Annotated in this window: 54 protein-coding genes (1 of these 54 running past the window's edge); 39 read left to right on the top strand and 15 right to left on the bottom strand. The window is 61.7% G+C overall.

Translation table 11 applies throughout. The features are described 5' to 3' along the window. Window positions 1-350: 350 nt before the first annotated feature. A complete protein-coding gene (locus tag HMPREF2826_RS01185) occupies window positions 351-1,211 on the bottom strand; it encodes a class I SAM-dependent methyltransferase (RefSeq protein ID WP_070638448.1) in 861 nt (286 codons plus the stop codon). A gap of 152 nt (window positions 1,212-1,363) precedes the next feature. Between HMPREF2826_RS01185 and HMPREF2826_RS01190 the strand changes: the two genes are divergently transcribed. The 4 genes from HMPREF2826_RS01190 to HMPREF2826_RS01205 all read left to right on the top strand — a co-directional run bounded on the left by HMPREF2826_RS01190 (window position 1,364) and on the right by HMPREF2826_RS01205 (window position 6,410). Then, the gene (locus HMPREF2826_RS01190; RefSeq protein ID WP_070638450.1) at window positions 1,364-3,211 is read left to right on the top strand and encodes an elongator complex protein 3; all 1,848 of its coding nucleotides are present in this window, start codon (window positions 1,364-1,366) and stop codon (window positions 3,209-3,211) included. Window positions 3,212-3,373: 162 nt separating this feature from the next. Continuing rightward, window positions 3,374-4,435 carry a Gfo/Idh/MocA family protein gene (locus tag HMPREF2826_RS01195; protein ID WP_070638453.1) on the top strand — a complete coding sequence of 354 codons (1,062 nt, stop codon included), beginning with the start codon at window positions 3,374-3,376 and terminating at the stop codon, window positions 4,433-4,435. 81 nt (window positions 4,436-4,516) lie between these two features. Beyond that, window positions 4,517-5,698, top strand: coding sequence for an iron-containing alcohol dehydrogenase (locus tag HMPREF2826_RS01200; protein WP_070638456.1), 1,182 nt, complete (start codon window positions 4,517-4,519; stop codon window positions 5,696-5,698). Window positions 5,699-5,825: 127 nt separating this feature from the next. Further along, window positions 5,826-6,410 (top strand): xanthine phosphoribosyltransferase, encoded by a 585-nt coding sequence (locus HMPREF2826_RS01205; RefSeq protein ID WP_058271018.1) that lies wholly within the window; start codon window positions 5,826-5,828, stop codon window positions 6,408-6,410. Between the two features lie 142 nt (window positions 6,411-6,552). Here HMPREF2826_RS01205 and HMPREF2826_RS01210 read toward each other — a convergent pair whose 3' ends face one another. After that, the gene (locus HMPREF2826_RS01210) at window positions 6,553-8,235 is read right to left on the bottom strand and encodes an OPT/YSL family transporter (RefSeq protein WP_070638459.1); all 1,683 of its coding nucleotides are present in this window, start codon (window positions 8,233-8,235) and stop codon (window positions 6,553-6,555) included. Between the two features lie 156 nt (window positions 8,236-8,391). Between HMPREF2826_RS01210 and HMPREF2826_RS09620 the strand changes: the two genes are divergently transcribed. After that, window positions 8,392-8,565 carry a hypothetical protein gene (locus tag HMPREF2826_RS09620; RefSeq protein ID WP_246824634.1) on the top strand — a complete coding sequence of 58 codons (174 nt, stop codon included), beginning with the start codon at window positions 8,392-8,394 and terminating at the stop codon, window positions 8,563-8,565. Window positions 8,566-8,595: 30 nt separating this feature from the next. Beyond that, the gene (locus tag HMPREF2826_RS01215; RefSeq protein WP_246824636.1) at window positions 8,596-9,222 is read left to right on the top strand and encodes a type III pantothenate kinase; all 627 of its coding nucleotides are present in this window, start codon (window positions 8,596-8,598) and stop codon (window positions 9,220-9,222) included. 153 nt (window positions 9,223-9,375) lie between these two features. Here HMPREF2826_RS01215 and HMPREF2826_RS01220 read toward each other — a convergent pair whose 3' ends face one another. The 3 genes from HMPREF2826_RS01220 to nrdD all read right to left on the bottom strand — a co-directional run bounded on the left by HMPREF2826_RS01220 (window position 9,376) and on the right by nrdD (window position 12,584). Further along, window positions 9,376-9,627, bottom strand: coding sequence for a hypothetical protein (locus tag HMPREF2826_RS01220; RefSeq protein WP_070638462.1), 252 nt, complete (start codon window positions 9,625-9,627; stop codon window positions 9,376-9,378). Window positions 9,628-9,702: 75 nt separating this feature from the next. Further along, entirely contained in the window at window positions 9,703-10,272 is a 570-nt protein-coding gene (gene nrdG, locus HMPREF2826_RS01225; protein WP_070638464.1) for an anaerobic ribonucleoside-triphosphate reductase activating protein, read from the bottom strand. An 89-nt stretch (window positions 10,273-10,361) separates the two neighbouring features. After that, window positions 10,362-12,584: an anaerobic ribonucleoside-triphosphate reductase gene (gene nrdD / locus HMPREF2826_RS01230; protein ID WP_070638467.1), complete on the bottom strand. Its 2,223-nt coding sequence runs from the start codon at window positions 12,582-12,584 to the stop codon at window positions 10,362-10,364. A gap of 327 nt (window positions 12,585-12,911) precedes the next feature. On the opposite strand from nrdD, the gene HMPREF2826_RS01235 reads away from it, so the two are divergent. Next, window positions 12,912-13,703: a Cof-type HAD-IIB family hydrolase gene (locus HMPREF2826_RS01235; RefSeq protein WP_070638469.1), complete on the top strand. Its 792-nt coding sequence runs from the start codon at window positions 12,912-12,914 to the stop codon at window positions 13,701-13,703. 578 nt (window positions 13,704-14,281) lie between these two features. Here the strand turns inward: HMPREF2826_RS01235 and HMPREF2826_RS01240 are convergent. From HMPREF2826_RS01240 to fumC, 3 genes are all read right to left on the bottom strand, one after another. After that, window positions 14,282-15,178, bottom strand: a complete 897-nt coding sequence (locus HMPREF2826_RS01240; protein ID WP_168163958.1) for a glycoside hydrolase family 25 protein — start codon at window positions 15,176-15,178, stop codon at window positions 14,282-14,284. 411 nt (window positions 15,179-15,589) lie between these two features. Beyond that, window positions 15,590-16,738, bottom strand: coding sequence for an NAD(P)-dependent malic enzyme (locus HMPREF2826_RS01245; RefSeq protein ID WP_070638473.1), 1,149 nt, complete (start codon window positions 16,736-16,738; stop codon window positions 15,590-15,592). Window position 16,739: 1 nt separating this feature from the next. Then, complete coding sequence (fumC, locus tag HMPREF2826_RS01250; RefSeq protein WP_070638476.1) at window positions 16,740-18,146, bottom strand: class II fumarate hydratase; 1,407 nt, start codon at window positions 18,144-18,146, stop codon at window positions 16,740-16,742. A gap of 151 nt (window positions 18,147-18,297) precedes the next feature. Between fumC and HMPREF2826_RS01255 the strand changes: the two genes are divergently transcribed. The 14 genes from HMPREF2826_RS01255 to HMPREF2826_RS01320 all read left to right on the top strand — a co-directional run bounded on the left by HMPREF2826_RS01255 (window position 18,298) and on the right by HMPREF2826_RS01320 (window position 31,460). Further along, window positions 18,298-19,020: a B3/B4 domain-containing protein gene (locus HMPREF2826_RS01255; RefSeq protein ID WP_070638479.1), complete on the top strand. Its 723-nt coding sequence runs from the start codon at window positions 18,298-18,300 to the stop codon at window positions 19,018-19,020. A 292-nt stretch (window positions 19,021-19,312) separates the two neighbouring features. Next, the gene (locus tag HMPREF2826_RS01260; RefSeq protein WP_070638482.1) at window positions 19,313-19,888 is read left to right on the top strand and encodes a glycerol-3-phosphate responsive antiterminator; all 576 of its coding nucleotides are present in this window, start codon (window positions 19,313-19,315) and stop codon (window positions 19,886-19,888) included. 25 nt (window positions 19,889-19,913) lie between these two features. Beyond that, window positions 19,914-21,422, top strand: a complete 1,509-nt coding sequence (gene glpK / locus HMPREF2826_RS01265) for a glycerol kinase GlpK (RefSeq protein WP_070638485.1) — start codon at window positions 19,914-19,916, stop codon at window positions 21,420-21,422. Window positions 21,423-21,464: 42 nt separating this feature from the next. Beyond that, window positions 21,465-22,919 carry an NAD(P)/FAD-dependent oxidoreductase gene (locus HMPREF2826_RS01270; RefSeq protein WP_070638488.1) on the top strand — a complete coding sequence of 485 codons (1,455 nt, stop codon included), beginning with the start codon at window positions 21,465-21,467 and terminating at the stop codon, window positions 22,917-22,919. After that, window positions 22,916-24,220 carry an NAD(P)/FAD-dependent oxidoreductase gene (locus HMPREF2826_RS01275; RefSeq protein ID WP_210388945.1) on the top strand — a complete coding sequence of 435 codons (1,305 nt, stop codon included), beginning with the start codon at window positions 22,916-22,918 and terminating at the stop codon, window positions 24,218-24,220. The genes HMPREF2826_RS01270 and HMPREF2826_RS01275 overlap by 4 nt, the downstream gene beginning before the upstream one ends. Before the next feature lie 10 nt (window positions 24,221-24,230). Further along, window positions 24,231-24,599: a DUF1667 domain-containing protein gene (locus tag HMPREF2826_RS01280; RefSeq protein WP_070638491.1), complete on the top strand. Its 369-nt coding sequence runs from the start codon at window positions 24,231-24,233 to the stop codon at window positions 24,597-24,599. A gap of 526 nt (window positions 24,600-25,125) precedes the next feature. After that, window positions 25,126-25,611, top strand: coding sequence for a PTS sugar transporter subunit IIB (locus HMPREF2826_RS01285; protein WP_058271032.1), 486 nt, complete (start codon window positions 25,126-25,128; stop codon window positions 25,609-25,611). Window position 25,612: 1 nt separating this feature from the next. Next, entirely contained in the window at window positions 25,613-26,431 is an 819-nt protein-coding gene (locus tag HMPREF2826_RS01290) for a PTS sugar transporter subunit IIC (protein WP_070638493.1), read from the top strand. A 2-nt stretch (window positions 26,432-26,433) separates the two neighbouring features. Next, window positions 26,434-27,300, top strand: a complete 867-nt coding sequence (locus HMPREF2826_RS01295) for a PTS system mannose/fructose/sorbose family transporter subunit IID (RefSeq protein ID WP_070638495.1) — start codon at window positions 26,434-26,436, stop codon at window positions 27,298-27,300. A gap of 9 nt (window positions 27,301-27,309) precedes the next feature. Then, window positions 27,310-28,272, top strand: a complete 963-nt coding sequence (locus tag HMPREF2826_RS01300; protein WP_070638498.1) for a class I mannose-6-phosphate isomerase — start codon at window positions 27,310-27,312, stop codon at window positions 28,270-28,272. Further along, window positions 28,265-29,497, top strand: coding sequence for a mannitol dehydrogenase family protein (locus tag HMPREF2826_RS01305; RefSeq protein WP_070638500.1), 1,233 nt, complete (start codon window positions 28,265-28,267; stop codon window positions 29,495-29,497). The genes HMPREF2826_RS01300 and HMPREF2826_RS01305 overlap by 8 nt, the downstream gene beginning before the upstream one ends. After that, on the top strand, window positions 29,494-29,913 hold the full coding sequence (locus HMPREF2826_RS01310; RefSeq protein WP_070638502.1) for a PTS sugar transporter subunit IIA: 420 nt from the start codon (window positions 29,494-29,496) through the stop codon (window positions 29,911-29,913). The genes HMPREF2826_RS01305 and HMPREF2826_RS01310 overlap by 4 nt, the downstream gene beginning before the upstream one ends. 68 nt (window positions 29,914-29,981) lie before the next feature. Further along, on the top strand, window positions 29,982-30,821 hold the full coding sequence (locus tag HMPREF2826_RS01315) for a MurR/RpiR family transcriptional regulator (protein ID WP_083307166.1): 840 nt from the start codon (window positions 29,982-29,984) through the stop codon (window positions 30,819-30,821). Window positions 30,822-31,079: 258 nt separating this feature from the next. Continuing rightward, on the top strand, window positions 31,080-31,460 hold the full coding sequence (locus tag HMPREF2826_RS01320; RefSeq protein ID WP_070638506.1) for a transposase: 381 nt from the start codon (window positions 31,080-31,082) through the stop codon (window positions 31,458-31,460). Window positions 31,461-31,620: 160 nt separating this feature from the next. Here HMPREF2826_RS01320 and HMPREF2826_RS01325 read toward each other — a convergent pair whose 3' ends face one another. Next, window positions 31,621-32,457 (bottom strand): HAD-IIA family hydrolase, encoded by an 837-nt coding sequence (locus HMPREF2826_RS01325; RefSeq protein ID WP_210388946.1) that lies wholly within the window; start codon window positions 32,455-32,457, stop codon window positions 31,621-31,623. Between the two features lie 75 nt (window positions 32,458-32,532). After that, window positions 32,533-33,786 carry a sn-glycerol-1-phosphate dehydrogenase gene (locus HMPREF2826_RS01330; protein ID WP_070638508.1) on the bottom strand — a complete coding sequence of 418 codons (1,254 nt, stop codon included), beginning with the start codon at window positions 33,784-33,786 and terminating at the stop codon, window positions 32,533-32,535. 673 nt (window positions 33,787-34,459) lie between these two features. Here HMPREF2826_RS01330 and HMPREF2826_RS01335 point away from each other — a divergent pair. From HMPREF2826_RS01335 to HMPREF2826_RS01400, 15 genes are all read left to right on the top strand, one after another. Next, complete coding sequence (locus HMPREF2826_RS01335; RefSeq protein WP_070638511.1) at window positions 34,460-34,903, top strand: PTS sugar transporter subunit IIA; 444 nt, start codon at window positions 34,460-34,462, stop codon at window positions 34,901-34,903. 31 nt (window positions 34,904-34,934) lie between these two features. Beyond that, on the top strand, window positions 34,935-35,435 hold the full coding sequence (locus HMPREF2826_RS01340) for a PTS sugar transporter subunit IIB (RefSeq protein WP_070638514.1): 501 nt from the start codon (window positions 34,935-34,937) through the stop codon (window positions 35,433-35,435). 2 nt (window positions 35,436-35,437) lie between these two features. Continuing rightward, complete coding sequence (locus tag HMPREF2826_RS01345) at window positions 35,438-36,226, top strand: PTS mannose/fructose/sorbose/N-acetylgalactosamine transporter subunit IIC (protein WP_058271043.1); 789 nt, start codon at window positions 35,438-35,440, stop codon at window positions 36,224-36,226. Next, window positions 36,226-37,083 (top strand): PTS system mannose/fructose/sorbose family transporter subunit IID, encoded by an 858-nt coding sequence (locus HMPREF2826_RS01350; protein WP_235815075.1) that lies wholly within the window; start codon window positions 36,226-36,228, stop codon window positions 37,081-37,083. The genes HMPREF2826_RS01345 and HMPREF2826_RS01350 overlap by 1 nt, the downstream gene beginning before the upstream one ends. Before the next feature lie 74 nt (window positions 37,084-37,157). Then, complete coding sequence (locus tag HMPREF2826_RS01355) at window positions 37,158-38,210, top strand: zinc-dependent alcohol dehydrogenase (protein ID WP_070638517.1); 1,053 nt, start codon at window positions 37,158-37,160, stop codon at window positions 38,208-38,210. Next, complete coding sequence (locus HMPREF2826_RS01360; RefSeq protein ID WP_070638520.1) at window positions 38,207-39,706, top strand: xylulokinase; 1,500 nt, start codon at window positions 38,207-38,209, stop codon at window positions 39,704-39,706. Before HMPREF2826_RS01355 ends, HMPREF2826_RS01360 begins: the two co-directional genes overlap by 4 nt. Then, a complete protein-coding gene (locus tag HMPREF2826_RS01365) occupies window positions 39,703-40,296 on the top strand; it encodes a DUF4428 domain-containing protein (protein WP_070638523.1) in 594 nt (197 codons plus the stop codon). Before HMPREF2826_RS01360 ends, HMPREF2826_RS01365 begins: the two co-directional genes overlap by 4 nt. Before the next feature lie 89 nt (window positions 40,297-40,385). After that, complete coding sequence (locus tag HMPREF2826_RS01370; protein WP_058271285.1) at window positions 40,386-41,225, top strand: class II aldolase; 840 nt, start codon at window positions 40,386-40,388, stop codon at window positions 41,223-41,225. Between the two features lie 207 nt (window positions 41,226-41,432). Beyond that, window positions 41,433-42,002 carry a hypothetical protein gene (locus tag HMPREF2826_RS01375; RefSeq protein ID WP_148138295.1) on the top strand — a complete coding sequence of 190 codons (570 nt, stop codon included), beginning with the start codon at window positions 41,433-41,435 and terminating at the stop codon, window positions 42,000-42,002. A 264-nt stretch (window positions 42,003-42,266) separates the two neighbouring features. Continuing rightward, entirely contained in the window at window positions 42,267-43,313 is a 1,047-nt protein-coding gene (locus HMPREF2826_RS01380; RefSeq protein WP_070638530.1) for a zinc-dependent alcohol dehydrogenase, read from the top strand. A 67-nt stretch (window positions 43,314-43,380) separates the two neighbouring features. Next, complete coding sequence (locus HMPREF2826_RS01385) at window positions 43,381-44,190, top strand: GntR family transcriptional regulator (RefSeq protein WP_083307168.1); 810 nt, start codon at window positions 43,381-43,383, stop codon at window positions 44,188-44,190. Window positions 44,191-44,263: 73 nt separating this feature from the next. Further along, window positions 44,264-44,953, top strand: a complete 690-nt coding sequence (locus HMPREF2826_RS08965) for a ribulose-phosphate 3-epimerase (protein ID WP_082630045.1) — start codon at window positions 44,264-44,266, stop codon at window positions 44,951-44,953. A 32-nt stretch (window positions 44,954-44,985) separates the two neighbouring features. Beyond that, a complete protein-coding gene (locus tag HMPREF2826_RS01390) occupies window positions 44,986-45,873 on the top strand; it encodes a class II fructose-bisphosphate aldolase (protein ID WP_070638533.1) in 888 nt (295 codons plus the stop codon). A gap of 186 nt (window positions 45,874-46,059) precedes the next feature. Beyond that, the gene (asnS, locus tag HMPREF2826_RS01395) at window positions 46,060-47,469 is read left to right on the top strand and encodes an asparagine--tRNA ligase (RefSeq protein ID WP_070638536.1); all 1,410 of its coding nucleotides are present in this window, start codon (window positions 46,060-46,062) and stop codon (window positions 47,467-47,469) included. A 631-nt stretch (window positions 47,470-48,100) separates the two neighbouring features. Next, entirely contained in the window at window positions 48,101-50,032 is a 1,932-nt protein-coding gene (locus HMPREF2826_RS01400) for a C69 family dipeptidase (RefSeq protein WP_070638539.1), read from the top strand. Between the two features lie 437 nt (window positions 50,033-50,469). Here HMPREF2826_RS01400 and HMPREF2826_RS09535 read toward each other — a convergent pair whose 3' ends face one another. The 5 genes from HMPREF2826_RS09535 to HMPREF2826_RS01425 all read right to left on the bottom strand — a co-directional run bounded on the left by HMPREF2826_RS09535 (window position 50,470) and on the right by HMPREF2826_RS01425 (window position 52,573). Further along, window positions 50,470-50,676: a hypothetical protein gene (locus HMPREF2826_RS09535; protein WP_070638542.1), complete on the bottom strand. Its 207-nt coding sequence runs from the start codon at window positions 50,674-50,676 to the stop codon at window positions 50,470-50,472. A 39-nt stretch (window positions 50,677-50,715) separates the two neighbouring features. Next, window positions 50,716-51,021: a barstar family protein gene (locus HMPREF2826_RS01410; protein WP_070638545.1), complete on the bottom strand. Its 306-nt coding sequence runs from the start codon at window positions 51,019-51,021 to the stop codon at window positions 50,716-50,718. A gap of 15 nt (window positions 51,022-51,036) precedes the next feature. Beyond that, a complete protein-coding gene (locus HMPREF2826_RS01415; protein WP_083307169.1) occupies window positions 51,037-51,573 on the bottom strand; it encodes a ribonuclease domain-containing protein in 537 nt (178 codons plus the stop codon). A 34-nt stretch (window positions 51,574-51,607) separates the two neighbouring features. Beyond that, the gene (locus HMPREF2826_RS01420) at window positions 51,608-52,048 is read right to left on the bottom strand and encodes an aminoacyl-tRNA hydrolase (protein WP_070638548.1); all 441 of its coding nucleotides are present in this window, start codon (window positions 52,046-52,048) and stop codon (window positions 51,608-51,610) included. A gap of 96 nt (window positions 52,049-52,144) precedes the next feature. Beyond that, window positions 52,145-52,573 (bottom strand): FKBP-type peptidyl-prolyl cis-trans isomerase, encoded by a 429-nt coding sequence (locus HMPREF2826_RS01425; protein ID WP_070638551.1) that lies wholly within the window; start codon window positions 52,571-52,573, stop codon window positions 52,145-52,147. 160 nt (window positions 52,574-52,733) lie between these two features. Between HMPREF2826_RS01425 and HMPREF2826_RS01430 the strand changes: the two genes are divergently transcribed. From HMPREF2826_RS01430 to murI, 3 genes are all read left to right on the top strand, one after another. Further along, entirely contained in the window at window positions 52,734-54,542 is a 1,809-nt protein-coding gene (locus HMPREF2826_RS01430; RefSeq protein WP_070638554.1) for an ABC transporter ATP-binding protein/permease, read from the top strand. Continuing rightward, window positions 54,526-56,196 carry an amino acid ABC transporter ATP-binding/permease protein gene (locus HMPREF2826_RS01435; RefSeq protein WP_246824639.1) on the top strand — a complete coding sequence of 557 codons (1,671 nt, stop codon included), beginning with the start codon at window positions 54,526-54,528 and terminating at the stop codon, window positions 56,194-56,196. Before HMPREF2826_RS01430 ends, HMPREF2826_RS01435 begins: the two co-directional genes overlap by 17 nt. A 128-nt stretch (window positions 56,197-56,324) precedes the next feature. Further along, window positions 56,325-56,585, top strand: the beginning of a protein-coding gene (gene murI, locus HMPREF2826_RS01440) for a glutamate racemase (protein ID WP_070638557.1). 534 nt of this gene lie beyond the right edge of the window; 261 of the gene's 795 nt are visible here — the first part of the coding sequence; the start codon lies at window positions 56,325-56,327; the stop codon falls past the right edge of the window.

The raw sequence follows: 56,585 nt of genomic DNA on the forward strand, positions 1-56,585 counted from the left end.
ACATGCCTATAAGTTTGAGGCCGCCGGGCAGACATGCCTATATGTTTGAGGAATCGGTGCTGCGTTTGCCCAGGTACTTTTTTCCTCGAACCCTCAAACCTATAGGTATCAAAAGGACTGGCTCTCAAACGTATTGGTACGCAAGCTCCCCGCCCTCAAACTTATAGGTACTGCGGGTAAATCCTCAAACGTATTGGTACTCAGGGAAATTCACCTGGGAGAGACTCTCAAGTTTATAGGTACAAGGAGACATTCCCGTGCGGAGCTCTCAAACGTATTGGTACTTGGGGATAGCCCGCGTAATCGTCGCGAGCACTCAGCAATGGTGCAATCGGCGGGGAATGGCGACCTCAGCACGAGGAGCGCATTGCCGATCCACCATCTGTGCGCCTCAATATGAGGTACTCGTTGAGCGCGCCGCCTCGGCCGTCCGCGCGAAAGCGCCCCACGAGCTCAGCCGCACCGCTCACCGCCTCCGCCAGATCATCGACCTCCGCCGTCGAGAAGCTGTGGCAGTAGCGCCAGGTGTCCCGTCGCCCCTCCCAGCCCAACAGGCGATCGCCCGTCTCGAGCGCCGTAGGCGACAGCCTCAACGCCGATAGGCCCTGGCGCGTCGTCGTCTCCGCGGCGCTCGCGAGTCTCGGGTCGTCCAAGAATCTCCAGAGGGACACGCAGGTCACGCCGCCTGGGACCGTCTGCTCGACAAGGGCTCTCATCAGGCGCTGTCGAGCGGCGGCGGTGGGCACGTGGTGCAGGAGTCCAAAGCAGGCGACGGCATCGGCCGCGGGAAGGTCGCCCAGGGGAGAGGGGGACCTCTTACCCGCGCTCGCGAACAGCCAGCCGATGAGCTCACGGTCGATTCCCCTCGCCGAGGCGAGCCCCTCCCGGGCAACCGTGCCGTCCTCGACCATCCCCGCGCAGCCGTCGATGCCGAGGTAATCGATGTGCTGGGCGCAGTCAAAAGGCAGCTTGCGCCCCAGGTAGCGGGCAAGTCGCATGTTGCCGCAGGCGACGTCGAGCACGGTAACCCGTTTGTCCTTGCCAACGCTCCGTGGCCTGCCGCAGGTCTCGCCAAGCGCCCGGACAGCCACCCGCAGCGCTCGCTCCCACCCTTGCCAACCGCCCTGCCTGGTCCGGGAAAACGACGTGGCGTTGACCCGGTAGAAGTCACGGTTGAGCTCGACCAGCAGCCGTGCGGTCGATGAGCCCATCGTCACCTCGCCTCTTGGTTCCGTCCCTTCCATGGGGACATTCTAGGTCTTGCGCGGCCCTCACCTGCTCGGCTCCCACGAGCACCGCCCGCCCTCCGCGCAGCTTCGCCCCCGTGTGCCCCTTCCTCGCTGCGCCCTTATAATTGCTTTTCATGGAGGAGCTGCTTCTTGACATCATCGCCCGCCTGCGCGAGCACCCCGAAACCCCTCACGACGGGAGGCTGGTGGAGCGAGCCGTGCGGTGGCACAACCGCGACGTCCCCAAAAATGCCCGACACCTCTCCAAGCGTCATATCCTGCCGTTCTACCTGCGCGTCAAGGAGCAGGAACCCGAGCGCTGGCGCTCGTGGGGCGTGAGCGGCGAGCTGGAGCGACGTCTGGTTGCGGAGCTCAGGATGAAGCCTCGGCGCACCGCCTCGGGCGTGGCCACGATCACGGTCATCACCCGTCCCGCGCCCTGCTCGGGCAGCTGCGTCTATTGCCCCTCCGACCTACGGATGCCCAAGAGCTACCTTGCCTCCGAGCCAGCCTGTCAGCGTGCCGAGAAGAACTTCTTCGACCCCTACCTGCAGGCGTCGATGCGCCTGAGGGCCCTTGACCAGATGGGCCACGCCACCGACAAGGTCGAGCTCATCGTCCTCGGTGGCAGCTGGACCGACTATCCGCAGGCCTACCAGCGTTGGTTCGTACGCGAGCTCTTTCGGGCGCTCAACGAGTGGCCCAGCCCGGAGGAGACCCTGCGCGAGCGCTACGCCCTCTACCGAAAGGCGGGCGTCCCCAGCACGGCGGAGGCTGCCGCGCGCTTCGTCGCCATGGAGCAGGAGCAGGTAAACGCCGGCTCCCTGACCTACAACGAGGCGATCGCGCGTCTCTATGGCGGGCGCGGCGCCGCGCCCTCGCCCTACCGGAGCATCCTTCCGCAGATGAGCGCCACTCTTGAGGAGCTCGCGTGCGAGCAGCGTCGCAACGAGGCGGCCGACCATCGCGTGGTGGGTCTCGTCATCGAGACGCGCCCCGACGCCGTCACCCCCCAGAGCCTGCTGGGCATCCGCGAGCTTGGCTGCACCAAGGTCCAGCTGGGCGTTCAGTCCACACGCCAGGAGGTGCTTGACGCCTGCAAACGTCAGATGAGAGCGTCCCAGGTGAGGAGGGCCTTCTCGCTCGCCCGTCTCTTTGGCTTCAAGATCCACGCCCACCTCATGCTCAACCTGCCCACCGCCACGCCCGAGCTTGACAAGGAGGACTACGCCACCTTCGTCAGCGATTCCGGTTTCCTTCCCGACGAGGTCAAGCTCTACCCCTGCTCCCTGGTGGCTGGCACAAAGCTCGTGGACAGCTACCAAAACGGCCGCTGGCGCCCCTACACCGAGGACGAGCTCCTGGACGTTCTTGAGGCAGACGTGCTTGCCACCCCTCCGTACGTGCGAATCTCGCGCATGATTCGAGACATAGGGGCGGGCGACATCCTCGTGGGCAACAAGAAGGCCAACCTCCGCCAGCTGGTGGACCGTCGCCTTGCCGAGAGAGGCGCCCAGGGCAGGGTCCAGGACGTCCGCTTTCGCGAGATCGCGCTTTCTGAGGTCGAGCTGGCTACCTTGCGCATCGAGGACGTCCGCTACCAGACTGCCGTCACCGTGGAGCACTTTCTTCAGTGGGTCACGCCCGACGGCCGCATCGTGGGCTTCCTCAGGCTCTCGCTCCCGCGCTGGGACGAGCTGCGCGCGGGCAGCCTTGACGTGGCGGCCCACGAGCTTCCCACGCGTCCGGGCGAGGCCATGATTCGCGAGGTCCACGTGTACGGCCAGGCTGCGCACCTGGGCAGGGAGGACTCCCCCTCGCAGCACCAGGGGCTTGGTCGCGCCCTGGTGGAGCGTGCCGCAGACGTTGCGCGCGAGGCGGGCTTTGACGCCCTTGCCGTCATCAGCGCGGTGGGCACGCGGAGCTACTATCGCCGCCTGGGCTTTGACGATGCGGGCCTGTACCAGCGACGCGACCTGTAGCTCACGTTTGCGGCTGGTTGGCGGACGCGTCTGGGTTTGCCTGACGGCCCTGGCGGGTACAGCAGACACGTGGGCGCACCGCAACCGCTTCCAAGAGCCATCCTAACGTGCCATCCGCCCTTGCGTGCGACCGTCACCGCTCCTCTTGAAAGGTGGTCCGATATGTCAACCTCTCCCATCCGCCTGGCAACCATCGGGTCAAGCGCCATCACCGAGCGCTTTCTTGACGCGGTGCGCCACACCGAGGGCGTGACCTATGGTGCGGCCTACTCGCGCGACCTTGACCGCGCGCATGCCTTTGGGGAGCCCCGGGGTGCGACGGCCTTCTACGACGACCTTGGCGCGCTTGCGCAGAGCGACGAGGTTGACGCCGTGTACGTCGCCTCCCCCAACGGCCTCCATGCCGAGCAGGCCCTGACGATGATCGCGGGCGGCAAGCACGTGCTGATAGAGAAGGCCTTGGCCTCCAACGAACGGGCGGGGCGCGAGGTCCTCTCGGCAGCCGCCGAGAGGGGCGTCGTATGCCTGGAGGCCATGCGCAACCTGCACACCCAGGGCTTTGCCAACATCCAAAGGACCCTTCCCGAGCTTGGCGCCATCTCGCAGGCGTCGCTGCGCTTTGGCAAGGTGACCTCCCGCATTGCCAGGCTCAACGCCCGCGAGTACGTGAGTCAGTTTGACCCCGAGCTCTCCGAGGGCGCTCTCATGGACATCGGCGTCTATGTGGTCGAGCTGGCGGTGGCCCTCTTTGGCCGGCCCCAGTCCGTCCTGGCGTCGCTGCTCACGCGGGAGCTGGCCTGGGAGGCCCAGGAGGGTCGCGACATCATTGACGTCGCCGGCAGCCTGTCGCTGCGCTACGCGGACAAGATCGTTGACCTCTCCTACAGCAAGGTGGGGGACGACCTCGTAGACTCTCAGGTCCTGGGCGACGGAGGCACGCTCCTCATTCCCAACGCAAACGTCCCGCGCGACATCGCGCTCGTGCGCCACGAGGACAAGGGCATGGTGTACGCCACCGTCAGCGGCGAGTGCGAGACCATCAAGGCGGACGTTCCCGACAATGACATGATCTGCGAGCTGTCGCTCTTCAGGGATGCGGTCCGGGGCGACGTGGCGGCGCGCGAGGCCGTGGCGCACTTTGCGCAGGTCACGCTCTGCTCGCTTAACATCATGGACGAGGCGCGCCGTCAGGCGGGGGTGCGCTTCCCCGCGGACAAGGCGTAGGCGCGGCGCGGACGCGCCAGGGCGGGCGAGAAGAGGCGGCGAGGCACGGGGCGTGCGCCCCAGCAACAGAATCGAGGAGATGTGTCACAGCTCACGTACCAGTTCTGGGGTCCCACGAAGGTCCTCTTTGGGGCAGGTCAGCTCAACCACCTGCATGAGCAGCAGCTTCCGGGCACCAAGGCGCTCGTGGTCATCTCCAGCGGCACGTCAGCTCGCGCCAACGGCTACCTTGACCGCACCCTTGCCGAGCTCGCCCAGACGGGCGTCAAGACGGTCGTCTTTGACAAGGTGCAGGCCAACCCCACCAAGGAGCAGGTCGAGGAGGGCGCGTTTGTCATCCGCGAGCAGGGCTGTGACCTGGTGGTGGGGCTCGGCGGCGGCTCGGTGCTGGACTCCGCCAAGGTCATGGCGATGTTCGCGCCGCAGCCCTCCGACGACCTCTGGGACTATGCGGGCGGATTCACGGGCAGGCGCCTTCCGCTCGCCAATCCCGGGCTGCCCTGGGTCGCCATCACCACCACGGCCGGCACCGGCTCCGAGGTGGACTCGTCGGGCGTCATCACCAAGCTTGACACCAGGGAGAAGATCGACGTGGGGTCGCCCAACGGCTTTGCCGCCATCGCCGTCGTGGACCCCGAGCTCATGCTTTCGGTTCCGCCCGCGTTTACGGCCTACCAGGGCTTTGACGCGCTCTTCCATAGTTTGGAGGGCCACATCTCCAGGCTGTCGAATCCTTTTTCGGACATGGTGCAGCTTGCGGCCATCACCAACGTGGGCACATATCTCGCCCGAGCCGTCACCGACGGCTCCGACCTCGAGGCGCGCACGTTCCTCGCTTTTGCCAACACGATGAGCGGCTATTCCATGTGCACGAGCGACTGCACGTCCGAGCATGCCATGGAGCACGCCATGAGCGCCCATCATCCCGCCCTGCCGCATGGCGCCGGCCTCATCATGCTGAGCCGTGCCTACTTTCAGTTCTGGATTGACAGGCATGTGTGCGACGCCCGCTTTGTCACCATGGCGCGCGCCCTGGGCAAGGCTGACGCGAGCGAGCCCCAGGACTTCATTGAGGCGCTGGTCAGCCTTCAGGAGGCCTGCGGCGTCGCCGACCTGAGGATGAGCGACTACGGCATCAGGCGCGAGGACGCCCTAACCCTGGCACAAAACGCCCGCGCGACCATGGGCGGGTCCTTTCCCTGTGACCCCGCCGAGACCACGGACGAGGAGATTGCCGGCATCTACGAGGCCGCTTGGCGCTAGGGGAGAGGGCCGCACGCATCGTCGGCCGTCCAGTGTGAGCACGGCAGCCTCATCGTCCCACACGCCAGGCGCCCAAATGGCGTATCGTAGCCATACCTCATTTCAAGCGGACGGCGGGAGGTCGCGGGTGAAGCTGCTAGAGGAGCGCATCAGCAGGGACGGCGTGGTCAAGAGCGGCCAGGTGCTCAAGGTTGACTCGTTCTTGAATCATCAGATGGACATCGGTCTCTTCAGGGAGATGGCCCGCCAGTGGCGCAGGGACTTCTCGGACGTCCCCATCAACAAGGTGCTCACGATCGAGGCGAGCGGCATTGCCATCGCGGCGATCGTCGCGGAGGAGTTTGGCGTGCCCTGCGTCTTTGCCAAGAAGAGCCAGAGCGTCAACCTCGACGGCACCGTGTATGCCACGCGCATCACGTCCTTCACGCACAAGCGCGTGTATGACGTGATCGTCTCCTCCAAGTACCTGGGCGAAGGCGACCACGTGCTCATCATTGACGACTTCATGGCCAACGGCTGCGCCATGGACGGCCTGGTAGAGATCTGCCGGGCGGCCGGCGCCGTCATCGAGGGCATCGGTATCGCCGTGGAGAAGGGCTTTCAGCCTGGCGGTGAAAAGCTGAGGTCACAGGGCTATCGGGTGGACTCGCTTGCCATCGTGGACGAGATGGACCCCGACACGGGCGCCATCGTGTTTCGTCCCCAGGCGTAGCCTGCGCCAACGTCCCCAGAACGTCCGTAGCACGTTCGCGCTAACGCAAGGACCCGCCGCGCCACGGCCAGCAGAAGCCGGCCATGACGCGGCGGGGTTGCGCTTTTGAGCGAGGTCGCGCCCTCGCCCGGCTGAGGTCGTGCTAGCCGGCGAGCGACGCCAGGATGGTGACGGCCGCGATCACGACGCCGACGATGGACTCGCCTCCCAGCACGCCGGAGGCAAGCACGATGCCGCTTTCCTGGTCCTGTGCCTCGGCGACGGCTGCGTCACCCTCAGACAGCCCCGCGCGCCGCGCCGCCTTGACCTTGTCGTACGCCAGCTTGGCGACGGCACCCAAAAAGGCCGAGAAGGTCATGAAGAAGGGCAGGTAGACGCCAAGGCCCACCATGATGGCCGGCAGCCCCAGCAGGTAGAGCGCGATGCCCCCGAAAAGCCCGATGACGAAGGCAGGCATGCTGGGTATGCCCGATACCATGGTCGCGACGACGCTCGCCTGGGTGGCGACGAAGGTCTTGCCCAGGCCAAAGGCATCGGGACCGTAGGCACGCTCAAGGGCAACCATCGTCACCACGGCGACCACCACGCCGATGAGGGCGCCCAGCGCCTGCGCCTTCCAGAGCGTACGGGGGTTGTTGCCCAGGATGGCGCCGGTCTTGAAGTCGCTCATGACGTCGCCGGCAAGTCCGCAAGCGCAGGTGATGATGCCGGCGACAAAGAAGAGGCTCAGCTGCGAGAGGTCGGACACGAGCGCCACCAGCAGCAGCACGATGAGGCCAAAGACCTCCATGGGGTCGATGCCCGTCTGCCCCACGGACTGGGCGCTCATGATGGTGGTCACAAACGCGAGGAGCACGATGATGAGGGTGGGCAGGGGCCCCAGCCCCAGCCCCACGCCCGCCACGAGGGCGGCGGCGGCAACGAGCAGGGCGAGGAGCCCGCCGTCACGCCTAGAGGTCACGTCGCTGTCCCAGCCCCGCTGCCCCGCGTCGGCCTGGCGTCCCTGGCGCAGGAGCCGCGGGATGACGTCCTTGATGACGACGGCGACGCCGGCGCCCATCATGAGGCCCATGCCCAGGCTCCTGACGACGCTCTGCGCCGTCTCGACCGTCCAGATTCCCGCCGCCGTGCCTCCCACGACGAGGCCAAAGTTGGCGACGAGGGCGCCGCCGAACCAGAAGGCGACGGGCACGAAGCCCACGAGGAAGCCTACGGACAGCAGCATGGGCGAGTTGTAGATGCCAAAGGCCACGCCGGGAACGGGCAGGGCGAGCAGCAGCTGCGGCAGCAGGCCCAGGGCGTCCCTCAGCACGCAGTAGACGCCCGCCAGCGCCATGGACCCAAAGAGGCGCTTGCCGGTGGCGCCTCCCACGCGCGCCGCCTCGAGCGTCTCGGCGGCGGCGGTGCCGATGGGATACTCCAGATCGGAGTGGTCAACAAAGCGCCGACGGATGAGCGCCGTGCACACAAGGCCCAGCAGGGTGCCGGCGAGGGCGACAAAGAGCAGCTGCCACCAGCTCACCTCGTCGGCCAGTCCCAGCATCCAGATGCCCGGGATCGTGAAGGCGAGGCCGCCCGCGACCATGGACCCCGCCGACATGACGATCTGCGTGACGTTTGCCTCGCTGATGTCCGTGCGTCCGCAGGCCCGCAGGAGCAGCAGCGACGCGATGGAGGTAAATATCGTGGGCCAGGGGAGCGACCCCAGCTTGAGGGCCGTGTAGGCCGACGCCGCCGTCAGGATGACACAGCCGATGACGCCAATCACAAATCCCGGCACGCTCAGCTCGTCGCGGAGCCTGCCGGCTCCCGTCCGTTCGTCCATACGTATGCTCCTTCTCATATCCGCTTTTCCTGGTGCCAGGCGCGTCGGGTGCCGGGCGAAAAGTCGGGTTGATGGACGTCTGCCCCTGGATCGCGAAGCAGACTTGCTACAGTGTAGCGTAGAGGCCGGCAGGACGGGCGACAAGGGGAGGCGAACATGGCGTCAGGGTCGCGTCACGAGGGGGACGTTGCGCGTGCGTGCGGCGTCGTGGCCGTTGACGTGGGCAACACGGTGACGTCGGTGGGGGTCTTTGCCACCGGCGCGCAGGCCCATGACGACCCCGTGCTCCGCTGGGACCTCAGCACCCCGCGCAGCCTCACCGCCGACTAGGCGTTTCTGACGCTGGCGTCGCTTCCCGGCGTGGGCGAGGGGGAAGGGCGCGCCGTCGGGGCGTCCATCCTCTCCTGCGTGGTGCCGACGCACGCCCAGGCCTGGCAGGGGGCGTTGGCGCGGCTGAGCGCCACGCGGCCCCTGGTGGTGGGCCCGGGGCTCAGGACGGGCCTTAAGATGCGCTACCGCGATCCGGCCGAGATCGGCCCCGACCGCATCGCCGACGCCGTGGCGACGCGCGAGCGCTATGAGCTGCCTGCCGTGGCCATAGACTTTGGCACGACCGTGAACATGGAGGTCATCGGACGGGACGGGACCTTCCTGGGAGGGCTCATAGCCCCGGGCATCGCCCTGGGCGCTCGCTCGCTGAGCGAGTGGGCGGCGCGCCTGCCCCTCATCAGGCTTGAGGTGCCCCGCGAGGTCATCGGACGCTCGACGCGCGAGGCCATGCTGTCGGGCGTCGTCCTGGGCGAGGCCGCGCGCCTTGACGGGCTCATCGACCTCATCTGCAAGGAGCTGGGAGAGAGGGCCACCGTGGTCATGACCGGGGAGCGCGCGGCGCAGATGGCCGCGCTCGTCTCGCACGAGGCCACGGTGGACGCGACGCTGACGCTGCGCGGCCTTCACCAGCTGTGCCTGCAGAATCGTCGAGGGTAGGAGCCGTCGCGGGCAATACGGGTCTGTCCGTAACATGGGTCTGTTCGTAACGTGGGCCTGGCCGCGATGTGGGCCTGGCCGTTGGGTCGATTCCCTCTCGGAGGCCGTCGCATGCCCCGGCTGGGTCGGCCCTGCCGTCCGCGCCGCGCCCTCCTACGACAGCGGCCCCTTGTCCGCCTTGTCGATGGAGCGCAGCAGGTACGTCTCGGACCAGATCACGCCGACGAGAATGACCCCCAACCCCAGTCGTTCGCCGTCCCCAAGGTCGGGAAGGGCCAGAAACGCCGCGACGACGACAAATCCCACCACGGCAAGCAGGATGGCGGCGACGCCCCGGGGCGTCCTGGGGTCAAACGAGCCCAGGCGGTTGATGTAGGTGGGCTCCTTGAGGTCGGAGAGTCTCATATGCGGCCTTTCGCGGGGTGCTTGCCTTTCATGGGGCGGTCTGTGCGCGCCGTCGTGCTCATGCGCGGGTGACGGTCAGAGCGCGTGGGTCTCAAACAGGGGGTCGTCCCTCCACAGGATAACCTCGCCTGCGGCACGGCTCTTCCGGACATCGATGAGCCGCTGGTTGGACGACCCCCTAAAGCGCAGCGATATGTCGTGCAGCGCCTGCACGAAGGGGCCGTCCACGAGAACGTCTACCAGCTCCAGCAGTCGGTCGGTGTCCTCGGTGCGCGGCGAGGCGGCGTAGGGTGCGGCCACGGGCGCCGCGCCCGTGAGTTCCTCCCAGGTGAAGCCCGAGTAGAGCCAGACGTCCTTGTCCGGCTGCCGCCGGCGCACGAGCTCGAGGAAGTCGGCAAGCGGACCCTGGTTCTCCACCTCCATGGGTTCCCCGCCCAGGATGGTGATGCCGTCCACGTAGGCGGGGAAGAGGCTCTCCATGAGCTCCTCCTGGGCGGCGGCGTCAAAGGGCCTGCCGGCCCCAAAATCCGCCGCCTGCTGGTTAAAGCAGAAGGGGCAATGCCGCCGGCAGCCGGACACGAAGAGCGAGCTGCGCACCCCGGGGCCGTTGGCTATGTCGCAGGTCTTGATGGCCGAAACGTTCATGCTTCCTTCCCTGGTCAGCAAACGGGACGACGCCTGCACGAGCCTGCGCCGTCCCGTCGTGTGGTCATGCGTGCCGCTGCGGCGTCGCGCTACAGGTGCAGCACGCGGTCCTTGATCTCCTCGGTGCGCCCCTGGTTCCAGAACTGCGTCCCAATGTAGCCGCAGGTGCGACGCGCCACGTTCATCTTGGATTGGTCGCGGTTGTGGCAGTGGGGGCACTCCCACACGAGCTTGCCGTCGTCCTCCACGACCTGTATCTCGCCGTCAAAGCCGCAGACCTGGCAGTAGTCGCTCTTGGTGTTGAGCTCGGCATACATGATGTTGTCGTAGATGTACTGCATGAGCTTGATGACCGCGGGGATGTTGTCCTGCATGTTGGGCACCTCGACGTAGCTGATGGCGCCGCCGGGCGAGAGGCGCTGGAACTCGCTCTCAAACTTGAGCTTCGTGAAGGCGTCTATGTCCTCGCGGACGTTGACGTGGTAGGAGTTCGTGATGTACCCGTGGTCCGTGATGCCCTTGACCGTGCCAAACCGGCGCTGGAGGCACTTGGCGAACTTGTAGGTGGTCGATTCGAGCGGGGTCCCGTAGAGGGAGTAGTCGATGTTCTCGGCCGCCTTCCACTCGCTGCACTTGTCGTTCATGCGCTGCATCACAGCGAGGGCAAACGGCGTGGCCTCCTCGTCGGTGTGGCTGTGCCCCGTCATGTACTTGACGCACTCGTACAGGCCGGCGTAGCCCAGGCTGATGGTGGAGTAGCCGCCGTAGAGCAGCTTGTCGATGGTCTCGCCCTTCTTGAGGCGGGCCAGCGCCCCGTACTGCCAGAGGATGGGGGCGGCGTCCGAGAGCGTGCCGCGGAGACGATCGTGGCGGTAGCGCAGGGCCTTGTGGCAGAGCTCGAGGCGCTCCTCAAAGACCTCCCAGAAGCGCTCCATGTCTCCGTCGGACGAGAGCGCGACGTCGGGCAGGTTGATGGTCACGACGCCCTGGTTAAAGCGACCGTAGTACTTGGGCCTGCCCGGCTCCCAGTTGCCGGCGTTGGCCACGTTGCCAAAGCCGTTGCCCGAGCGGTCGGGGGTGAGGAAGGAGCGGCAGCCCATGCAGGTGTAGACGTCGCCCTGCCCCTCGACCTCGCCCTTTGACAGCTTGTACTCGCGCATCTTCTTCTCGGAGATGTAGTCGGGCACCATGCGGCGGGCCGTGCACTTTGCCGCCAGCTTGGTGAGATAGAAGTACGCGCCGTCCTCGCGCACGTTGTCAGGCTCGAGCACGTAGATGAGCTTGGGGAAGGCGGGGGTGATCCAGACGCCGTCCTCGTTCTTGACGCCCTGGTAGCGCTGGCGCAGCATCTCCTCGATGCACAGCGCCAGGTCGCGCCGCTCCTGCTCGTCCTTGGCCTCGCCCAGGTACATGAAGACCGTGATGAAGGGGGCCTGGCCGTTGGTGGTCATGAGCGTGACCACCTGGTACTGGATGGTCTGGACGCCGCGGGAGACCTCGTCGCGCAGGCGCTTCTCGACGATCTTGGAGATCGTGTCCTCGTCGGGATGGGCGCCGATGGTCTCCAGCTCGGCGTAGACCTGGCGGCGAATCTTCTTGCGGCTCACGTCCACGAAGGGCGCCAGGTGCGCGAGGCTGATGGACTGGCCGCCATACTGGCAGCTGGCCACCTGGGCGATGATCTGCGTGGCGATGTTGCAGGCAGTCGAGAAGCTGTGGGGCTTCTCGATCATGGTGCCGCTGATGACCGTGCCGTTCTGAAGCATGTCCTCGAGGTTGACGAGGTCGCAGTTATGCATGTGCTGCGCGTAATAGTCGGCGTCATGAAAGTGCAGGATGCCCTCGTTGTGCGCTGTGACGACGTCGGCGGGCAAGAGCTCGCGCATGGCCAGGTCCTTGGAGACCTCGCCGGCCATGTAGTCGCGCTGGACGGAGACCACGCTGGGGTTCTTGTTGGAGTTCTCCTGCTTGACCTCCTCGTTGTTGGACTCGATCAGCGAGAGGATCTTGTCGTCCGTGGTGTTCTTGTGGCGCTTCTGGTTCTGCACGTAGCGGTAGATGATGTACTTGCGGGCTACGGCAAAGCGGTCCAGGGCCATGAGCTGGTCCTCGACGAGGTCCTGAATCTCCTCGACCGTGACGGTGTGGCCCGCCTGGGCGCATGCGTCCTGCACGTTGAGGGCCGCAAAGCTCACCTCGCGCTCGCTGAGCCGGTCCGCCTCCGGAACCTCCTGGTTGGCCGCCTTGATGGCGTTGACGATCTTCTGAAGGTCAAAGGAGACCTCCGAGCCATTGCGCTTGATAATCTTCATTGGAAGCCCCCGGATGCCGCTCGACGTGTATCTGCGCGATGCGCGCAAAGATAACTATGCCACAACTTGCGCCGTCCAAGCGCGTGAACACCACAATTTGTGGTACAGAAAGACTCCAATTACCACAAGATATAGGTTAAAACTGGTCGAAAACCTTGTTGAAACCGTGTTGAAAGCATGGTAGGCGCAGCTAGGAAATTGCATGTAGATAGGACACAAAGAAAAAAAATGGCTACATTGGTCAGCAGGGGAGATTCGACGAAACGACACGTCTTGCACGCGAACGGTTCGCCCGGGGCGCGCGAGGCCGGACACACGAGGAGCACCATGGCCATCTGGAACCCACCAGCCGACATAAAAGCCGCCTTCTTTGACGTGGACGGCACGCTGCTCTCATTTGCGACGCACATGGTCCCCGAGACGACCCTCATGGCCCTGGCCGAGCTCAAGAAGCTGGGCGTGAAGTGCTTCATCGCCACAGGGCGCCCCCCGTACCAGCTCGACGAGATCTCCATCGACACCTTCGAGGGGTTCATCCTGTTCAACGGCCAGCTCTGCCTCACGCGCGACGAGGTCTACTACGACGGGTACATCGATCGCGAGGACGTCAGGGCCATCGTCCAGCAGGTCAAGGAAGGTCGCTACAACGCTCTCTTCATGGAGAAGGGGCGCTGCTACCTGAGCGGCCATGACGATCATGTGCGCGCCATAGAGGAGTCCGTGGCCATGACCTTCCCCGAGGGCGACATCGAGCAGGCGCTCGAGAACGACATCTACCAGCTCAACATCTATCTGGGGCCCGGTGAGACGGGCATCGTCAGCGAGGTCACCAGCAACATCAAGATGACCCGCTGGAGCGAGCACTTCGTCGACGCGTTTCCCAGGTACGGCGGCAAGCACGCGGCGGTTCGCAGGACGCTCGAGCGCTACGGCATCGCTCCCGAGCAGGCCGTCGCCTTTGGTGACGGCGGCAACGACCTCTCCATGTTCGGCGTGGTGGGCACGTCCGTGGCCATGGGCAACGGCAACGACGACGTCAAGCTCCAGGCGGACTTCGTGACGGACGACGTTGACCACGACGGTATCTACAACGCCTTCGTGAGGCTGGGCGTCCTGTAGAGGGAGCCGCAGGTCGGTGCCACGGAGTGCCGCAGGGGCATCTGGGGCATCCGGTGGGGGACCTATAGGCTTGAGACCGCCGTCGCTGGATTCCTATAGGTTTGAGGGTGCCGCTGCTTGATTCCTATAGGTTCGAGGGTGCCGCACCTTGATTCCTATAGGTTCGAGAGTGTCGTAGGCGAACACCTATAGGTTTGGGGACGTGGCAACTGGATTCCTATAAGCTTGAGGAAGCGGCAACTGGATTCCTATAAGCTTGAGGAGGCGAGCCGAATTTTACCTGGGCAAACGCGGCGACACATCCTCAAACGTATTAATTTGTGTTTCTGAAACTCTCAAACGTATAGGAATTGGTACCAGGCGGGCGGCTTCAGACAAGCTGGGCAAGCCAGACGGGTCATGGGAGAGACGCGCCTTCCGTTCGCCGTCGCAAAGCCGCAAAACCGCGCGAGAGATGCGCTTGAAACTCCCTGAGATCATCCGTCCGACTGCACATGGGACAGGCGCCGCGCACGGAACAGGCGCCGCACATGGGACAAGCGCAGCTCCCGGGACAGGTGCGGAGAAAGCCGTGGCTGCTACCGCTGGGCGTCCTCCGCGTCGAGCGCGCCTGACAGGTCAAGGTCAAGGTCAACCTTGCCGTCGATGCCCGGTATCGTTCCCGTCTTCGTGTACTGCCAGAGCCTGAAGCGCAGGCGGCTCGTGGGCGTCGTCCCGTACTCCGCGTACCAGAAGCCGTGACGTGCAAGCTCGGCCTGGTCGTACTGGGAGAGGTCATATTGGTTGCCGTATACGACGGCATGGTAGCCGTTCTTCTCGCACTGGTCGCAGAAGGACCTGGCCGCCGTGGTCAGCTCCTGGCCGGAAAGCGTGCTCACGCGGTCGGACCCTGCGGCGTCCGGCTCCATGTCAAAGGCGACGGGATAGTCAACGTCGGCGCCGCCGAGCTTGCTTGTGGCGAAGTCCGCCTCCTCGCGGGCCTCGCCCTCGGTCTTGGCCTGTGAGAAGAAGTACACGCCCACCTTGACGCCGGCAGATCGCGCCTCGGCCATGTTGCGGGCAAAGCGGGCGTCCTCGACGATGTTGCCGGCGATGGACCCACGATAGCCCACGCGGATGTAGGCAAACTCCACGCCTGCCTCGCGGACCTTCTTCCAGTCGATGTCGCCGTTGTGCTCGGAGACGTCGATGCCAAAGGAGGAGAGGGTCTCGCCGTCGCGCACGTAGGCGAGGCGCCCGTTGACCTTCTTGACGTTGTCCCAGGAATAGGGTGACAGGTTCAGGGACTCGACGTCAGATATGCCTAGCGACTTACCCTTGAGGCGTCCCGTTTCGGCGGCGTTCCAGGAGGTCGCTGCGCCCCCGCAGACGGTGAGCCTGAGGCCCAGGACGAGCACGATGACAAGGGCCGCCACGATGAGGGCGCGTCGCGCGAGCCCGCCGCGGCGCCGCGGCGTCCGTGCGCGACGGCGCACGTCGCGGCGGGGGCGTCCTTGGACGTTTGCGTGTCGTCGAGGACTGCGGGAGGAAGCCCCCGGGCGAGAGGCCCCCCGCCGTGTCCCTTGGGGGCTGCGCGTCGTAGGGGCAGAAGACGCCGCCCCTCGGCGCCCCATGGGTCGCGAGGGCCGCCATCCCGCCTGTGAGATGCCCCGTGCCGTCAAAGGAATCACACCGTCAAGCTGGGGGTATGGGCCGAGGAGCAAGACATGCCCACATGTGTCACGACATCCCCCGAACGTATGTTGCCTCAACTAAGATATCCAAAACAAGCTGCTCAGTATACATCAGACTGCCTGACGGACTCGAAAACGACCTCCTGGAGGTCATAGGGACTCGCCGCCATGAGGGGCGCCCGCGCGATCGTGCCGCCCGCGCGGCGGTGGCGACTACGCTCGTTGCGCCACGGCCTCAGCGACCACGTCGGCCACGCCCTTGTCGAGGGCGGACGGGATGATGTAATCCGGGGCGAGCCGCTCGTCGGGCACGCAGGCGGCGATGGCATGGGCGGCAGCGACCTCCATCTCGTCGGTGATGCGCGGGGCACGTACCCTGAGGGCGCCCTTGAAAATGCCGGGAAAGACGAGGACGTTGTTGATCTGGTTGGGAAAGTCCGAGCGACCCGTGCCCACGACCGCGGCACCGCCCTCGCGGGCCAGGTCGGGCATGATCTCGGGTGTGGGGTTGGCCATGGCGAAGACGATGCCCTCGCGCATGCTCGACACCATCTGCGGCGTCACGAGGTTGGGGCGCGAGACGCCCACGAAGGCGTCGGCCCCGCACAGGGCGTCGGCGAGGGAGCCGCGCTCGTGTTCGGCGTTGGTGACGTGCGAGAGCTCCTCCTGTCGAGAGGTCAGGCCGGCGTCGCCCTCGCAGATGATCCCGCGCACGTCGCAGAGGATCACGTTGCCAAAGCCCATGCGGCAGAGCAGCTCGGCGATGGCGCAGCCGGCCGCCCCGGCCCCGTTGAGGACGACCTTGAGGGTCCCCATGGCCTTTCCGGTCAGCTTCACGGCGTTGAGGAGCGCCGCCGCGACGACGATGGCCGTGCCGTGCTGGTCGTCATGGAACACGGGCACGTCGCAAAGCTCCCTGAGCCTCCGCTCGATCTCAAAGCAGCGCGGGGCGGCTATGTCCTCGAGGTTGATGCCGCCAAAGCTCTTTGAGATGAGCTGGACCGTCCGCACGAACTCGTCCGTGTCATGCGTGTCCACGCAGATGGGAAACGCGTCCACGTCGCCGAACTCCTTGAAGAGGGCGCACTTGCCCTCCATGACCGGCATGCCCGCCGCGGCGCCGATGTCGCCCAGGCCGAGCACCGCGGTGCCGTCCGTGACGACCGCCACCAGATGGGAGCGTCGGGTGAGGGACCAGGACGTTTGGTAGTCCGCCTGAATCTGTCGGCAGGGCTCGGCCACGCCGGGCGTGTACAGCAGCGCCAGGTCCTCGCGTGTCTCCACCCTCTTGCGGGAGACCACCTCGATCTTGCCCTCGAGCTCCTCGTGGAGCCTCAGGCTTCGTGCGCTCGTCTCGTCCACGCTAGACCATCTCCTCTGGCTTGTAGAGCTCGTCAAACTGCTCGCCCGTCAGGTATCCCAGCCGCACGCAGGCCTCGCGCAGGTCAAGCCCGTCGGCATGGGCGCGCTGAGCCACCTTTGCGGCGCGCTCGTAGCCTAGGTGGGGGCTGAGCGCCGTCACGTTCATGAGCGAGCGATGCAGGTTGTCATGCATGCGCCGGCGATTGGCCGTGACGCCGCGCATGCAGCGCAAATCAAAGCTCACCGTCGCGTCGGCGAGCAGGCGCACGCTCTGCAAGAAGTCGTACGCGATGACGGGCATGAACACGTTGAGCTCGAAGTTGCCCTGGCTTGCGGCGAGGCCGATGGTGACGTCGTTGCCCATGACCTGCGCCGCGACCATGGTCAGGGCCTCGCACTGCGTGGGATTGACCTTGCCCGGCATGATGGAGCTGCCCGGCTCGTTGGCGGGGATGCTGATCTCGCCCAGGCCCAGGCGTGGCCCCGAGGACAGCCACCTGACGTCGTTGGCCAGCTTCATGAGGTTGGCGGCAAGGGCCTTGACGGCGCCGTGGGCAAAGACGACGGCGTCCTTGCTGGTGAGGGCATGAAACTTGTTGGGCGCGCTGACGAAGTCGCCGCCCGTGAGCGCGCACAGGCGTCTGGCGACGAGCTCGTCAAAGCCCTCGGGCGCGTTGAGCCCCGTTCCCACGGCCGTGCCGCCCAGGGCGAGCCTGCCCAGGAAGGGAAGGACCGCCTCCATCTGTGCCAGCGGTTCTTCCACGAGCCCCCGCCAGCCGCGAATCTCCTGACTGAAGGCTATGGGCACGGCGTCCTGCAGGTGCGTGCGCCCGCTCTTGACAACGCCCTCGTTGTCCCGCTCCAGCCGTCGGAGCGTGTCCGCAAGCTGACGGGCCGCAGGCATCAGGCGTTGCGTGAGGGCCAGGTACGCCGCCACGTGCAGGGCGGTGGGAAAGGTGTCGTTGGAGCTCTGGCTGCAGTTGACGTGGTCGTTGGGGTGGATGGGGCGCTCTGGTGCGGCGCTATGTCTCGCGCGGGCGCGCTCGTTGGCCACGTGGGCGAGAACCTCGTTCATGTTCATGTTTGACTGGGTTCCCGAGCCCGTCTGCCAGACCTTGAGGGGGAAGGCGTCCGCATGGCGGCCCGCCAGCACCTCGTCGGCGGCGCCGGCGATGAGCGAGGCCACCTCATGGTCAAGGACCCCCAGCTCGTCGTTGGCCTGGGCGGCCGCCTTCTTGATGAGGGCAAACGCGTGAATGATGCCCTCGGGCATGGTCTCGGTGCCGATGGGGAAGTTCTCCAGGGAGCGCTGGGTCTGGGCACCCCAGGCGGCGTTGCGGGCAACGAGCACGTCTCCCAGGGAGTCATGCTCAAGGCGATAACCCTCGGAAGGCTCGGTGTCTGACATCGTCTCTCCTCCCTGTCTCACGCGCGGCGTGCCTGGTGTCGTCATCCCCATGATACGCGCCTCGAGGACGGATGCCTGGCAGGAGGGCTGTATGATAGGATGCGCACAATGTGAAGGTGACGTCAGGTCCGGTGACGCAAGGAGCGTGCCCATGAAGAAGTTCGTCGTTGAGGACTCGTTCTGGGACATCTTTCCCGAGGTTCAGATTGGCATCGTATGCGCGAACGGCCTCAAACCCACGGACGCGATCAGCCCTGCGAACGTGGCCAAGGCCGCCCGCCTGCTCGACCACGCCAACGAGGCGGCACGTCAGTGGATCAGCTCCAGCGTCATCAGCCAGAACGAGGTCGTCGCCGTCTGGCGTGAGGCATACAAGAAGTTCAAGACCAAGAAGGGCGCCCGTGTCTCGGTGGAAAACCTCATCAAGCGCGTCATGAGAGGCAATCCCGTGGGGCATATCAATCCGGTGGTTGACGTGTCAAACGTGATCTCGCTCACGTACGCCATGCCTATCGGCGCCGAGAACATCGACGCGGTGGAGGGGACCTTCCGCCTTGCCGTGACCGAGGGCGGCGACGAGTTCTTGCCTATCGGCGAGGATCAGAACGACCCCACGCTTCCCGGCGAAATCGCCTATCTGGACGACGCGGGTGCCGTTTGTCGCTGCTGGAACTGGAGGGACTGCCAGCGCACGGCGGTGGGGGACGACACGCCCCACTGCATGTTCATCATGGAGTGCGTGGACCCCTCCCGCACCGGTGACCTGCGTGCGGCCATCGACGAGATGGGCCAGCTCGCCGAGGACATCCTGGGCGGCCACGTCACCAACAAGGACTTCCTCACCCGCGCACATCCCAGCTGCGAGCTGGTGTGAGCGACCTTCCGCCCGCCGAGAACGCGCGGCACTGAGCGGTCGGGTTCCTCTTCCGCAGGAAAGTGCGCTATGAAAGTGCGCTATCCTAAGAACGTCCCGCCCTGCGGCGGGGCACCAACCTCAGAGACGCGAGCCACATGAGACGACGAGCATGGCTTGGATGCACGGCGGTGAGCCGCATCCGGTCATGCTCTTTTTCTCTATCGAGCCTCCGGGGACGACCAGCGCGGCAGGCCTGGTGGCAGGAGCGCGCGAGCGCCGCGCGTGACACGACAGAGCGGGGAGAGCAGACATGAGAACGGCTGACTTTGTCGCCGAGGTGCGCAAGAATCCCGTCATCGCCGCCGTGAAGGATGACGAGAGCCTCGGGAAGGCGCTTGCGTCGTCGAGCGGCATCATCTTCGTCCTCTACGGGGACGCCTGCACGATCGCCGACGTCGTTCGACGCGTCAAGGCGGCGGGAAAGATCGCCATGGTCCACGTTGACCGCATCGTGGGACTCACGGCCCAGCCCATCGTCTGCGACTTCATCAAGGAGGTCACCCAGGCGGACGGCATCATCTCCACCCATCCGTCCCTCATCCTCCGTGCCCGGGAGCTGGGCCTCAACACGATGCTGCGCTTCTTCATGATTGACTCCATCGCCTTTGAGAACGTCATCCGCCAGGCACGTCGAGACGTGCAGCCCGACCTCATCGAGGTGCTGCCCGCCGTCCTCATGCCCGAGGTCTATCGCGAGATTGTGCGGGTTTCCAAGGTGCCCGTCATGGCGGGCGGCCTGCTTTCGGACAGGCGCCAGGTGACGAGCGCCCTCAAGAGCGGGTGCGTGTCGGTATCCACCACCAACCAGGACGTGTGGTCCGCCTAGGCGGCCGCCCAGAGAGGGAGATGACATGACTCGCTACATCATGGCCCTGGACGCAGGTACGACGAGCAGTCGCTGCATACTGTTTGACCATGAGGGCAGGGTGTGCTCCATGGCGCAGCGCGAGTTCACCCAGTACTTCCCCGAGCCGGGCTGGGTGGAGCATGACGCCAACGAAATCTGGCAAACCCAGCTCTCCGTGGCCCGTCAGGCGCTGTCAAACATTGGCGCGGCGCCTGAGGACGTGGCCGCCATAGGCATCACGAACCAACGCGAGACCACCGTCGTCTGGGACCGTGCCACCGGCCAGCCCGTGTGTCATGCCATCGTGTGGCAGTGCCGACGCACGTCGGAGTTCACGGAGAGGCTCAAGGAGGAGCGCCCCGAGCTCGTCGAGGAGTTTCGCACCAAGACGGGACTCGTCATGGACCCGTACTTCTCGGGCACCAAGATCCGTTGGATCTTGGACAACGTGGAGGGCGCGCGCGAGCGAGCCGACGCGGGCGAGCTCTGCTTTGGCACCGTGGACTCCTGGCTCATCTTCAAGCTCACCAAGGGTCGCGTGCACGTGACGGACTATTCCAACGCCTCGCGCACCCTGCTGTTCAACATCAACACGCTCGCCTGGGACGAGGGGCTCTGCGAGGCCCTGGGCGTGCCCCTGTCGCTGCTTCCCGAAGTCAGGCCATCAAGCTGCGTCTATGGCATGACCGACCCCGAGTTCCTTGGCAGGGCGCTTCCCCTTGCCGGCGCGGCGGGCGACCAGCAGGCAGCGCTCTTTGGGCAGGCCTGCTTTGAGCCCGGCCAGGCAAAGAACACCTACGGCACGGGCTGCTTCATGCTCATGAACACGGGAGAAACACCCATCTACTCCAAGAACGGACTGCTCACGACCATCGCCTGGGGCCTGGATGGCACGGTCAGCTATGCCCTGGAGGGCTCGGTGTACGTGGCGGGCGCCGCCGTCCAGTGGCTGCGCGACGAGCTGAGGGTCATCGACTCCGCGGCCGACTCCGAGTACTTTGCCACGCGGGTGGCAGACACCAACGGCTGCTACGTGGTGCCCGCCTTCACGGGGCTGGGGGCCCCGTACTGGGACCCCTTCGCCCGTGGCGCCATCGTGGGCCTCTCACGTGGCACCAACAAGTACCACGTCATCCGGGCGACCCTCGAGTCCCTCGCGTTTCAGACCTGCGACGTCCTGCGCGCCATGGAGCTCGACTCGCACATCCACCTCTCGGCCCTGAAGGTTGACGGCGGGGCCTGCAAGAACGACTTCCTCATGCAGTTTCAGGCCGACGTCATCGACGCCCCGGTGAGAAGACCCTCCTGCGTCGAGACGACGGCGCTGGGCGCCGCGTACCTTGCCGGGCTCGCCGTGGGGTTCTGGGAGTCGGTGACGGACGTCACCGCGAGCACCTCCCACGAGAGGGAGTTCGCCCCGGGGCGGACGGACGCCTGGCGCAGGACGGTCCTGGGGGGCTGGCATAAGGCGGTTGCGTCAACGAGGGGCTGGGCAGAGGAGGACCGGCTCTGACAAAAGGGAGGGTAGGGCAATGGACGGGGAAGGGACGAGCGAATGACGTACGACGTGATTGTCATCGGGGCCGGCGTGTCGGGGTCTGCCGTCGCGCGCGAGCTCTCGCGCTACGAGGCGGAGATCCTGGTCATGGACCGCGCCGATGACGTGTGCTGCGGGACCTCAAAGGCCAACAGCGCCATCGTCCACGCGGGGTACGACTGCATGCCCGGCTCGATGATGGCCCGGATGAACGTCCGCGGCAACGAGATGATGGAGCCGCTCGCCCGTGACCTCGACGTTCCCTTTGAGCGCACGGGGTCACTTCTCGTCTGCACGAGCAAGGAGCGGCTGGGCGGCCTTAGGGACCTCTTTGAGCGAGGGGCCGCCAACGGGGTCCCCGGGCTCAAGATCATCTCGGGCGACGAGGCCCGCGCGATGGAGCCGCAGCTGACCGATGCGGTCGTCGGCGCCCTCTGGGCCCCCTCGGCGGGAATCATCAACGTGTTCCTCCTCAACATCGCCCTGGCCGAGAACGCCTTCACCAACGGCGTGGACTTTCACTTCAACACCCGCGCCGAGAGGCTCTGGCAGGACGAGGGCGGCGTCTGGCACATTCGCACGAACAACGGCGAATACCGCACCCGCGCCGTCATCAACGCCGCCGGCGTGTATGCGGACCGCCTTCACAACATGGTGTCGGCGACCAGGATTCACATCACGCCCCGGCGCGGCGAGTACTTCCTGCTCGACCGCACGACCGCCGGCTACGTGCGCCACGTGGTCTTTCCCCAGCCCACCGAACTGGGCAAGGGCGTGCTCGTGACGCCTACGGTGGACGGCAACACCCTCGTGGGCCCGACGGCGTTCGACTTGGCGGATGACCAGCGCGACGACGTCGAGACGACGCAGGCTGGCCTGGACACGATTCGCGAGAAGGCCTCAGAGAACCTTCGTGACCTGCCGCTGCGCCAGGTCATCACGAGCTTTGCGGGCCTGCGCGCCCACGAGGACCGCCACGAGTTCGTCCTGGGGCACGTGGAGGGCGCCCCGGGCTTCTATGACTGCGCGGGCATAGAGTCGCCGGGTCTCACGAGCGCTCCCGCCATTGGGGAGTACCTGGGCGGCATGATCAAGGACGACCTGGGGCTTTCATCCAAGGACGTCTGGGTGCACACGCGTACGGGGACCGTCGACCCCTCCCTGCTCACCCTTGCGGAGAGAAACGAGCTCATCAGGCGCGAGCCGGCCTATGGGCAGATCGTCTGCCGTTGCGAGTCGGTGAGCGAGGGCGAGATCCTGGACGCCATCCGCAGGCCCCTGGGGGCGCGCGACCTCGACGGCGTCAAGCGGAGGGTCCGCGCCGGCGCCGGTCGCTGCCAGGCGGGCTTCTGCAGCCCTCGCGTCATGGACATCCTCTCGCGCGAGCTGGGGCTGCCTTTGGAGGAGATACGCAAGAGTGGCGGCGCCTCGAGGATCGTGGTGGGGCGCACGAAGGAGGTCCAGGGGCAATGAGTGGCAGCAACGACCTGAGGAGCGTGGACGTCGTCATCATCGGTGGCGGGCCGGCGGGCCTCTCCGCCGCCGTCGCCGCCCATGAGGAAGGATGCGACTCCATCCTCGTCCTCGAGCGCGACAACTGCTTGGGCGGCATCCTCAACCAGTGCATCCATAACGGCTTCGGCCTGCATCGCTTCAAGGAGGAGCTCACGGGCCCCGAGTACGCCCACCGCTTCGTCAAGCGGGTGGAAGAGGAGAGGATTCCCTACAAGCTCAACACCATGGTCATGGACGTCTCGCCCGAGCGCGTCGTCACGGCCATGAACCGCGAGGACGGCATGTTCCAGGTCCAGGCGGGTGCCGTCGTCCTCGCCATGGGCTGCCGCGAGCGCCCGCGCGGCGCCCTCAACATCCCGGGCTGCCGGCCGGCGGGCATCTACACGGCCGGCACCGCCCAGCGCCTCGTGAACGTCGAGGGCTATCTGCCGGGGCGCGAGGTCGTCATCCTGGGCTCCGGTGACATCGGGCTCATCATGGCTCGCCGCATGACGCTCGAGGGCGCCAAGGTCAAGGTCGTCGCTGAGCTGCTGCCCTACTCCGGCGGGCTCAAGCGCAACATCGTCCAGTGCCTGGACGACTTTGGCATTCCCCTCAAGCTCTCACACACCGTCGTTGACATCGAGGGCGCGGAGCGCGTCAAGGCCGTGACCATCGCCCGGGTGGGGCCCGACCGCCGTCCCATCCCGGGCACCGAGGAGCGCTACGTCTGCGACACCCTGCTGCTGTCGTGCGGGCTCATCCCCGAGAACGAGCTCTCGAGCGCGTGCGGCGTCAGGCTGAGTCCCGTGACGAGCGGGCCTGTGGTCAACGAGAGCTTTGAGACCTCCGTTTTGGGCGTCTTCGCCTGCGGCAACGTCCTGCACGTTCATGACCTCGTCGATTACGTGAGCGAGGAGGCCGACGAGGCGGGCAGGCGCGCCGTCGCCTTCGTGCAAGGCGAGCTGGGCCCGGGCGGCGCCGGCCAGCGCGATGCGGCGCACGCAAGGATCGCCGTGCGCGCCACGGGGGGCGTCCGCTACACGGTGCCCTCCACGATCGACCCCGTGCGCATGGCGGACAAGCTGACCGTGCGCTTTCGCGTGGGGGACGTCTACCAGGACGCCTACGTGAGCGTGTACCTGGACGGCGAGCGCGTGCAGCGTCGCCGGAAGCAGATCATGGCGCCGGGCGAGATGGAGCAGGTCATCTTGCGCAAGGCAGACCTCGTCGGGCGTCCGGGCCTCTCCAGCGTCACCGTGGCCGTCGAGCGGGAGTAGGGAGCGAGCAATGGAGACAAGAAGGCTCACGTGCATCAACTGCCCCATGGGCTGCCAGCTTGAGGTGACGGTCGGCGACGGCGGAAAGGTCGTGTCCGTCACGGGCAACAGCTGCAGGCGGGGGGACGTCTATGGCCGCAAGGAGGTGACCAACCCCACGCGCACCGTCACGAGTACGGTGGTGGTGAGGGACGGCACAAGCGAGCGCGTCTCGGTGAAGACGAAAGAAGACGTGCCCAAGCGACTCGTCTTTGATGTGATGGACGTCATCAACAGGACGACGGTCACGGCTCCCGTGCATGTGGGAGACGTTCTCGTGGACGACGTGTGCGGCACGGGCGTGCCCCTCGTCGCCACGGCTGAGGTGGGGGTGCGGTAGCACCTGTTGTCAGGTGCGTCTTACGCGCGACGTGGCATATATCCTGCTCATGACGGCAGATACCAGGTAGTACAGCGGCGTTCTCCTTGCTGGGTTCGCGTGGCCTGGATCCCTTTAGCCGGCGTAGTGTAGGCCGCACCCCTTGCATCGGCCCTGCGCGAGCTCACTGCCAGGGGCCGGCCGGCCGCTACAGTGGCTCCGAGCATAGCTCGCCGCTGCGCCGCAGTCTTCCTGGCCGTATTGGGGACAGGCGTTTATGTCTACTTTGCTCTAACAGAGATATGCAAGCGAATCCCACTTGGTTATTGGGGTCAGGGGCCGCAGAGATTTCTGCGGCCCCTGACCCCAATCGCTGGTGTGCGGACGCTACATGAAAGAAGGAGAGATATGGTCGACCGTTGAACCAGAAAAACCATCCATTAATTGAAAAAAAAGACTTATACGGTTCAAATCCGGCTGAATTGTGCGAATATAACATCGAAGGCCTTCAGAGTCACTGTAGCCGGAATTGGAGAGGAGCACAGGTTTGATTGCTCATTACCGCGTCGACAGCCGTGTGGTGCATGGCCAGACCACAACGAGGGTGACCAAAGAGAACCCCGTTGACGGTGTGATCATCATTGATGACCAGATTGCCCAGGATAAGTTCATGCTCAGGGTGTTCGCGAATACTCTCGGTTCGATTCGCGTGTTCGGATTTTCCATCAGCAAAGCCCTCGTCAAGCTGCCCGAGGCCGTCGCGTCGAAGAAGCGCTACCTCGTCATCTTCAAGACGCCCGAGACCGCCCGCGCCCTTGTGGAACAGGGCTTCACATTCGACGGCGTTTTGAATTGCGGCCCACAGCCGAATTGCGAGGGCGCGAGGCTCGTCGAAAAGATGCTCTACCTTACCCGCTCCCAGATCGACGCCCTTGACTTTCTGGATTCTCATGGGGTCAAGCTCGTCATAAACCCCGCGTTCACCACTCCGGACCTTACTTGGCCTGAGGCAAAGAGGAAGGCTGGCATCTAAGATGGCATATTTCATCCAAGTGCTTCTCGTGGCGCTTCTCTATCACCTTACGAACACCTTTGCCTCCTTCGGGGGCATGGTCTTTGGCCGCTACACATGTCAAAGGCCGCTCGTCGGCGGACTCCTTGTCGGCCTGATCTTCGGCGACTTGCAGAAGGGTCTTGAGCTCGGCATTGCATTCCAGCTTGCGTACATGGGCGCCTTCGCGGTCGGCGGGGCAGTCTCCGTCGACGTGGGCGTCGTCTCCTATCCAATCATGGCCATGTCGATCATCAATGGGCTTGATACCGGAACCGCCCTTGCCATCGCGGCGCCGATCTCCATCCTCACCGCGAACCTGACCCACGTGATGCGCGCCTTCAATACCGTCTGCACGGGGATCGTCCGCAAGGGCATCAATGAGGTCGACTACAAGAAGATTGAAGTTGGCAACGTCATCCTTCCCCAGGTCTTCTTGGCGGCAATGAACTTCGCTGTCGTTTTTGTCCTGATGTACCTTGGCACCGGTGCAGTCGACAGCCTCCTTGCCGTTGTCCCGCAGAACGTCCTGCACGCGCTCGGCCTCCTCGGCGGCATTCTGCCTGCCGTGGGCATGGCAATGCTACTCAAGTACAACATCGTGGGGAACTGGATGTTCATCTTCTTCGTTCTCGGCTTCATGATGGTCTCCTCCATGCAGATGGGCTTCATCCCCATCGCCATCTTTGCCGCGGCGCTGGCATTCCTGTACTGGAAGATTGACTCGCGTCCCGAGACGGCTGCCGAAAGCGCAAGTGCAGGCGTAAATGTGTTCACCGATGACGACGATGTGGAGATGTAAAAATGAGCGAAGCCACTGAGAACGAGGCCATCGAGAGCTCGAAGGCTATCTGCGACGATCCGCTGACTAAGAAGGAGCTCGACCGTCTGTTCTGGCGCTACCAGGTCAGGTACCTCACCTGCTGCAACCTCGAGAACTGGCACGGCAACTGCTACGCCTACGATATGATCCCCCTCTACAAGAAGTACTACGACAAGGACGGCCAGCGCGCGGGCATGCGCCGCATGTTCGACTTCATCAACACGGAGCAGACGACGGCAAGCGTGCTGTGGGGAATCCTCGTCAGCATGGAGGAGCAGAAGGCCTTGGGCAAGCCGGTGAGCGACGACATGATTCGAACGGTTAAGTCCTCGCTGATGGGGCCCCTTGCCGGCGTGGGTGACTCCCTGGTCCAGGCGACAATCCTCCCGCTGCTCACCACGATTGCCATTTCGCTTACCGGCACGGGCGACGCTCTGAGCCCGCTCGGCGCGACCCTCTTCATCATCGCTACGCCCATCCTGCTGTGGACGTACGCCCGAGCCCTGTTCAACAGCGGATACGGCCTCGGCAAGGACGCCGTCTCGACGCTCATGGGCTCCGCGATGGACCGCATCAAGATCGCCATTCAGCTCTTCGGAATCGTCGTCATCGGCGCGCTCTCGGCGAGCTATGTGAAGGTGGCTACCCCGCTGTCCTTCGCTGCCTCGGCGGATGCCACCCCCGTGGTGCTGCAGGACGTCATCAATGGCATCTTTCCCAATCTGCTGAGCCTGCTGCTCGTTGTCGGCTGCTGGTTCCTGCTGTCCAAGAAGGGCGTCTCGATTACAAAGATGATCTTCGGCCTCATGGGCGTCGTGCTCGTGCTCGGCCTCGTGGGAATCCTTTAAGGGCGTAGCATGGAGATAAACAAAAAAACCGTTTTCCGCATCGAGCCAGTGTACAAGTCCTTTGTGTGGGCAGGGCGTAAGCTGATTGACCGCTTCGGGCTGAAGACCGATCTGGACACCGTCGGCACGATCTATTCTGTGCTCGCTCTGCCCGGCGAGATCGACAACCCCGTGACCGGGGCGGGCATGACTCTCTCGGAGCTTTACCGTGCGCATCGCGAGCTTTTCGGGACTTCTGACGAGGTGTTCCCCGTGAGGATGACGATTACCTGCAACGAGGGGTTCCAGTCTTACCAGTCGCACCCCGACGACGCCTACGCGATGGAGCACGAGGGTTGTCGTGGCAAGGTCTCGGGCGCGGTGGCCCTGGACGAGTCCGACGAGAAGGACACATGGCTCTTCGGCCACAAACCCATGGACGCTGCAGAGTTCAGGCGCTGCATCGAAGAGAAAGAGTGGGACGCGCTGTTCTCGACGCTCGAGGTCAAGGGCGGTGATTTCGTCCACACGCCCGCCGGCGTGATCCACGGCGGCTGGGGGTCCGGCAAGGTCAGCGCGACCTTTGGCACGAACAGCGACATCACGTACCGCTTTTATGATAACGACCGCAACGACCCCAACCGCCCGCTCAGCATCGACGACGTCTGCGCCTGCGCAAGCTTCCCGGAGCTTCCCTTCGCGGCCGAGCGCGCGGAGGGCGTCAAGATCGGCGGCGTGACTCGCTACGTCTACCACGACGTTCCCGGCGAATACACCGCTCTGCGGTTCAAGGCCGCCGGCGAGGCATCCTTCGACTTCGACAGCTTCCTCTTCGTGACCTGCGTGGAGGGTGGTGGCACGGTGTGTGGCGAGCCGATTTCGCCGGGGGAGACCCTGTTCATTCCGTTGGGGTATGGACCGGTGGCTTTCTCGGGGCAGATGGACTGCATCGCCATCAGCTATCACGAGAAGAAGAGGGCGGAAAATGAGTAAAGTCACGATCATCGGCGCAGGCCGCACGGGTCGTGGGATGTTCGGTGAGATGTTCTTCTCTGAGGGCGGGTTTGACCTCGCCTTCGGCGACATCAATCCCGAGCTGATCAGATCCCTTCGCGAGCAGGGTCACTACGTCGTCGAGCAGACTAACCTCGATTCCGGCATGTCGAAGGCGACTTGCGTCAGCGGCTTCAAAGTTTATGACGCCAAGGCCGACCGAGAGGCGTATCTCAAGCGGCTGGCCGAGTCGGACTACATTGCGGTGGCCGTCTTCCCCTCCTCCTTCGATGACGTCGCCCGGGATTTGGCGGACATGGCCCGTCTTCGGAGGAAGAGCGGATCCGGTCAAAAGGCCGCCGTTATCCTCGGGGGCAACTTCGTCGGTCTCCGGAGCTACTTTAGCGGCGCGCTCCGCAAGCTCCTTGATGACGATGACTACGAGATCTTCGATGGACAGGTTGCCCTGGTCACCTCGAAGGCGAACCGAAAGATGACTTTCTCGTCCAAGCCTGGCGCGAAGCCGCTCTCCCTTGAGGGGGACGACAAGCCCTTCCTGCCGGTCGAGGATAGGTTCCTCTTCGGCGATGGCTATGAGTACCCGTCGTTCTTCAAGCGTTCAGACGACGTCGAGCTGCGTATGGCTGAGAAGATTTGGAGTGAGAACCTCCTCCATTGCTCGCTCGGTTTTATGGGTGCCTACTATGGGTTCGCGACGATCAACGATGTGGCATCCGACGAGTTCTGCGCAGATCTTGCCAGAAGGGCGTGGAAAGAAGGTCGAGCGGCGCTCGAGGCCGAGTACGGTATTCCTGTGCCCGACGAGTCGTTTTTCAGGACGATGCTCGACAAGTTCAAGAGCCCCCATTTCCGCGATCGGATTGACCGCGTCGTCAGGCAGCCTATGCGTAAGCTCGGACGGCATGATCGCTTTCTGGGGCCCGCGCTGCTTTGTTTGAAGCATGGCATCGTTCCCTTCTTTACCCTTCGGGCGGCGGCCTACGGGTTTCTCTTCTCTGACGAGAAGGACGAGCAGGTGGCGAAGATCGCAAAGATTCGTTCGGCTATGACCCTTGAGGACGCCGTTGTCAAAATCACCGGGCTGGATGCGTCCGTGTCGGAGGAGGCGACGGCCTGCGGGCTTCTGATTGGCTTTATCCAGGAGCTGCAGTGCCTCGAGAAACAGGCTCCCTGCGTGCCTGCCTGCGAGGAGGGGGTCCGATGAGACTGATAGCGGTAGGCCACGGTCGTTACGCCTCTGGCCTGAAGTCCGCCGTCGACATGCTTTCGGGCGACGGTGAGAAGCTTTCTTCAATTGACTTCGCTGCCGATGTCTCCCCAGATGAATTCGAGCGGCTGCTCAGGGAGGCGGTCGATGGTGACGAGGCTGTCATCATCTGCGACTTGGTCGGCGGCACCCCCTATAACCGAGCCTGTCTCCTTGCCCATGAGTCCGAGTTGGTCAGGGTCGTCGCCGGAATGAACCTTGCTGCGGCCCTTGAGGCGGTGCTTAGTCTGGAAGACGGGGCCCGGCCTGCAGAGATCGCCGAGCGCCTGTGCTCATCCGTCCCCGACGGCGTGGGCCGTTTTGAGGAAGGCGCGTGCTCCGCGGACTCGGTTGATGAGGACGAGGACCTTTAGTGTTGCGTTGAGCACTATACTTTTGCCGGGGAGGGGTCGACCTCCCCGGCTTTCTATTTCTATAGGCGGTGATTGCGCTGTTTACCACGAGGGTCAAGAGCCTGTACCCCAAGTTCACTATGGCAGAGAGGAAAGTAGCTGATTACCTCATCATGAACGGCGACGATGTCGGCGAAGTGACCTCGCATGAACTTGCGAAACGGCTCGACGTGGGGCAGTCGACCGTCATGCGCTTCTCGAAAAAGATGGGCTACTCGATGTTCGGCGAGATGATCGCGGACATAAGTAGTTCGGCGGATGGGCCCTGTACCGAGATCAAAGATGAGGACAGCCCACTGATGGTGATGGGCAAGCTCGAGGGCAGGTATTGCGATCTTCTGAGGGCGGCCATCGCGAGCAATCGGGAGGAGTCCCTTGAGGAGGCCGCCCGAATGGTCGACGAGGCGGGCAATATTCTCTGCTATGGGTATATGGAGAGCTTCCTTCTGGCCTCTCGCCTGTGCTGGTCGCTGGTCGGCCTGGGTAAAAACGCGGTTTGCGACGAAGACTTGATCCAGACGAAGCGCCGCCTGAGGTTGCTCGGCCCGGAAAAGGGCCTCGTCATCGTTCTCTCTAAGTCCGGCGAGAAGGCGGAGTCGGTAGGAGTCGCCAAAGCTGCGATCGATAGGAGGGTGCCAGTTCTGGCGATTTGCGACGCGTCGGATAACCCGCTCTCCAAATTGGCGACGTCGTGCCTGCGCGTCGTCGAGGTGGCCGACCGCTCCACGCCGATGACCTCCATGGGGGTGGACGCCAGCGTGATGTTGGTCATTGACACCCTGATCGCGAGCGTTTACCAGCGTGATCGCAGGGGTTATGCGGGCACGTACCGAGAGGGCCTCGTTGCCGCGTTTTCTGAGCGCCGATGACGCCTTTTTTGTGGCTTTTCGGGCTCCCAAGCTCTCCGAGGCCCCACGGGCCCAAGAGGCCCTGTTTGGCGTCGCACATAGGCGTCGAAACGGACGCGTCCCAAAATTTGGTGTAAGCAGCCACGCGGTCCGCGCCCGGGAGGGCGCGGCCGTCCTCCTAGAATCGTGAGTTGCCATACAGACGATTCCAACGGAAGGGACGGCCGCTATGGAGGCTTTACACGAGGAGGCGCTCGCGAGGGCGCGCTACCGGCGTGCGTGCGACCTGCTGGCCGCCGTCGACCCCCAGGCGCGGAGCTGCTCGAGGATGCGACGCCCTCGGAGCTGGCCTATCTCGACTTCCCCCGCGAGCACGTGACGTGGGCGCGCACGAACAACGTGCAGGAGCGGATGAACTGCGAGACCAAACGCCGCACGAGGGTGGTCCAGGCGTTCCCCTCGTTTGGCTCTCTCGTCAGGCTGGTGGGCGCCGTGTGCTGCGACCAGAACGACGCGTGGTTGGCCTCGAGGAACTTCATCGGCGTCAGGTCGCTCGACCCCGGCTACGGGTGCAAGCCGCTGCCGGAGGAGCCGGGCGGCGTCGACAGGGTGCTGAGGCTCGTCGGAGAGGCGTTCGACAGGAAGAGGAGGGTGGCGTAGCACCGGGGGTGGACTCATGCCCCCTAGGAGGGGCCCTGCACCACTTTACTTTTGGTCGGAAATGGAGGGCCCGATTCTGTCGATGACTGGGCCCTCCTGCGCTTGCGCACAAAACAGGGCATCGCCTCCCTGTCGTAAGGATGGCTCTCTTTAATCAACACTACATGCTCAGCGGTATCTCCTTTACCGATGTGAAGACATGGTTCGGAAGGTATGGGGAGCTTTGCGCATCATCCAGTGTTGACTCTCCCGAAAGAACCAATACTGAGACGAACCCCGCATTGTTTCCCGCAGCAATATCGGTATAGAGCCGATCGCCTACCATGGCGATTTCGCCACGCTGGATTGATTCAAATCCCAGTTCCACGAGCCGCTCCATGAGATAATCCGTGATTGGCGTGTTGGGCTTTCCAATCACCGTGTCCGGCGTCCTGTTCGAAGACGCTTGGACGAAGGCCATTATCGCTCCGGCGTCGGGGATGAAGCCGCTGGATGTGGGACAATTCAGGTCCGGGTGGGTAGCGATATACGGGAGTCCTGACCTAACGAAATCGCATGCCTTGGTCATACTTGAATAGGTAAGCTCGGTATCAAATCCAATGACCACAACTTCGGGGTTCATGTCGTCGAGTACTATCCCGCTTGCAAGGAACTCATTCTTCAAGAGCTGGTTGCCGAGAAGAAACACCCGCTTGTTTTGATAGTGCTTGTTCAAATACCAAGTCGCAGCCTGTCCTGAGGTAATGATTTCTTCATCGCCTATCGCATAGCCCATTGTATGCAGCTTGGAGATATAGCTCGAGGGGTCTTTCGATGAGTTGTTGGTCAGGAGGATGAATCTCCTCCCACTTCGTTTGATACGATCGAGAAAATTTTTGGCCCCATCTATCCAGGTAGTGTCGAGATAGATTGTCCCATCCATATCCAAGACGAATACTTTCGTCCCGTCAAAGGTAGAGATGGGGCAGTTGTCGACAGGGGGGAGCGTGCTTCTCACGTAGACTCCTTCTGCGAAGATGGAACGAATTGATGTGCCAGGAGGTGACGAATCGCCTCGTAGCTGCACGCAAAACTACAGCTCTATCATTCTGCTTATCCTGTTGAAGGTTGCCCTTCTTCGTGCGCTTGGCGAGAACGAGATCAGATTCTTGGCATGAGAAGACGGAATGTCAATCGATTCGAGCGTCTGCTTCATTCCAATGCTGGAATAAAGTGACCGAAGCGAATCTGCTGTGGGAATGTCCTGCACAACGCCTCTGATGGCTGGCCATGCGGACACGAGCATCTCGGGAGATACCATCTCAATTTCGTCTACGCTGTTCTCCTGGGCAATCCCTTCGTAGAGTTCATTGCCCCAAAAACCTCGAAGCTCTTCTTCGGAGAAACGACGATATGGAATGACGTGGCTTGAAATATCCTCAATTTTGGCGAGTCTGTGGTAGTACTCCGAGATTAGGATCGTGCCGACTCCCACCTTTTCCCCATGCAAGCCTGAAGAATGGATTCTGATGCTCGGTGGCTCCATCTCGATGGTGTGAGAAATATGATGCTCGGAACCGGAGGCTGGCCTTGAGTTTCCCATGAGCTGCATTGCCAGGCCGGATAGCAAGAGGGCATAGATCAGGTTGGCCGTTGCGGCCTCGTCGCCCTTTGGCACTCGGTTGCAGCACTCAAAGACGGTGTTGATGGCATTCATGGTTAGGTCATTAATTCTCTTACAGAAATGCTCGCCATTCACGAGGTGAGTAATCTTCCAGTCCGCAAGGGCAGTGAACTTTCCGATGATATCGCCTATGCCAGACAAGGAAAGTCTGAGTGGTGCAGCGTTTATTACAGACGTATCCGCAATGACGAGTCTGGGTGCAATTCCTGGCATCGTGGTTTTTACGCCCTGCCAGGTCATGGCTGATACTGTCGAGCAGAAGCCATCGACACTTGCGGCGGTCGGGCAAGCCACAAAGGGAATGTTGAGCTTGTGCGCACAGTAGCGCGTCGTGTCATGAATGGTCCCGCTTCCAATGGCAACGAGATAGTCCACCTGGTGACCTGAGAGCTTCTCCAAGACCTCTTCGGTGGCATGCTCGTCCGCATGCAAGCCGGTGGGGTTCAGAATCACATCAACCTGGGATTTTGGTCTTGTCAGATTACTGGCATCGTATGTGTTCTCGTCATAGATGGTGCCTCTGGTTCCAGAGATAGTGAACTCGTCCATAATGGAATCAAAGTTTGACATCAAGCCTGAATCAATGAGAGCTGCTTGGGTTGTCATCACATGGTTGGTGCCACATTCGCATTGTCCGCTGAGCTTGGTGCTGTCGATTTTCACTGCCGGCTCCTTTCGCGAGCTATGGCCATCGCAACCCTTTGCCTGTTTTTCAATGGCGCCAGAAGAAGACTCTCAAGCAGGGGAGGCTACCTATGTTCCATCCGGATGCCTCTCTCGTTCCGCGCGAGAGGAGCGACTCCTTGCAAAGGGCCATAGTAGAGACAGCAAAAGTATAGCTCCCATGAACTAGAAAAGAACCAATTTGAGTAAAAAAGAACCAAGTGGTTTTTACACCCGCATAACTGAGTTTATACGCCAGATTCAGGATGGCGATGAGGAATACACTAGAATCGACACCACCGGACGAGGCGCGAGAAGGGGTTCCGTACTATAGGACCAGTTGAATTAATTAATACAAAATTACTTAATAATGATATAAATATAGCTTCATATAATGAAGAATCCTCTTTATATGGCTCATAGGACATATATAAACCACTCACTGACAAAAAACTACCATTCATAGCAATACCACTGGTACTAAATAATAACAATGTACTTATTTATACTAATTGGAAGATTCTATGTGATAGAGTCAATTCATAAATTGAAGGAATGTACATCTTAAAACCACTGGAATTCTAAGAGCGATATCAGTGTGGTGGCTCACTGCGAAACCTAGGGGGTTTTGTCAGGAAAAATTAGTGCTATTTCAGAGGGAGGGGCAATAGTGATGAAATTTGTTTTGGTGTCGCACGGAGATTTCGCGAAGGGATTGCTCAGCGCGGCAACCATGCTTCTCGGCCCACAGGCGGAAATAGAGGCTGTTGGTCTCTATCCGCAGGATGGACCAGAATCGTTTCGCACAAGGTTGGAGGCAGTCCTCCTTCCGGAAGATGAGGGGAATGTCATCTTCTTCTCTGACTTATTCCACGGTACTCCCTTCAACGTAGTGACTGACCTCTCGCGTGATCACGATATCTACCACGTCACCGGTGCGAACCTCGCCGTCCTTCTCGAGGCCCTACTTTGCAGGAGTGATCCTGGAATCTCGTGCCAGATCGTTTGTGACAACGCGATAACTGCTGCGAAGGAAAGCGTGCTCGATGTTCGAGAGCTTCTTTCAAGCAATATTGAAATTGAGGACGAAAACGAAATCGAAAATGAGGAGTTCTAGTTCGTCACAGCGTTGGAAGGGAGTGGAAGTAATGAGAAATGTGGTCTGGTCTCGTGTCGACGATCGTCTGATTCATGGGGAGGTGGTCACGGCATGGACTCCCTCAATGAACGCCAATTGCATCTTGATTGTTGACGACGGAGTTGCCGCCGACACCTTTAATAAGCGTGTGATCAAATCTCTGGCACCTGCGGGTGTCAAGGTCTTCGTTATCACTGTCGAGAAGGCCGCCGAACGCCTTGTCGCAGAGGGAAAGCCCGGGGAGCGCATCATCGTTCTCACTAAGTCTCCCATCGCCTTCGCCCAGCTTATTGACGCTGGCGTTCCCATTCGGCAGGTGAATCTCGGGGGAATGGGAATCAGGGGGAATCGCCGGCCCTTTGTTAAGAACGTATCTGCTTCCCCGGAAGAGGTGGATGCAATCGAGCGGATGAGGGAGAAAGGAGTGCGCGTTTTCTATCAGCTTGTTCCCGAGCAAGGGGTTACTGAAGTAGACGATGCAATTATCAAAAAGTATAGGTCGGAGGCATAAGAATGGCACCAATTCAAGCTTTGCTGTGTGGCATTGTCTATTGGCTCGCAGTGGGAAACCTTCCCTTTGTTGGCCTGTGGTCCCTACAGCGCCCATTAGTCTGTGGCTTTGTTACAGGAATCATCCTTGGCGATCCTCTCCAAGGCGCGCTAATCGGCGGGACGATTAACCTTGTCTATCTCGGCTTCATCTCGGCAGGTGGATCAATGCCTGCGGACATGGCGCTCGCGGGTATTCTTGGCACGGCTTATGCGATCGTAGGCAATATGGGTGCCAATACGGCTCTCGCTCTTGCCGTTCCAATCGGCATTCTTGGAACTATCGTCTGGTATCTCCGTATGACCTTTGACTCGATCTTTGTTCACATTGGCGATAGGTACATCGAGAACGAACAATACAACAAGATCTGGCGAGCCAACGTGCTGTTCCCCCAGATGTTCTGTGCAGTTATCGCTGTGATTCCCTGTGCGTTGGCGGCATACTTTGGAGCTGCCTACATCCAGGGACTCCTTGACGTGGTTTCCGGTCGAATTCTGACGGTCTTTGAGGTTATCGGCGGTCTTATGCCTGCACTGGGAATCGGCATAACACTTCAGTATATCTATAAGGGGCCTGCTCGCGTGTTCCTGTTCATGGGCTTCATACTTGCGGTCTACTCAGGAATGGGATTGCTCCCGCTCGGTATCATCGCTGCGCTTGTTGCCATCATCTACGTGCAGGTAACTGCAACTGTTGGATCAGCTACCCCAGCCATTGAGGGCGCAACTGAGGATGACGAGGAGGAATTCTAATGGCGCAGGACAACAATACCGTGATGGCCCGTGAAGGCGGACTCGTCACCAAGAAGGCCCTTTTGCATGCGTGGTTCAACTGGGAGACGTTCGTACAATGCTGCTATAACTACGAGAGGATGATGGGGCTGGCGTGTGCTCACGTTTTCGTCCCCATTATCTACTGCCTGTATAAGGATGACCCATCGAAGCGCAAAGCCGTGATGCGGCGTGAAGCAGAGTTCTTCAACGTGCACATTGAGTTCGGTGCCTGCATCCTCGGTTTGGCGATTGCTCTCGAAGAGCAGATGGCAATGGGGGAGGATGTTCCTGGGGAGCTTATCACCAATCTCAAGACCGCTCTCATGGGTCCTCTGGCCGGCGTTGGCGACACCATTTGGCAGGGCGTCGTCATCCCCATTCTGTTAGGAATTTGCATAGACCTCACTTTGAAGGGCGCAGGAATATGGGGGCCGATTCTCTACACCATTCTCATTTGCGGCGGCGCATATGCTTTTAGCTACATCAACTTCATGTTTGGCTATCGCGCAGGTAGCGAGGCGGTGCTGAACTTCATAGAGAGTGGGAAGCTGGACCAGGTTTTAACAGGCGCCTCCATCATGGGTTGCATGGTTATGGGTGGCCTCATCGTGAACTACGTCAAGGTCACATGCGGCATTGATATCGTCACTTCGGGGTCCACGTTTAACATCCAGGCCGACTTCTTCGATCAGGTGCTGCCAAAGGCATTGCCACTGGCAGCTACTATGGGCATTTACGCTCTTCTCAACAAGCGTTGGTCGTCCCTTAAGATCATCGGACTGATTGTCGCTGTCGGCATCGTCTTCGGTGCAACGGGCATTCTCACCTACGCGTAACAATCTCTTCGTGGCGTGACGGGTCACCTCCGGTGGCTCGCTACGCCACGCTCTTGAGAAAGGATCATTCCAACATGAAGGCATGTTTAATGATTGCTCCGGGTAATGTGAAGGTCGAGGAAATCGAAATGCCTTCCATTGGAAGTGATCAGGTACTCATTGAGGTGAAGGCCGCTGGAATATGCACCAATGACATACGTGACTACCTTGGGGACTGCGATTACTCATACCCGCGCATTGGCGGTCACGAGTATGTCGGAGTGATTCACTCCATGGGCAGCCGCGTGAACACAAGTCGCTTTCATGTTGGGCAGAAGGTCGTCAACTACATCATTGACGATTGTAAGGAGTGCTACTTCTGTAAAACGGGCAATGAAAACATCTGCGAGGACTTCCCTCACTCCAAGGTTTTTCACAATGAGGATGGAATTTCCGGCTATTGCGGGTTTGCCCAGTACGTCGCCGCAGATGCGAAGGATCTTGTGGGGTATGAGAAACAAGACTCCTGGGAGAGGATGGCTCTAACGGAGCCACTCGCGTGCGTTGTCAACAGTGTCAATCGAGCCAACATCGAGTTTGGTCAAGACGTCCTCGTCGTGGGCGGCGGGACAATGGGACTGCTGCACGTGATGCTTGCAGTCAGTCGTGGTGCTCGGGTGTTTTTGAGCGAACCAATGGCTGATCGTAGGAACAAGGCGCTTGAACTCGGCGCAAGTGATGCCTTTGACCCCACAAGTGTCAATCCGATTCAGACCATTAAGGACCTTACGGGCGGACGTGGGGCGGACGTGGTCTTTGATACCGTTGCGCTGCCGGAAATTGCCGGTCAGGCCATCGAGATGACGGCCCCCTGCGGGACCTGCATCCTGTTCAGCTCCATTCATCCCAATGAGTCCATCCCGGTTGCCATCAATGCCGTGCACGCTCAGCAAAAGACGATTACGGGTGCAGAGAGCCCAACCGTGCACTCCTTCTATCAAGCAGTGCAACTAATTGATAAGGAGATAATTGACCCTTTGCCGCTGGTTGAGAAGGTGTTTGACTACACGGACTTCCAGGCCGCCATCGACGAGGCGATGCGTCCCGACACTTATAAGGTCATCGTAAAGTTTGGTATGTGGGAATGAAATACGTCGTCGGCATAGACCTAGGAACCTCATCAGTAAAGCTTGCGCTTGTCAGCAATGCTGGCGTGCTGGCGAAGGAGTGCCAACGAGAGTATGAGCCCACTCGTCCCCATCCTGGATGGAAGGAGATTGACCCAGCGCTCTGGTGGGATGCGACATTCGATGGTCTGCGCGAGCTTCTGTCGGGAGGTCCCGTTGATGTTGCCTGCATCGGAGTCACCGGTCAAATGCATACCACCGTTTTTTTAGATGCGCGTGGAAACAGTATCCGTCCAGCAATCATGTGGAACGACTCAAGGACCTCGGATATGGTCGGACGTGCCAGAAGGACTCTCGAAGACATCGGAGAGAAGTATCTATCTCAAATCATTTCCTGCGGGAGTCCCGCTCTGAACCTTCTTTGGCTCAAAGAGAATGAGGCAGAGAATTACCACAGGTTGTACAAGTTCCTCATTGGTCCGGATTGGCTTGTCCACCAGATGACCGGCTCGTATCTTGGGACGGACTACTGTGAGGCATCAACTTCGTCGCTATTCAATCTCTCAAAGAAAAAATGGTCATATGCGGCGATTGACGCTCTCGGCCTTTCGCGTGCGCTCCTGCCGAACGTGAGGAGTAGTGCTGAGATTGCCGGGACACTACACGACGAGTATGCCAAGGCACTGGGGTTGTCTCGAGGAATCCCCGTCATTGTCGGTACGGGAGACAATCCGGCGTCCGCCTTGGCAACAGGTTGTCTGCAGAATAACTTGCCCGTATTGTCACTTGGCACCTCGGGTGTCCTGATGTTCACACGCCCCCATTTTGACCCTGCATTCAAGGGGAAGAACATTCAGGTCTCACTTCAGGGCAATGACGTAATCAATCTCGTTCAGGGGACCGTTCAGGCCTGTGGCTTGAGCTTCAGTTGGTGGAACAAATCCATCCTGATGAGGGATAGTTTTGACGAGGTGGAGTCGGAGATTACAGCTGAATTCGAACAATCTCCAACGAGAAAACCTCTCATCTACTATCCCCATATTTCCGGGGAAAAGACAATCTATGGAGACGCCTCCCTCACCGGGGCATTTATCGGCCTGACCAGCGACGTAACGAGAGCTCAAATGACGTTGGCTGTCATGGAGGGAGTTGCGTTCGGGGTATGTCAGCTCGCTGAGGAGATGCAGGTTTCCTTGACTGACTTTGACGCCCTCAAGGTAATCGGAGGCGGCTCAAAGAGCGACACATGGATGCGCGTCCTGTCGAGCGTCCTCAACGTGACAACGGTACGATCTGAATCATACGCAAGTGCCTCGTTTGGGGCTGCACTCCTTGCTCTGAGCGCCTTGAGGGGCAATTCATCGCTCGTGCAGCGTAACCTTCCCGTCGATACAATGCAGCAGTTTCATCCCAACGAGGGGCTTTTGAGGCACTACGAATCGGTCTATTCAAAGTTTTTGCGTGTTCATGATGCAATCAAGCTTGTCCTTGGGGATCGAAGCGAGGTGAGTTCTTGAGAGAGAAAGCTACCTGCGATATATGTGGAAAGAAGCTCGGTTTTAGGAAGTTTAAATATAGCACTGGGGTAATTTGCAAGGACTGCTATAAGCTCGCTTCCGAGAGCTACACAACGACTATTGCGGAGAAAACATTCGATGAGGTGATGGCTGCTTACGACAGGCGCAAGAGCCAACTCGAGAGCGATGTGAATTTCTTGCCGACGAAGCGCGTCGCCAACTACCTTCAGATTGACGAGCGACGCGAATTGATTTGCCTGCCCAACAATCGCTTGATCGGATTGATAGCAGGCGATAAAGAGGGACTTTCTGCTCCAGAGTACATTAAGTGGGCGGATGTGTACGCCTGCTCAATCGTTACAACTCCCCGCCTGACTCAAAGTCAGATGCGTGGAGAGGGAATCGCCAAAGGAACCACCATCTCCTCGCTCTCGGTGGAAATCAAGACCCGTCGTCCCAAGGCCTCCCATGTCATTTGCTTCTTGAAAAACAAGACTAGAGTAAAGAGCTTTGCCTTCAGACACACGTTTGATTTGGCAAAAAGGTGTGTGGATATGGTCAATCAGTACTGCATTGGCAAGGAGTCTTAGGCCGCGCATTCGGCTCCATCGGACGAGCAGCGCCGTAGCGCAAAAAAGAGCATGAGATTACAAGCGCGTTGTTGAAAATGGAGGACGCTATGGCTTTGGTAGATATGAACGAACTCGTGACAATCGCAAAAAAGAACGATGTTCTTCTGCCGGCATTTAATACGACCAACCTTGAAATGACACTGGCAATCATGGACGCATTTGAGCGCGCCGGAATGCCGGGAATTATTCAAATCGCGCCAACAAACGTGAGGCTGTCGGGATATGAGTACATCTCTACTATTGTGCATATGGCGGACAAAAGCTATAGCGTCCCCTTTGCGCTCCATCTTGATCATGGCAAGACGATTGATGATGTCAGAAATGCTGTGAATGCGGGCTTCACATCGGTAATGATTGATGGAGCGGCGCTGCCCTTTGAAGAGAATATCCTGTTCTCGCGACGCGCGGTCGACTACTGTCACTGCAAGGGCGTGCCGGTAGAGGCAGAGCTTGGGGCAATTAAGGGCAAAGAAGACGACCACGTATCCGAGGCGGATTTGAAGACTGATCCCAGCCAGGTGAAAGAGTTCGTTGAGGGGAGCGGCTGCGATCTTCTTGCAGTTTCCGTCGGAAATGTCCACGGTCTTGAGGACACCCCAAAAATCGATCTGCCCCTCTTGGAGAAGATATCCGCAGTTAGCCCCTGCCCGCTTGTTCTCCATGGTGGATCTGGGATCGAGTACTCGACAATCTTTGCTATGAAAAAGTACAACATGGTTAAGATTAACATCGCCAGCGATCTTCGCCGCGCCTTTATCAGCTCTGTCGGCAAAGCGTATGAGGCAAATGCTATGGAGCACAATCTTGCCAAGGTGCTTCTTGAGGCACGCTCGGCCGTAACCGAGGTTGCTTACAAGACCTTGCTTGCTATCAATGGCATGGAGTAAGGGCAATTTTTTCGACAGAAGGCCACTACCATTCCGAGCTTAGGGACGAAGGATCGGTGCTGCTAGATTCGAATTTTGCGTGATATGTGTGTCTGCACATTACATAACGCAAAGTGATAGCAAGCTGACGCGAAGGGGTAGTAGGCACGAGGGAGCTGGAGCGTCTCAATGGGCATCTTATCGAGTCAGGCTACGCCTGGAGACTATATGGCTGAGGTATTTAAGCCGATAGACTCTCGTGACATGTATATCTGGGATGTTAATGATGTCATGGCGAATGGAAAGCCCATCAAATCGGTCCGCAACAGGCCTTGGAGCTTCTTTATTCTTGGCGCGCTGGCAATTGGTTTCTTTATCTGGACTGGGCCAGGTTTTATTGTGGTCAATCTTATCCTGCTTGCACTCCTGATAGTCCTGACATTTGTAACGAGCAACGATCCTGTTATGACGCTATATCCGGACGTAATAATCTGCCATAAATGGAAAAACCCAAGCTCAATATGTGTAATACCCCGTGACAAGGTCGCATATTGGAACTCTCCGATTGGCAGGGCGGCTGGCATCCAAATTGTGTTCAGCGATCCGATGGATGAGAAAAAGAACGTCAGCATCACAATAAAAACGATGAACTCGTTTGGGGTCGTCCAGCTGCTTGACAAGTATTTCTATGACAAGTCCTTGTCAAGGATGCAGCTTGAGCATACTGCGGCTTCAACCAAGGGCAAGCTCGGAAGAAAGCTCAGAGAGAACAATCGATTCGGACGTTCTGCAGAGTGAAAGCTCGTTACAACGAGCAAACTCTTTGCAGAAAAAGGAAGCCACGCAGTTTCCTAACCGGTTTTGTATGGATAGAGGGTGATGTGCTTTTTTAATAATAAAAGAGAGATGGCATCATAGAATAATACCAGAAAAAAAGACCACTTGTATTATAATCAGACCAATTTATACTCGTGTTGTCTTGAGCGTGACAAAGTTCTCAGCTTTTTAGTCAGTAGCAGAGCAAGTGTCCAGCAGGTGTTTATGACGTGCGAAGGAGAGAGCATGCCAGAGAAAATGAAGACAGTCGTATTTCATGGTGTCGAGGACCTTCGGGTTGAGGAGTACGAAGTTCCACCCGTAGGCTATGGGCAAATTCTGGTTCGCGTCAACGCATGTGCCATTTGCACCTGGGAGCAGCGGGTTTACAAGGGCATCAACAAGGTTGAGTACCCGTTTATCGGCGGCCACGAGATCGCTGGAGTGGTCCAAGAGATTGGTCCCGGGGTTGACGAGAAAATGTGGCATGTCGGAGACTCGGTTGTATGTGGTGTGCAGCTTGCGTGCAACAGCTGTGCCCAGTGCAAATCCGGTAACCAAAATGCGTGCAAGAACTTTGACCACAGCAAGCATCTTCCAGGGCTTCCTTACCATGGAATGGGTGGGTTGAGCTCACATTATCCGGTAAACGTATCAAGCTGTTTCAAGTATGATGGCATCCCACCCACTCAGGCGGCAATCGCTGAGCCAGTGTCCTGTGTGGTGCGCTCAATCGAAACTGCGGATATCCATTTTGGCGATGTTGTGCTCGTAATCGGATGCGGAATCATGGGACAACTTAATGCCCTTCTTGCGGCAAAGAGGGGTGCAATGGTTATCGTGTCTGACATGAATGAGCAGCGGACAGACCTTGCCCTTTCTCTTGGGGCCAAGTTTGCCATTAATCCCTCAAAGAGTAACCTGCACGATCGAATCTTCGAAATCACGAGGGGTGAAATGTGTGATGTGGTGATTGACACCACCCCCCTTACCAGCGTCGTGGCCGATGCGGCCTCATGCCTGGCAAATATGGGCAAGCTTGTGTTTTATAGCTCCTTCCACCCGGATACCCCAGTTCCCTTTAGCCCAAATACCCTGCATGGACATAACCTGCAATTTATTGGGGTAGCCAACTCAAGCCAGGGTGATTTTGTGAGGGCGACTCGTCTGCTCTCCGAGGGAGTAATTTCTGTCGAGCCGTTCGTGAGTGAAAGCTATCCTGTGGAGGAGGCCAAGGCGGCCTTCGAGTCTGCCTGCAAGGGAGACAAATTCAGGGTGGTTATCACCTTTTAGGTGCGATAGATTCAACAGGATGTAATGGCTGCAACCATGAGACCTGAAGCAGAGAGAGTATGCAACCTTGTCAACGTCCACGAAACTCCGGCTGAAAAAAGACAAAGGCATTCCTTTGTATGTATCACTCAAGAACGAACTTGAGTCGCTTTTTTCTAGCACTCCTGCGAATACCCCTCTTCCCGGCGAAAGAGAGCTGAGCGAACGATACGGAGTCAGCCGGACGACGGTAAGAAAAGCCAAGGATCTACTCAGCCGCGATGGAGTAGTGCATAACGTTCATGGAGTGGGGTCCTTTAGCAAGGGTGCCGAAGTTCACTCCTCTGACAGGTCTTTTGCCTTGAGTAACAGACAGATTTCCTTCTTTGATCAAGTGGTTTCTCAGGGCGGAATACCCACCTCAAAAGTTCTCGTGCAAGATATCAGGGAAGCTGATGCGAATATTGCTGAGCGCCTTGGAATCAAGCCAGGGGAAAAGATTTTTTCGCTAGAGCGTTTGAGATACATCAACGGGGAGCTGTATCAGATTGCAAGCTGCGTCATCCCGCTGCATCTGTGCCCTGACTTGATTAAAAGAGATTTTGCTGAAGATGTGTCCCTTTACCGTGTGCTTGAGGAGTATGGGATAGTACCTGCCTATGCATTAAAGAAAATAAAGATCGTAAAAGCAGATGATTATGACTCGGCCCACCTGGGCATCGAGCCTGGCAGTCCTGTTGCCGTAACCTACGCTACCACCTACGACTCCTCTTCTTCGATAATCGAATACTCTGTAACGAGGTCGCTGGCATACATTTTTGAGGTACAAATGGCAATTTGTGATAATGGGTTTGCAAAGAACCTGGATAAGATATTCGACATCAACACTGAAGGATAGGAAGTGGCGTCCGCGAACGCGGGTTGAGACCATAGGCTCGTGGCTGAAAACGTACTAGATTAAGAGGTCCAAAGTGTCCGCAAACGTGATGATTTTCCCGTCGCTTGCCTGCTGCGATCCTGGAAAACGTGTCAACTACCTGCGTGCCTTCGAGCAAGCGCATGTTGAGGCGATTCACTTTGACGTGACAGACGGGCACTATTCTCCGACTATCTGTTTGGGGGTTGATGACTTCAAAGACGTGAGGAGGCACACCAGCCTTCCCATTGACCTGCATCTTGCCGTACAAAACCCTGAGCAGTGCATTGATTTTTTTCCTTTGTGCCAAGGTGATAGATGTAGCTTCCATCCCGAGGTTTGCAATCAGCCCTACCAGACGCTACAGCGGCTGGCCAAGAGAGGCGTTCACGCAGGCCTTGCCATTAGTCCTGGAGTGCCTATCGACTATCTTCGTGAGTGCTTCGGAGTGTTGGATTTCGTGCTGGTAATGGCTGTTAATCCGGGTTTTGCCGGGCAGAAGATTGTGCCGAATCATTTTGAGAAGCTTGCTAGGGTGGTTCGTCTTGCGTGGGAGTCGGAGTTGCCGATGGAAGTGATTGTGGATGGGAACACAACTGCCGAACATGCCGCCCGCATGGTTGGTATTGGGGCTTCTGGGCTAGTTGTGGGTAGCTCGTCGCTCATCCACGGCAGTCCGAGCAGATTCCTAAAAAAATATCCAGAGTATTTTGCGCGTGTTTCCGGAACGGTTAGTGCGAAATAACGAGGTCTATCGAGAAGAGATTGGAGCAGGGTATGTTAGTAAATTTGAGGGATATATGTAGTATTGCTGAACAGAATAATATGGCAATTGCTGCCATAAACGTTGCAAGTTTTGAATCAGTGCGAGCTGCGCTCGATGTTGCCGAGCAAACAGGCCACCCCATCATTATCCAACATGCTCAAGGGCATCAGCACCTTGCTCCCCTCAAGGACATTGGCCCTACCATGATAGCTCTGGCAGAGCGTTCAAGCGCACTTGTCTGTGTCCATCTCGACCACTGCGAGGACCTCTCCTATGCGGTGCGTGCGCTGGACATGGGGTTCACGGGCGTAATGTTCGACGGCTCCGCCCTGCCATATGAAACCAATGTCGAGCGATCCTGCCGTATGGCATCGCTCTGCAGGGACTATCAAGCGGGTCTCGAGTGTGAGATTGGCTCGATGGGTAGCCGCGAAGCGGGCGAGAAGGATGAGGGTGGCACGGTCGAGGAGTCTGGTGCCGTATACACCAATCCAGATCAAGCTGCTGAGTTTGTCAAGGTTACCGGTCTTGACATTCTCGCGTGCTCATTTGGCACCGTGCATGGCATCTACAAGGGAGAGCCTCACCTCAACTTCGATGTTCTTTCGGACATTCGTGCCCTTGCCAAGGTTCCCCTGGTGATGCATGGGGGATCGGGAGTCTCAGACGAAGATTATGCGCGTGCCATCGACGCTGGCATTCGCAAGATAAACTACTACACCTATGGCGCAAAGTATGCGGGGGAGGCAGTCTGCGCGCTTGCTGACAGGCGCCGCAGCGCAAAGCCAGGCGCAGTGGTGTACTGGCACGATATGACTCGCACCGCCTACGATACCCTGAGGGATACGTTTGAGCATGTCGTGACGGTCTTTGCCAACGGAGCCTCGCCGATGGCGTAACCAACACCACGGCCGTCTAGCTCCTTGCCCCTACAGCAAGAGTACATTGAACGTCTCTGTCGATTGCCGCTGTCCCGGTACATTCGGGGCAGCGCGCTGCGATTTGGCTGCCGTTAGGCTATCGTGTGCATGTTTTGAGGGAGAAGCCCCACGTGACCTGGCGGCAAACTGACTGGAGGGCAGCAGATGGATCGTACGAGAATCGCGAGGCTCTATGCGGACAAGGAGACGCTGGGCGGATCGACGCTCACCGTCGCCGGCTGGGTCCGCTCAACGCGCGACATGAAGAACTTCGCCTTCGTCACGCTCAACGACGGCAGCTGCTTCAAGGACCTGCAGGTGGTCCTTAACCGGGACCGCCTTGGCGGTGAGACCTACAACCACATCGTCTCTCAGGGCGTTGGTTCGGCGCTCGTCGTCACGGGCGAGCTTGCCCTCACGCCCGACCGCCCGCAGCCCTTTGAGCTCCAGGCGACGGAGCTCGCGGTAGAGGGGGCGTCCGCACCGGACTATCCCATGCAGAAGAAGCGGGCCACGCGCGAGTTCCTGCGTACCCAGCAGCACCTGCGGAGCCGCACCAACCTCTTCCGGGCCGTGTTTCGCGTGCGCAGCGAGGCGGCCTTCGCCATTCACCGCTTCTTCCAGGAGCGTGGCTTCGTCTACGTCAACACGCCCATCATCACCTCGTCGGACGCCGAGGGCGCCGGCGAGATGTTCCGCGTCACCACGCTCGACGTCGAGAACCCTCCACGCACCGAGGACGGCAACATCGACTGGTCGCAGGACTTCTTTGGCAGGCCCACCAACCTTACCGTTTCGGGCCAGCTGCAGGCCGAGAACTTTGCCCTTGCGTTTGGGGACGTCTATACCTTTGGCCCCACCTTCCGCGCCGAGGACTCCAACACGCGGCGTCATGCGGCGGAATTCTGGATGGTCGAACCCGAGATGGCATTCTGCGACCTGGCGGGTGACATGGACGTCGCAGAGGTCATGCTGAAGTACGTTCTCAACCACGTCATGAGCAGCTGTGCCGACGAGCTCGCGTTCTTTTCCAGGTTTGTCGACAAGGGCCTGCTCGACCGTCTGAGGCACGTTGCCACGAGCGACTTTGCCCGCGTCAGCTACACCGAGGCCGTCTCCATTCTCAAGGCGGCGCAGGCGTCCGGCACCACGTTTGAGTTCCCGGTAAGCTGGGGCGTCGACTTGCAGACCGAGCACGAGCGCTACCTCACCGAGCGGCATTTTGGATGCCCCGTTTTTGTGACGGACTACCCCTCCGCCATCAAGGCCTTCTACATGCGCCTCAACGACGACGGCAAGACGGTTGCCGCCGCTGACTGCCTCGTGCCCGGCATCGGCGAGATCATCGGCGGCTCTCAGCGCGAGGAGCGTCTGGACGTGCTGGAGAGTCGCATGCGCGATCTGGGGCTCGACCTTGACCAGTACCGCTACTATCGCGACCTTCGGCGCTTCGGCGGCTGCCGTCATGCAGGCTTTGGCCTGGGCTTTGAGCGCCTCGTCATGTACCTTACCGGCGTCGACAACATCCGTGACGTTCTGCCGCATCCACGCACCGTCGGCAACGCCGAGTTCTAGGGAATCGTCGGAACTTTCTAGGGGGCTGTCGGATGGTATAGCTTGCAGCCTGCGATTTGCCCGGACCCCTGGAGAAAACTCGGAAACTATTAGAGGGAACTCTGAGATTATTAATGACCGGAGAAGGCCCACGCTGAGCATTAATTATTTGCATCCTGGGAAAACGTCTTATCAATGACCAAATCGGCCTGACTTGGTCATTGATAATTTCAAGCATGCTCGCAGGCGTGGGGTGACGCTCGCGAGCATGGGATGACACGCCCGAGCATGGGACGATGCGCCCGGACGTGGGGAGCATGCGCGGAGGCGTGGCACGATGATTAGCAGCATAACTACTATAAATATTCAATATAATGCTTTGAAGTAATATTTAAATCATCCTGTTAAACAAAGGATACAACCTCATACATTGAGATAGATACATTGGATATCTAGACCGAGCTAATCCACTCATCGTCAATTTCTGCACGCTCGCGAAACCGCATCATAAGGCCGGCGCTGTCCGTATGGCGCTTGGCTACGCTTGCTGCGAGGGTTCATTACAGGCTGGCGGTCGGGCCACGCGCCAGGTGGCGCAGCGCGCAGCGCCGGTCGGCGCGGGACCGTCCCATCACAAGAAGCGGAGGGTCGCATGCTGAAGCATTCGCACGTGAGGTTTTCCAAGATTCCCCAGGTCCTGATAACGGCGGGGCTGTCGCTCGCCCTGGCGACAAGCCCGTCGGTGGCGCTCGCCTGCACGCAGATCTACGTGGGCAGCGCACAGTCGGCGGACGGCGACACCTACTGGGGCAGGTCGGAGGACTTTGCCAATCGCTATGGCAAGGCCTTTGGCATTGAGCCGGCGACCACGCAGGGCAAGACCCTCCAGTCATACGAGAACGGCGTGGACCCGTCGGAGAGCTTCCAGTACAAGATAGAGGGACCCACCTTCCGCTACACCTATGTCCGTGACACGCCGGACAACTGGACGCTTGAGGGCGACGTCGCCGCCAAGGCGTACTCTGAGGCGGGCACCAACGAGAAGGGCGTGAGCGTCTCCTCGACGCTGACCACCAACATGAACGACAAGATCGACGCGGTGGACCCCAGGGTGGACACGGGAATCGGCGAGTACTCCATCGCCGACCTCGTTCTGTCGCAGGCTTCCACAGCCCGCGAGGGCGTGGAGCTTCTCGGCAAGGTCATTGACGAGAAGGGCACGCAGGACGCCAACCAGATCGTGATCGGCGACGCCAAGGAGACCTGGATCTTCATGCAGCTGTCGGGTCACGAGTGGTGCGCCGTCAAGATGACGCCCGACGTCGTCTCGCTCAATCCCAACATGGACAACCTCAAGTTCGACGCAAACCTGGACGACGCCGAGACCTGCCTGCATTCGGCTGGCATCGTCGAGACGGCCAAGAAGGCCGGGTCCTACGTGGAGAGGGACGGCGCGATGGACGTCGCCGGCTCCTACGGCTCAACCTCCGAGGCGCAGGAGGCGGGACAGAACACCCGCTACGTCCAGGGCCATGACTACTTTGGCGACGCCAAGGTGGCGGGCACGGACTACACCACCGACGACAAGGGCCAGGTCACGAGCCTCACCAGCTCCGACCTCACCTTTACTCCCGCCTCCAAGTCGGACACCTTCACGGTGCTGAGGGCCTATGCCGCCCGCGGCGAGGGCACCGACGTGGACGCCAACAAGAACGCCGACCTCTATGCCATCGGCAACAACCGCACCACCGAGACGCACGTCTTCCAGGTGCGCCGGGGGCTTGACGCCGACATAGCCACCGTGCAGTGGGAGGCCCTGTCCCGCAGCGAGTTCAGCGTCTTCGTGCCGAGCTACTCCGCGCTGCTGACCAAGGTGGACGAGAGCCTGTATCCGTCCGAGGCGAACTTTGACGTGAGCCACATCGGCGAGATCACCGAGTACAAGAAGGACGAGAGCGGCAAGAAGGTCTACGACCCGACCCTGATCGACGCCAACGAGGCGACGGCCATGCAGGACAGCGGCACCACGTACCTGGACTACGCCGTCATGGACCTCAACACTCTGGCCTACAACAACCGCGAGTCCGTGGCCGACGGGGTTCATGCCTACCTGGACGCGCTGCAGAAGGAGGTCATCGCCCAGCAGCAGGAGGTGGATGCGCAGATGCAGGCCACCGCTGACGGCCCCGCCCGCAACGCCCTCGCCGACGAGGCGCACAGGGTCGTCTCGAACGAGACCTATGCCAAGGTGAACGCGCTGTTGGGCGAGGTGCGCAGCTACCTTGGGAAGGGTGACGCGTCCACGCCGTTCAAGGCGTCCGACCTCAAGGATGACGGCACGCTCGCGACGCCGTTCGCCTACGCCTCCGCCGTCAAGGACTTCGACGCCCAGAAGGCCGCTGCCGACGTGAAGCTTCCCGTCACCGACGAGGACGTCGTCGCCAAGGCCGTCGCCTCCTACCAGCCCGAGGCTGAGGTCCCCGCAAGCACCGGCCTCTCTGCGGGCAACGTTTCGCTCCTGGGCTTCCTGGGCGCCTTTGCGCTCTTTGTGGTCGGGATGGGCAGGCGCAACAAGAGGAGCTAGCCTCCCGGCGCAAGGGGGCCTGGCCCTTGATGCGCGCGGGCGCCAACAGGAGTCATCCCCTCGGGCACGTCAGCGTCCCCGGGCCTCGCAAGGGGTCCAGGGACGTCCGCATGACGTCGGGGCGCCGACGGCGGTAAGCTCCACCAGCGCCTTTGCGCTCGCGGGCTGCGGCAGCCAGCGCGCCGGCTCCTCCTCGGGGTCCGGCGCGTCGGGTGACTACACCGTCACCTTCGCCCAGGCCTCCGATCCCCGCGGCCTCGATCCCGCGCTCGTCGATGACGGCGAGTCCGCCAACGTCATGGTCAAGATCTACGAGAACCTCCTTCAGTACGGGGCGGCTCCCGCGGGGCGTGCGTCGGCAGAGCCACCTTCCATCCCTGCGACATGCTTTGGAACGGAGGAAGAGACGTGCTGAAATACGTGGCCAGGCGCCTGCTTCAGGCCATTCCCGTCCCTTTGGGCCTCTCCATCACCGTCTTCTGGTCGGGCATCCTCATGATCATCCTCTTTGCGGGCATCCTGCACCTGCTGCCGTCAGGCGGCCGCATCGACCCCATGCTCGCCTTGGTGGGAGGCACGGGCTCTTTCTGCTTGACACGCTTCTCTCGGGCGACCTCGAGGCCTTCGGCAACGCGGTCCAGCACATCATCATGCCCGTGCCCGGATAGCTCGCCCCCGCGCCGCTATGAGAGCGTCGGGTCTGAGCCCTCGTCGCCCACGACCGTGACGGCGAGGGCCGCGTTGTCGCGAGCGGCCCTCAAAAGGACGCGACAGACGTCGTCGAGCCAGCGGGGCTCGGACGCAGGAGGCCTCCTGCGCAGGACGATGATGTGAGTGGGCGTCACGACGTCGCCGAGGCAGTCAGCGAGCGCCGAGAGGTTCGCCCCGTAGTAGATCGGGAAGCCCAGGCGTCGGGCGAGGTAGGCGTGCAGAGAGGCGGCGTCGGAAACGTCCCTCTCGTCTATGACAAGGCGCTGACTTCGGGTCATGGCAGCTCCCCTGCGCTAGTACAGGCGCTCGAAGGTCCGGTAGTGGTCGGCGGTGTAGTAGATGAGCCCGTCGTCGGAGAACACGAGGCGCCGGGCGCCCCGACGGCCGCCGTGGTAGTCGATGTCGCACTCGGTCCACCTGCGCCCCGTGGCGTCGGGAAGCGCGCCGTCGTCGTTGTGGTAGCACCCGCCGCCGATGGACATCCCGGGGCAGACTTCGTCGAGGTTGCCTTTGGCGTTGTCCCAGCCGCGCTCCCTCGCCTTGGTCTTGGTGACGAAGTTGCGCGGCAGGCGCCCAAACTCATGGACGTAGGCCGCCACCTCGTCCTTGGAGGTGTAGCTGCCGTCTTCGCGAACGACGATGCCCGCGTCGGGCGGGGTCGGGGTCGTCGTGGCGCGGGGAGAATCTCCTGCGGCGGCCCGCACGTCCGTCCCGCCGCCCAGGGTGGCCCTCCACGCCATCGCACGAGGGCCCGCGATGGCGGCCGCGACGACGATGATCGTCGCGAGGACCGAGAGCGCCTGCGAGAGCTTGTCCGACCTGGTGTTCATAGGGCCAGTATAGGCATCTTGGCCCGCCTGCTCGCTAGTACAGCGGCAGGTCCTTGGTGAGGGGGTCTATGTCCTCTGCGCGCAGGGGCTCAAACGCCAGACAGGTGTAGGTGGGCTCGCCATGGAACTCGGTCAGCCCCGCGTCGCGTACGAGCGCGACGACAAGTCCGCGCCTGCGACCCTCGTCCGCCAAAGCCAGGAGCTCCTCCTCGGAGTCGACGTACACGCAGACCTTGGCGACGCCCGCGTCAAACCAGTCATAGAGCGCGGTGTGCCGGCACGTGTCGTCGGCCAGGTAGGCCCGCCCACCGTCGTCGCTCGCGCGCAGCTGACCCTGGCGCCCCTCCTTCACCAGGGCGAGGAGCACCGCCTCGACGCAGGCATGACCGGCCTGGGCGGCAATCTTTCCCTTGCGCATCCTGAGGTCCCGCCGCATGACGATCATCTGCTTGGCCTTGTAGGACGAGACGCCCATGCTTCCTCCCCCAAACGCTCGTGCGACGTATTGCCGGGCGCGGCCCCGCGCCTGCGGCGGCCGGGCCCGTCTCCGTCCGCGTCGCGACGGATGACCCTACTTGGCCTCGAGCAGCTCGATCGTGAAGTTGAGCGCCTTGCCGGCCATCTCGTGGTTGAGGTCAAGGTGCAGCGTCGTCGGCGTCACCCTGCTGACGCGGGCGGGCAAAGGGGCGCCCTGGGGCGAGCGCAGCATCAGCTGCGTGCCCACCGTGACCCCGCGCAGGTTCTCGGGGACCTCGGACATCGGGACCTCCTGCACGAGCTCCTCGCGCCGCTCGCCATAGGCGTCCTGGGGCTCCAGGCGAATCGTGACGGTGTCACCGACGGCCATGTCCCTGACCGCGCGGTCAAAGCCGGGAATCATCTGCCCGGCCATGCAGGTGAACGCCAGGGGTTCGCCTCGGTCGAGCGACGAGTCGAACTTGGTGCCGTCGTCGAGCGTGCCGGTGTAGTGGACCTTGACCTTCTTGCCTTCGTTGCTCATGCTAAAGCTCTCCTGTCCCGTTGCTGCGGCCGGCGTGATGGGCGCGTGGCTCGGGAGGGTGCGCGAGACCCACGAACGCGGCCGTTTGTTACGCTTTGTGGCACAACGATTATGCCTTGCCTCGTCACGGGGGGCAAGCGAGGGGTGACGCGGTGAGGCGATGATACGAAAGAGACTCTTTGACCTGGCGCCCGACGCGCTGCGACACGTCCTGCTCGCGGCGGGCGCGAGCTGGCTGGGCCTGGTGTCGGACGTCGTGCTGGCCGGGGCCCTCGCCCGTGCGTTGGCCGACCTTTCCTGCGGCGCCGGGGCTGCCTTCGTGCCGCTGGCGCTTGCTGCGGGCCTGGCGGCCCTGCCCCTCAGGGTGCTTGCCGTCAAGCGCGCCTCGGCGGAGGGATGGGCCGCCTCGCGCGAGGCCAAGCGCACCCTCAGGCATCGTCTGTACGAGAAGCTTCTGGTTGTGGGGCCGGGCTACGACGCCCAGGTGTCCACGGCCAAGGTCGTGCAGCTTGCCGTCGAGGGCTGCGAGCAGCTTGAGGCCTACTTCGGCAAGTATCTTCCCCAGCTCGCCTTCTCGCTCGTGGCGCCCCCCACGCTCGTCGTGGCGCTGGTGGCCCTGGAGGGCGCGACCTGGCCGGCGGCGCTCACGCTGCTTGCGTGCGTGCCGCTCATTCCCCTGGCCATCATGGCCACGCAGAAGGTCGCCCGTCGCCTGCTCGGCGCATACTGGGACGAGTACGTCACGCTGGGCGACTCCTTCCTCGAGAATCTCCAGGGCCTCACGACGCTCAAGATCTACCAGGCCGACGCGGCGCGCCATGAGGCGATGGACGCCGAGTCCGAGCGCTTCAGGGTCGTGACGATGAGGGTGCTGCGCATGCAGCTCAACTCCATCATCGTCATGGACGTCATGGCCCTGGGCGGCGCCGCCCTGGGCATCGCCGTGGCGCTCGGCCTCCTCTCCGCGGGCTCCGTCAGCCTCTTTGGCGCGCTTCTGGTGGCGCTGCTGTCGGCCGACTTCTTTTTGCCCCTGCGCGCGCTGGGCTCCCACTTCCACGTGGCCATGAACGGACTGGCCGCCGCCGACGCCATGTTTGCGCTGCTCGACCTCCCCGAGCCGTCAGGTGGCGGCACCGCCGACCCCGCGCCGGGGGACCATCTGCGCATGAGCCACGTGGACTTCTCGTGGGACGGCGAGCGGGAGGTCCTTCACGACGTGTCCATCGACGTGCCGTCCGTGGGGCTCACCGCCCTCGTCGGCGCCTCGGGGTCGGGCAAGTCCACCATCGCGTCCCTGCTTAGAGGCGCGGTCGCGCCCACGGGAGGCACGGTGCTGCTGGGCGGCCGGCCCCTGTCGGACTACCGTGCGCAGAGCCTTGCGCGCTATGTGACCCTGGTGCCCAGCTCAAGCTACCTCTTTGCCGGCACGGTGCGCGACAACCTGCTCATGGGCGACCCTGACGCGCCCGACGACGACCTGTGGCAGGTCCTGGCGGGCGTGCGGCTTGACGGGTACCTGCGCGGTCGCGAGGGCCTCGACACCGTCGTCGAGGCTCAGGGCGAGAGCCTCTCGGGAGGTCAGCGCCAGCGCCTGGCCCTGGCGCGGGCGCTTCTGCGCAACTCTCCCGTCTACATCCTCGACGAGGCGACGAGCAACATCGACGTCGAAAGCGAGGAAGCCATCATGGCGGCGGTGCGCTCCGTCGCGCGCTACAAGGCGATCGTCCTCATCAGCCACCGCCTGTCCAACGTGACGAGGGCTCGCGAGGTCCACGTGCTTGACGGCGGCCGGGTGGTGGGCGCGGGCAGCCATGAGCGGCTGCTGGCGGACAGTGACGACTATCGTGCCCTGTGGGAGGCCCAGCGGGCGCTCGAGAACTTCACGCCGCGCGCTCGCGCGGGGCGCGTCGCCTTCGGGCCCGCAGGCCCGATTGACCCTGAGGAGGCCGGTGATGCGGACGCGGAGTAACGCCTGGATCATGTGGCGCCTGTTGGGGCTGACGCGCCCGCTGGCGGGCGTGATGGCCCTGTCCGTCATCTGCGGCGTGGCGGGCCATTGCTGTGCCATCCTCATCCCCGTCCTCGCGGTGGCCGAGGCCCTCTCGCTTGCGGGGGTGACGGCAGGCGCGTGGCCCGCGCTCTCGCCAGGCGCCTGCGCGGCCGTCCTGGCGGGCCTGGGCGTCCTGCGCGGGGTGCTGCACTACCTTGAGCAGACCTGCAACCACTACATCGCGTTCAAGCTCCTGGCCCAGGTGCGCAGCCAGGTCTTTGCCAGTCTGCGACGCCTGAGCCCCGCCAAGCTCGCGGGGGCGGACAAGGGCAGCATCATCTCGACGGTCACCGCGGACATAGAGCTTCTGGAGGTGTTCTTTGCCCACACCGTCTCGCCGGTCGGCATCGCGACGCTCACCTGCGCCGTCATGGTGCGCCTCATAGGAGGCCTCGCCTGGCAGCTGGGCGTGGTGGCTGCCGTGGGCTACCTGCTGGTGGGCGTCGCGGTGCCCCTGGCCGTCTCGCGCGCCTGCGCCCCTGCCGGCGTTGCCTCGCGAACCCAGGCGGCCGCCCTGTCAACCTACGTGCTCGACGGTCTGCGCGGCCTTGCCGAGGTGCTGCAGTTTGGCGCCGCGGCGACGCGCCTGGACGGCCTGGACGAGAGGTCCGAGGGCCTTGCGCAGACCCAGCGACGGCTTGCTGCGGGCGCCTCGACGGGCGCGGCCGTCACCCAGGCCCTCGTCACGGTTTTGTCTTTGACCACGCTCGTCGTGGGGGCGGCGCTGTGGGGCGCCTCGTCCATCGACGCTCCCTCGGCCGTCCTCGCCACCGTGCTCCAGCTCAGCTCGTTTGGCCCGGTCATCGCCCTGGCCAACCTGGGCGGCGGCCTTCAGGGCACCCTCGCCTCCGCCCGCCGCGTCATCGACCTGTTGGACGAGGAGCCTCAGGTCGAGGAGGTCCTGGAGGGTGACGACATAGCGTTTGAGGGCGCCGCCATGAAGAACGTGAGCTTTGCCTACGACGAGGAGCGGGTCCTTGACAACGTGTCGCTGAGCGTGCCCGTGGGCGGCATCGTGGGAATCACGGGTGCGAGCGGCTCGGGCAAGTCAACGCTCTGCCGACTCCTGATGCGCTTCTGGGACGTCACCCGCGGCCAGGTGTCCATCAGCGCCCAGCGCATCGACACCATTCGCACCGACCGCCTGAGGGAGCTTGAGTCCCTCGTCGAGCAGGACACCTACCTCTTTCACGGCAGCATCAAAGACAACCTGCTCATCGCGCGACCGGACGCCAGCCAAGGACAGCTCGAGGAGGCCTGTCGCGCCGCCTCGGTGCACGACTTCATCATGAGCCTGCCGCGGGGCTACGACACGCCCGTCGGCGAGCTGGGCGACACGCTCTCGGGCGGGGAGCGCCAGCGCCTGGGGCTGGCGCGCGCGTTTCTCCACGACGCCCCCTTCCTCATCCTGGACGAGCCCACGAGCAACCTCGACGCGCTCAACGAGGGCGTGATCCTGCGCAGCCTCGACGAGCAGCGCGGCAGGCGCACGGTGCTGGTGGTGAGCCACCGCGCGAGCACCATGGCCGTGGCGGACGCGAGCCTCTCCATGGACCGGGGCAGGATGAGCTGAGAGGGACGGCGACCCGGCGCGGCGCGGTGTGGGGCCTTCGCAGGTCCCCGCCTGCAAACGGGTATGCTGTGCACGTGACATGACGATCATGGGCCTGTGTGGGGACATGCCGGGAGGGGGTTGGTGCCATGGCGGACAAGCGCGGCTTCGTAGGGGTCTTTGACTCCGGGATCGGCGGCATCAGCGTGCTGCGCCGCCTCGTGGACCAGCTTCCCCACGAGGACTTCGTCTACGTGGGCGACGGGGCGCACAACCCCTATGGGAGCAAGTCGAGCGAGCAGATACTCGGGTACTCCCGCGACATCGTGCGGCGCCTGGCCTCCTGCGGCGCCAAGGCCGTCGTCATCGCCTGCAACACCGCCACGAGCGTGGCGCTGGCCCGGCTGCGC

Origin of the sequence: Olsenella sp. HMSC062G07, assembly GCF_001811895.1 — a bacterium.
In the GTDB taxonomy this organism is placed as follows: Bacteria; Actinomycetota; Coriobacteriia; order Coriobacteriales; family Atopobiaceae; genus Olsenella_F; species Olsenella_F massiliensis.

What these genes read in the sequence shown, in the direction of transcription:
- HMPREF2826_RS01280 (WP_070638491.1), top strand. Translation starts at nt 24,231, where the DNA reads ATGGAGACAAGAAGGCTCACGTGCATCAACTGCCCCATGGGCTGCCAG.
- HMPREF2826_RS01340 (WP_070638514.1), top strand. Translation starts at nt 34,935, where the DNA reads ATGAGAAATGTGGTCTGGTCTCGTGTCGACGATCGTCTGATTCATGGG.
- HMPREF2826_RS01275 (WP_210388945.1), top strand. Translation starts at nt 22,916, where the DNA reads ATGAGTGGCAGCAACGACCTGAGGAGCGTGGACGTCGTCATCATCGGT.
- HMPREF2826_RS01415 (WP_083307169.1), bottom strand. Translation starts at nt 51,573, where the DNA reads ATGAACACCAGGTCGGACAAGCTCTCGCAGGCGCTCTCGGTCCTCGCG.
- HMPREF2826_RS01270 (WP_070638488.1), top strand. Translation starts at nt 21,465, where the DNA reads ATGACGTACGACGTGATTGTCATCGGGGCCGGCGTGTCGGGGTCTGCC.
- HMPREF2826_RS01310 (WP_070638502.1), top strand. Translation starts at nt 29,494, where the DNA reads ATGAGACTGATAGCGGTAGGCCACGGTCGTTACGCCTCTGGCCTGAAG.
- HMPREF2826_RS01260 (WP_070638482.1), top strand. Translation starts at nt 19,313, where the DNA reads ATGAGAACGGCTGACTTTGTCGCCGAGGTGCGCAAGAATCCCGTCATC.
- nrdG (WP_070638464.1), bottom strand. Translation starts at nt 10,272, where the DNA reads ATGAACGTTTCGGCCATCAAGACCTGCGACATAGCCAACGGCCCCGGG.
- HMPREF2826_RS01210 (WP_070638459.1), bottom strand. Translation starts at nt 8,235, where the DNA reads ATGGACGAACGGACGGGAGCCGGCAGGCTCCGCGACGAGCTGAGCGTG.
- HMPREF2826_RS01345 (WP_058271043.1), top strand. Translation starts at nt 35,438, where the DNA reads ATGGCACCAATTCAAGCTTTGCTGTGTGGCATTGTCTATTGGCTCGCA.
- HMPREF2826_RS01300 (WP_070638498.1), top strand. Translation starts at nt 27,310, where the DNA reads ATGGAGATAAACAAAAAAACCGTTTTCCGCATCGAGCCAGTGTACAAG.
- HMPREF2826_RS01390 (WP_070638533.1), top strand. Translation starts at nt 44,986, where the DNA reads ATGTTAGTAAATTTGAGGGATATATGTAGTATTGCTGAACAGAATAAT.
- HMPREF2826_RS01375 (WP_148138295.1), top strand. Translation starts at nt 41,433, where the DNA reads ATGGCTGAGGTATTTAAGCCGATAGACTCTCGTGACATGTATATCTGG.
- HMPREF2826_RS01350 (WP_235815075.1), top strand. Translation starts at nt 36,226, where the DNA reads ATGGCGCAGGACAACAATACCGTGATGGCCCGTGAAGGCGGACTCGTC.
- HMPREF2826_RS01290 (WP_070638493.1), top strand. Translation starts at nt 25,613, where the DNA reads ATGGCATATTTCATCCAAGTGCTTCTCGTGGCGCTTCTCTATCACCTT.
- fumC (WP_070638476.1), bottom strand. Translation starts at nt 18,146, where the DNA reads ATGTCAGACACCGAGCCTTCCGAGGGTTATCGCCTTGAGCATGACTCC.
- HMPREF2826_RS01380 (WP_070638530.1), top strand. Translation starts at nt 42,267, where the DNA reads ATGCCAGAGAAAATGAAGACAGTCGTATTTCATGGTGTCGAGGACCTT.
- HMPREF2826_RS01190 (WP_070638450.1), top strand. Translation starts at nt 1,364, where the DNA reads ATGGAGGAGCTGCTTCTTGACATCATCGCCCGCCTGCGCGAGCACCCC.
- asnS (WP_070638536.1), top strand. Translation starts at nt 46,060, where the DNA reads ATGGATCGTACGAGAATCGCGAGGCTCTATGCGGACAAGGAGACGCTG.
- HMPREF2826_RS01220 (WP_070638462.1), bottom strand. Translation starts at nt 9,627, where the DNA reads ATGAGACTCTCCGACCTCAAGGAGCCCACCTACATCAACCGCCTGGGC.
- HMPREF2826_RS01435 (WP_246824639.1), top strand. Translation starts at nt 54,526, where the DNA reads ATGCGGACGCGGAGTAACGCCTGGATCATGTGGCGCCTGTTGGGGCTG.
- HMPREF2826_RS01370 (WP_058271285.1), top strand. Translation starts at nt 40,386, where the DNA reads ATGGCTTTGGTAGATATGAACGAACTCGTGACAATCGCAAAAAAGAAC.
- HMPREF2826_RS01425 (WP_070638551.1), bottom strand. Translation starts at nt 52,573, where the DNA reads ATGAGCAACGAAGGCAAGAAGGTCAAGGTCCACTACACCGGCACGCTC.
- HMPREF2826_RS01400 (WP_070638539.1), top strand. Translation starts at nt 48,101, where the DNA reads ATGCTGAAGCATTCGCACGTGAGGTTTTCCAAGATTCCCCAGGTCCTG.
- HMPREF2826_RS01410 (WP_070638545.1), bottom strand. Translation starts at nt 51,021, where the DNA reads ATGACCCGAAGTCAGCGCCTTGTCATAGACGAGAGGGACGTTTCCGAC.
- HMPREF2826_RS01295 (WP_070638495.1), top strand. Translation starts at nt 26,434, where the DNA reads ATGAGCGAAGCCACTGAGAACGAGGCCATCGAGAGCTCGAAGGCTATC.
- HMPREF2826_RS01355 (WP_070638517.1), top strand. Translation starts at nt 37,158, where the DNA reads ATGAAGGCATGTTTAATGATTGCTCCGGGTAATGTGAAGGTCGAGGAA.
- HMPREF2826_RS01335 (WP_070638511.1), top strand. Translation starts at nt 34,460, where the DNA reads ATGAAATTTGTTTTGGTGTCGCACGGAGATTTCGCGAAGGGATTGCTC.
- HMPREF2826_RS01255 (WP_070638479.1), top strand. Translation starts at nt 18,298, where the DNA reads ATGAAGAAGTTCGTCGTTGAGGACTCGTTCTGGGACATCTTTCCCGAG.
- HMPREF2826_RS01195 (WP_070638453.1), top strand. Translation starts at nt 3,374, where the DNA reads ATGTCAACCTCTCCCATCCGCCTGGCAACCATCGGGTCAAGCGCCATC.
- nrdD (WP_070638467.1), bottom strand. Translation starts at nt 12,584, where the DNA reads ATGAAGATTATCAAGCGCAATGGCTCGGAGGTCTCCTTTGACCTTCAG.
- HMPREF2826_RS01185 (WP_070638448.1), bottom strand. Translation starts at nt 1,211, where the DNA reads ATGGGCTCATCGACCGCACGGCTGCTGGTCGAGCTCAACCGTGACTTC.
- glpK (WP_070638485.1), top strand. Translation starts at nt 19,914, where the DNA reads ATGACTCGCTACATCATGGCCCTGGACGCAGGTACGACGAGCAGTCGC.
- HMPREF2826_RS01305 (WP_070638500.1), top strand. Translation starts at nt 28,265, where the DNA reads ATGAGTAAAGTCACGATCATCGGCGCAGGCCGCACGGGTCGTGGGATG.
- HMPREF2826_RS01235 (WP_070638469.1), top strand. Translation starts at nt 12,912, where the DNA reads ATGGCCATCTGGAACCCACCAGCCGACATAAAAGCCGCCTTCTTTGAC.
- HMPREF2826_RS01430 (WP_070638554.1), top strand. Translation starts at nt 52,734, where the DNA reads ATGATACGAAAGAGACTCTTTGACCTGGCGCCCGACGCGCTGCGACAC.
- HMPREF2826_RS01360 (WP_070638520.1), top strand. Translation starts at nt 38,207, where the DNA reads ATGAAATACGTCGTCGGCATAGACCTAGGAACCTCATCAGTAAAGCTT.
- HMPREF2826_RS09620 (WP_246824634.1), top strand. Translation starts at nt 8,392, where the DNA reads ATGGCGTCAGGGTCGCGTCACGAGGGGGACGTTGCGCGTGCGTGCGGC.
- HMPREF2826_RS01420 (WP_070638548.1), bottom strand. Translation starts at nt 52,048, where the DNA reads ATGGGCGTCTCGTCCTACAAGGCCAAGCAGATGATCGTCATGCGGCGG.